At 67.1% G+C, this 55,662-nt stretch carries 59 protein-coding genes and 2 pseudogenes (1 of these 61 cut by a window edge); 28 read left to right on the plus strand and 33 right to left on the minus strand.

From position 1 onward, the window contains the following. Positions 1-338 carry the 3' portion of a hypothetical protein gene (locus tag GNX95_RS21635; RefSeq protein ID WP_163509212.1) on the plus strand. 265 nt of this gene lie to the left of the window's left edge, so 338 of the gene's 603 nt are visible here — the last part of the coding sequence; its start codon lies beyond the left edge, outside the window; its stop codon occupies positions 336-338. A gap of 63 nt (positions 339-401) precedes the next feature. Further along, positions 402-2,171, plus strand: coding sequence for an NHL domain-containing thioredoxin family protein (locus tag GNX95_RS21640; protein WP_222853804.1), 1,770 nt, complete (start codon positions 402-404; stop codon positions 2,169-2,171). Here the strand turns inward: GNX95_RS21640 and GNX95_RS21645 are convergent. After that, complete coding sequence (locus tag GNX95_RS21645; RefSeq protein ID WP_163509214.1) at positions 2,164-2,313, minus strand: hypothetical protein; 150 nt, start codon at positions 2,311-2,313, stop codon at positions 2,164-2,166. The genes GNX95_RS21640 and GNX95_RS21645 overlap by 8 nt on opposite strands. 84 nt (positions 2,314-2,397) lie before the next feature. Between GNX95_RS21645 and GNX95_RS21650 the strand changes: the two genes are divergently transcribed. After that, positions 2,398-3,363, plus strand: a complete 966-nt coding sequence (locus GNX95_RS21650; protein WP_163509215.1) for a GlxA family transcriptional regulator — start codon at positions 2,398-2,400, stop codon at positions 3,361-3,363. Here the strand turns inward: GNX95_RS21650 and GNX95_RS21655 are convergent. The 3 genes from GNX95_RS21655 to GNX95_RS21665 form a co-directional block, all read right to left on the minus strand. Beyond that, positions 3,351-4,088 (minus strand): SDR family oxidoreductase, encoded by a 738-nt coding sequence (locus tag GNX95_RS21655; protein WP_163509216.1) that lies wholly within the window; start codon positions 4,086-4,088, stop codon positions 3,351-3,353. The genes GNX95_RS21650 and GNX95_RS21655 overlap by 13 nt on opposite strands. 13 nt (positions 4,089-4,101) lie before the next feature. Beyond that, positions 4,102-4,293 carry a hypothetical protein gene (locus GNX95_RS21660; protein ID WP_163509217.1) on the minus strand — a complete coding sequence of 64 codons (192 nt, stop codon included), beginning with the start codon at positions 4,291-4,293 and terminating at the stop codon, positions 4,102-4,104. A 179-nt stretch (positions 4,294-4,472) separates the two neighbouring features. Then, on the minus strand, positions 4,473-6,491 hold the full coding sequence (locus tag GNX95_RS21665) for an MDR family MFS transporter (protein WP_163509218.1): 2,019 nt from the start codon (positions 6,489-6,491) through the stop codon (positions 4,473-4,475). A gap of 92 nt (positions 6,492-6,583) precedes the next feature. On the opposite strand from GNX95_RS21665, the gene GNX95_RS21670 reads away from it, so the two are divergent. Beyond that, entirely contained in the window at positions 6,584-7,261 is a 678-nt protein-coding gene (locus GNX95_RS21670) for a TetR/AcrR family transcriptional regulator (protein ID WP_163509219.1), read from the plus strand. Here GNX95_RS21670 and GNX95_RS21675 read toward each other — a convergent pair. The 4 genes from GNX95_RS21675 to GNX95_RS21690 form a co-directional block, all read right to left on the minus strand. After that, positions 7,258-8,826, minus strand: a complete 1,569-nt coding sequence (locus GNX95_RS21675; RefSeq protein ID WP_246281694.1) for a long-chain-fatty-acid--CoA ligase — start codon at positions 8,824-8,826, stop codon at positions 7,258-7,260. The two genes, GNX95_RS21670 and GNX95_RS21675, sit on opposite strands and share 4 nt — an antisense overlap. After that, positions 8,823-9,626 carry an enoyl-CoA hydratase/isomerase family protein gene (locus tag GNX95_RS21680; protein WP_163509220.1) on the minus strand — a complete coding sequence of 268 codons (804 nt, stop codon included), beginning with the start codon at positions 9,624-9,626 and terminating at the stop codon, positions 8,823-8,825. Before GNX95_RS21680 ends, GNX95_RS21675 begins: the two co-directional genes overlap by 4 nt. 62 nt (positions 9,627-9,688) lie before the next feature. Then, positions 9,689-10,021 (minus strand): DUF6285 domain-containing protein, encoded by a 333-nt coding sequence (locus GNX95_RS42600; RefSeq protein WP_163509221.1) that lies wholly within the window; start codon positions 10,019-10,021, stop codon positions 9,689-9,691. Beyond that, the gene (locus GNX95_RS21690; RefSeq protein ID WP_246281695.1) at positions 10,021-10,950 is read right to left on the minus strand and encodes a phosphotransferase family protein; all 930 of its coding nucleotides are present in this window, start codon (positions 10,948-10,950) and stop codon (positions 10,021-10,023) included. Before GNX95_RS21690 ends, GNX95_RS42600 begins: the two co-directional genes overlap by 1 nt. Positions 10,951-10,995: 45 nt before the next feature. Here GNX95_RS21690 and GNX95_RS21695 point away from each other — a divergent pair, with 45 nt between their 5' ends. Further along, positions 10,996-12,234, plus strand: coding sequence for an acyl-CoA dehydrogenase family protein (locus GNX95_RS21695; protein ID WP_163509222.1), 1,239 nt, complete (start codon positions 10,996-10,998; stop codon positions 12,232-12,234). A 72-nt stretch (positions 12,235-12,306) separates the two neighbouring features. Here the strand turns inward: GNX95_RS21695 and GNX95_RS44365 are convergent. Beyond that, a pseudogene (locus tag GNX95_RS44365) lies at positions 12,307-12,501 on the minus strand (hypothetical protein); the annotation flags it as partial. Between the two features lie 10 nt (positions 12,502-12,511). Beyond that, positions 12,512-13,234: an HNH endonuclease signature motif containing protein gene (locus tag GNX95_RS21700; RefSeq protein ID WP_163509223.1), complete on the minus strand. Its 723-nt coding sequence runs from the start codon at positions 13,232-13,234 to the stop codon at positions 12,512-12,514. 499 nt (positions 13,235-13,733) lie between these two features. Here GNX95_RS21700 and GNX95_RS21705 point away from each other — a divergent pair, with 499 nt between their 5' ends. Both GNX95_RS21705 and GNX95_RS21710 read left to right on the plus strand, forming a co-directional pair. Continuing rightward, positions 13,734-14,240 (plus strand): SRPBCC domain-containing protein, encoded by a 507-nt coding sequence (locus GNX95_RS21705; RefSeq protein ID WP_222853806.1) that lies wholly within the window; start codon positions 13,734-13,736, stop codon positions 14,238-14,240. A 355-nt stretch (positions 14,241-14,595) separates the two neighbouring features. After that, positions 14,596-15,270 carry a glycoside hydrolase family 75 protein gene (locus tag GNX95_RS21710; protein WP_163509224.1) on the plus strand — a complete coding sequence of 225 codons (675 nt, stop codon included), beginning with the start codon at positions 14,596-14,598 and terminating at the stop codon, positions 15,268-15,270. Between the two features lie 48 nt (positions 15,271-15,318). On the opposite strand, the gene GNX95_RS21715 is transcribed toward GNX95_RS21710, so the two are convergent. After that, positions 15,319-16,065, minus strand: coding sequence for an SAM-dependent methyltransferase (locus GNX95_RS21715; protein ID WP_163509225.1), 747 nt, complete (start codon positions 16,063-16,065; stop codon positions 15,319-15,321). Between the two features lie 180 nt (positions 16,066-16,245). Beyond that, complete coding sequence (locus GNX95_RS21720) at positions 16,246-16,452, minus strand: cold-shock protein (RefSeq protein WP_163509226.1); 207 nt, start codon at positions 16,450-16,452, stop codon at positions 16,246-16,248. A gap of 554 nt (positions 16,453-17,006) precedes the next feature. Here GNX95_RS21720 and GNX95_RS21725 point away from each other — a divergent pair. Continuing rightward, entirely contained in the window at positions 17,007-17,447 is a 441-nt protein-coding gene (locus tag GNX95_RS21725) for a hypothetical protein (protein ID WP_163509227.1), read from the plus strand. A 120-nt stretch (positions 17,448-17,567) separates the two neighbouring features. After that, positions 17,568-17,813: pseudogene (locus tag GNX95_RS21730) on the plus strand (ABC transporter ATP-binding protein); the annotation flags it as partial. On the opposite strand, the gene GNX95_RS21735 reads toward GNX95_RS21730, so the two are convergent. Continuing rightward, entirely contained in the window at positions 17,806-18,762 is a 957-nt protein-coding gene (locus tag GNX95_RS21735; RefSeq protein WP_163509228.1) for a cyclase family protein, read from the minus strand. The pseudogene GNX95_RS21730 and the gene GNX95_RS21735 overlap by 8 nt on opposite strands. 80 nt (positions 18,763-18,842) lie before the next feature. Here GNX95_RS21735 and GNX95_RS21740 point away from each other — a divergent pair, with 80 nt between their 5' ends. After that, complete coding sequence (locus GNX95_RS21740) at positions 18,843-19,658, plus strand: RraA family protein (RefSeq protein WP_163509229.1); 816 nt, start codon at positions 18,843-18,845, stop codon at positions 19,656-19,658. Here GNX95_RS21740 and GNX95_RS21745 read toward each other — a convergent pair. Continuing rightward, the gene (locus GNX95_RS21745; protein ID WP_163509230.1) at positions 19,645-20,832 is read right to left on the minus strand and encodes a citrate synthase; all 1,188 of its coding nucleotides are present in this window, start codon (positions 20,830-20,832) and stop codon (positions 19,645-19,647) included. The genes GNX95_RS21740 and GNX95_RS21745 overlap by 14 nt on opposite strands. Positions 20,833-20,912: 80 nt before the next feature. Here GNX95_RS21745 and GNX95_RS21750 point away from each other — a divergent pair, with 80 nt between their 5' ends. From GNX95_RS21750 to GNX95_RS21765, 4 genes are all read left to right on the plus strand, one after another. Further along, complete coding sequence (locus GNX95_RS21750) at positions 20,913-22,070, plus strand: citrate/2-methylcitrate synthase (RefSeq protein WP_163509231.1); 1,158 nt, start codon at positions 20,913-20,915, stop codon at positions 22,068-22,070. A 49-nt stretch (positions 22,071-22,119) separates the two neighbouring features. Continuing rightward, a complete protein-coding gene (locus GNX95_RS21755) occupies positions 22,120-24,063 on the plus strand; it encodes an ArnT family glycosyltransferase (RefSeq protein ID WP_163509232.1) in 1,944 nt (647 codons plus the stop codon). Positions 24,064-24,452: 389 nt separating this feature from the next. Then, entirely contained in the window at positions 24,453-24,740 is a 288-nt protein-coding gene (locus GNX95_RS21760; RefSeq protein WP_163509233.1) for a hypothetical protein, read from the plus strand. Beyond that, positions 24,664-25,692 (plus strand): HNH endonuclease, encoded by a 1,029-nt coding sequence (locus GNX95_RS21765; RefSeq protein WP_246281696.1) that lies wholly within the window; start codon positions 24,664-24,666, stop codon positions 25,690-25,692. The genes GNX95_RS21760 and GNX95_RS21765 overlap by 77 nt, the downstream gene beginning before the upstream one ends. A 186-nt stretch (positions 25,693-25,878) precedes the next feature. Here the strand turns inward: GNX95_RS21765 and GNX95_RS21770 are convergent, their stop codons facing one another. Beyond that, entirely contained in the window at positions 25,879-26,406 is a 528-nt protein-coding gene (locus tag GNX95_RS21770; protein ID WP_163509235.1) for a gamma carbonic anhydrase family protein, read from the minus strand. A 36-nt stretch (positions 26,407-26,442) separates the two neighbouring features. Between GNX95_RS21770 and GNX95_RS21775 the strand changes: the two genes are divergently transcribed. Then, positions 26,443-27,204, plus strand: coding sequence for a crotonase/enoyl-CoA hydratase family protein (locus tag GNX95_RS21775; protein ID WP_187369672.1), 762 nt, complete (start codon positions 26,443-26,445; stop codon positions 27,202-27,204). A 16-nt stretch (positions 27,205-27,220) separates the two neighbouring features. On the opposite strand, the gene GNX95_RS21780 is transcribed toward GNX95_RS21775, so the two are convergent. Beyond that, on the minus strand, positions 27,221-27,826 hold the full coding sequence (locus GNX95_RS21780; protein WP_163509236.1) for a TetR/AcrR family transcriptional regulator: 606 nt from the start codon (positions 27,824-27,826) through the stop codon (positions 27,221-27,223). Between the two features lie 127 nt (positions 27,827-27,953). On the opposite strand from GNX95_RS21780, the gene GNX95_RS21785 reads away from it, so the two are divergent. Then, the gene (locus tag GNX95_RS21785; protein ID WP_246281697.1) at positions 27,954-29,273 is read left to right on the plus strand and encodes a DHA2 family efflux MFS transporter permease subunit; all 1,320 of its coding nucleotides are present in this window, start codon (positions 27,954-27,956) and stop codon (positions 29,271-29,273) included. Here the strand turns inward: GNX95_RS21785 and GNX95_RS21790 are convergent. Continuing rightward, a complete protein-coding gene (locus tag GNX95_RS21790; RefSeq protein ID WP_163509238.1) occupies positions 29,244-29,963 on the minus strand; it encodes a hypothetical protein in 720 nt (239 codons plus the stop codon). The two genes, GNX95_RS21785 and GNX95_RS21790, sit on opposite strands and share 30 nt — an antisense overlap. A 159-nt stretch (positions 29,964-30,122) precedes the next feature. On the opposite strand from GNX95_RS21790, the gene GNX95_RS21795 reads away from it, so the two are divergent. Next, positions 30,123-30,734: a pyridoxamine 5'-phosphate oxidase family protein gene (locus tag GNX95_RS21795; RefSeq protein ID WP_163509239.1), complete on the plus strand. Its 612-nt coding sequence runs from the start codon at positions 30,123-30,125 to the stop codon at positions 30,732-30,734. Here GNX95_RS21795 and GNX95_RS21800 read toward each other — a convergent pair. From GNX95_RS21800 to GNX95_RS21820, 5 genes are all read right to left on the minus strand, one after another. Beyond that, positions 30,681-31,007, minus strand: a complete 327-nt coding sequence (locus GNX95_RS21800; RefSeq protein WP_163509240.1) for a hypothetical protein — start codon at positions 31,005-31,007, stop codon at positions 30,681-30,683. The genes GNX95_RS21795 and GNX95_RS21800 overlap by 54 nt on opposite strands. After that, positions 31,004-31,309: a 30S ribosomal protein S14 gene (rpsN, locus tag GNX95_RS21805; protein ID WP_163509241.1), complete on the minus strand. Its 306-nt coding sequence runs from the start codon at positions 31,307-31,309 to the stop codon at positions 31,004-31,006. The genes GNX95_RS21800 and rpsN overlap by 4 nt, the downstream gene beginning before the upstream one ends. Then, complete coding sequence (gene rpmG, locus GNX95_RS43340) at positions 31,309-31,476, minus strand: 50S ribosomal protein L33 (RefSeq protein ID WP_163509242.1); 168 nt, start codon at positions 31,474-31,476, stop codon at positions 31,309-31,311. Before rpmG ends, rpsN begins: the two co-directional genes overlap by 1 nt. A gap of 151 nt (positions 31,477-31,627) precedes the next feature. Then, a complete protein-coding gene (locus GNX95_RS21815) occupies positions 31,628-31,819 on the minus strand; it encodes a hypothetical protein (protein WP_163509243.1) in 192 nt (63 codons plus the stop codon). Positions 31,820-31,908: 89 nt separating this feature from the next. Then, positions 31,909-32,562 carry a VC0807 family protein gene (locus GNX95_RS21820; protein ID WP_222853807.1) on the minus strand — a complete coding sequence of 218 codons (654 nt, stop codon included), beginning with the start codon at positions 32,560-32,562 and terminating at the stop codon, positions 31,909-31,911. Positions 32,563-32,612: 50 nt separating this feature from the next. On the opposite strand from GNX95_RS21820, the gene GNX95_RS21825 reads away from it, so the two are divergent. Further along, positions 32,613-33,446 (plus strand): PaaX family transcriptional regulator C-terminal domain-containing protein, encoded by an 834-nt coding sequence (locus GNX95_RS21825; protein ID WP_163509244.1) that lies wholly within the window; start codon positions 32,613-32,615, stop codon positions 33,444-33,446. Here GNX95_RS21825 and GNX95_RS21830 read toward each other — a convergent pair. The 4 genes from GNX95_RS21830 to GNX95_RS21845 all read right to left on the minus strand — a co-directional run bounded on the left by GNX95_RS21830 (position 33,412) and on the right by GNX95_RS21845 (position 36,626). Then, the gene (locus GNX95_RS21830; protein WP_163509245.1) at positions 33,412-34,107 is read right to left on the minus strand and encodes a YoaK family protein; all 696 of its coding nucleotides are present in this window, start codon (positions 34,105-34,107) and stop codon (positions 33,412-33,414) included. The two genes, GNX95_RS21825 and GNX95_RS21830, sit on opposite strands and share 35 nt — an antisense overlap. A gap of 62 nt (positions 34,108-34,169) precedes the next feature. Next, complete coding sequence (locus tag GNX95_RS21835) at positions 34,170-35,063, minus strand: serine hydrolase (RefSeq protein ID WP_163509246.1); 894 nt, start codon at positions 35,061-35,063, stop codon at positions 34,170-34,172. Positions 35,064-35,075: 12 nt separating this feature from the next. Next, positions 35,076-36,002, minus strand: coding sequence for an alpha/beta fold hydrolase (locus GNX95_RS21840; protein ID WP_163509247.1), 927 nt, complete (start codon positions 36,000-36,002; stop codon positions 35,076-35,078). A 45-nt stretch (positions 36,003-36,047) separates the two neighbouring features. After that, complete coding sequence (locus GNX95_RS21845; RefSeq protein WP_163509248.1) at positions 36,048-36,626, minus strand: TetR/AcrR family transcriptional regulator; 579 nt, start codon at positions 36,624-36,626, stop codon at positions 36,048-36,050. Positions 36,627-36,781: 155 nt separating this feature from the next. On the opposite strand from GNX95_RS21845, the gene GNX95_RS21850 reads away from it, so the two are divergent. Beyond that, entirely contained in the window at positions 36,782-38,407 is a 1,626-nt protein-coding gene (locus tag GNX95_RS21850; RefSeq protein ID WP_163509249.1) for a glycoside hydrolase family 43 protein, read from the plus strand. On the opposite strand, the gene GNX95_RS21855 is transcribed toward GNX95_RS21850, so the two are convergent. Continuing rightward, the gene (locus GNX95_RS21855) at positions 38,404-39,246 is read right to left on the minus strand and encodes an HpcH/HpaI aldolase/citrate lyase family protein (RefSeq protein ID WP_163509250.1); all 843 of its coding nucleotides are present in this window, start codon (positions 39,244-39,246) and stop codon (positions 38,404-38,406) included. The two genes, GNX95_RS21850 and GNX95_RS21855, sit on opposite strands and share 4 nt — an antisense overlap. Next, on the minus strand, positions 39,243-40,292 hold the full coding sequence (locus tag GNX95_RS21860) for an HpcH/HpaI aldolase/citrate lyase family protein (protein ID WP_163509251.1): 1,050 nt from the start codon (positions 40,290-40,292) through the stop codon (positions 39,243-39,245). Before GNX95_RS21860 ends, GNX95_RS21855 begins: the two co-directional genes overlap by 4 nt. Before the next feature lie 119 nt (positions 40,293-40,411). Here GNX95_RS21860 and GNX95_RS21865 point away from each other — a divergent pair, with 119 nt between their 5' ends. The 4 genes from GNX95_RS21865 to hpaD are packed head-to-tail and all read left to right on the plus strand — an operon-like array spanning position 40,412 to position 45,286. After that, positions 40,412-41,845, plus strand: a complete 1,434-nt coding sequence (locus tag GNX95_RS21865; protein WP_163509252.1) for a fumarylacetoacetate hydrolase family protein — start codon at positions 40,412-40,414, stop codon at positions 41,843-41,845. Beyond that, positions 41,842-42,771 (plus strand): 4-hydroxy-tetrahydrodipicolinate synthase, encoded by a 930-nt coding sequence (gene dapA / locus GNX95_RS21870; RefSeq protein ID WP_163509253.1) that lies wholly within the window; start codon positions 41,842-41,844, stop codon positions 42,769-42,771. Before GNX95_RS21865 ends, dapA begins: the two co-directional genes overlap by 4 nt. Next, the gene (hpaE, locus tag GNX95_RS21875) at positions 42,771-44,255 is read left to right on the plus strand and encodes a 5-carboxymethyl-2-hydroxymuconate semialdehyde dehydrogenase (protein WP_163509254.1); all 1,485 of its coding nucleotides are present in this window, start codon (positions 42,771-42,773) and stop codon (positions 44,253-44,255) included. Before dapA ends, hpaE begins: the two co-directional genes overlap by 1 nt. Further along, on the plus strand, positions 44,252-45,286 hold the full coding sequence (gene hpaD, locus GNX95_RS21880) for a 3,4-dihydroxyphenylacetate 2,3-dioxygenase (RefSeq protein ID WP_163509255.1): 1,035 nt from the start codon (positions 44,252-44,254) through the stop codon (positions 45,284-45,286). Before hpaE ends, hpaD begins: the two co-directional genes overlap by 4 nt. Before the next feature lie 52 nt (positions 45,287-45,338). Here the strand turns inward: hpaD and GNX95_RS21885 are convergent, their stop codons facing one another. Then, a complete protein-coding gene (locus tag GNX95_RS21885) occupies positions 45,339-45,872 on the minus strand; it encodes a hypothetical protein (protein ID WP_163509256.1) in 534 nt (177 codons plus the stop codon). A 270-nt stretch (positions 45,873-46,142) separates the two neighbouring features. Between GNX95_RS21885 and GNX95_RS21890 the strand changes: the two genes are divergently transcribed. Further along, a complete protein-coding gene (locus tag GNX95_RS21890) occupies positions 46,143-47,330 on the plus strand; it encodes a sialidase family protein (protein WP_163509257.1) in 1,188 nt (395 codons plus the stop codon). Between the two features lie 51 nt (positions 47,331-47,381). Here GNX95_RS21890 and GNX95_RS21895 read toward each other — a convergent pair whose 3' ends face one another. Beyond that, complete coding sequence (locus tag GNX95_RS21895) at positions 47,382-47,801, minus strand: DoxX family protein (RefSeq protein ID WP_163509258.1); 420 nt, start codon at positions 47,799-47,801, stop codon at positions 47,382-47,384. 87 nt (positions 47,802-47,888) lie between these two features. After that, on the minus strand, positions 47,889-48,899 hold the full coding sequence (locus GNX95_RS21900; protein WP_163509259.1) for an aldo/keto reductase: 1,011 nt from the start codon (positions 48,897-48,899) through the stop codon (positions 47,889-47,891). An 85-nt stretch (positions 48,900-48,984) separates the two neighbouring features. Here GNX95_RS21900 and GNX95_RS21905 point away from each other — a divergent pair, with 85 nt between their 5' ends. Continuing rightward, the gene (locus GNX95_RS21905) at positions 48,985-49,524 is read left to right on the plus strand and encodes a TetR/AcrR family transcriptional regulator (protein WP_222853808.1); all 540 of its coding nucleotides are present in this window, start codon (positions 48,985-48,987) and stop codon (positions 49,522-49,524) included. Here the strand turns inward: GNX95_RS21905 and GNX95_RS21910 are convergent. Further along, a complete protein-coding gene (locus GNX95_RS21910; protein WP_246281698.1) occupies positions 49,499-50,524 on the minus strand; it encodes an FAD-dependent oxidoreductase in 1,026 nt (341 codons plus the stop codon). The two genes, GNX95_RS21905 and GNX95_RS21910, sit on opposite strands and share 26 nt — an antisense overlap. A 76-nt stretch (positions 50,525-50,600) precedes the next feature. Between GNX95_RS21910 and GNX95_RS21915 the strand changes: the two genes are divergently transcribed. The 3 genes from GNX95_RS21915 (at position 50,601) to pabB (ending at position 54,089) form a co-directional block, all read left to right on the plus strand. After that, positions 50,601-51,575 (plus strand): pirin family protein, encoded by a 975-nt coding sequence (locus GNX95_RS21915; RefSeq protein WP_163509261.1) that lies wholly within the window; start codon positions 50,601-50,603, stop codon positions 51,573-51,575. Then, positions 51,575-52,009 carry a MarR family winged helix-turn-helix transcriptional regulator gene (locus GNX95_RS21920; protein WP_163509262.1) on the plus strand — a complete coding sequence of 145 codons (435 nt, stop codon included), beginning with the start codon at positions 51,575-51,577 and terminating at the stop codon, positions 52,007-52,009. The genes GNX95_RS21915 and GNX95_RS21920 overlap by 1 nt, the downstream gene beginning before the upstream one ends. Before the next feature lie 181 nt (positions 52,010-52,190). Beyond that, positions 52,191-54,089 (plus strand): aminodeoxychorismate synthase component I, encoded by a 1,899-nt coding sequence (gene pabB, locus GNX95_RS21925; protein WP_163509263.1) that lies wholly within the window; start codon positions 52,191-52,193, stop codon positions 54,087-54,089. Positions 54,090-54,314: 225 nt separating this feature from the next. Here the strand turns inward: pabB and GNX95_RS21930 are convergent, their stop codons facing one another. Continuing rightward, positions 54,315-55,379 (minus strand): sensor histidine kinase, encoded by a 1,065-nt coding sequence (locus GNX95_RS21930; RefSeq protein ID WP_163509264.1) that lies wholly within the window; start codon positions 55,377-55,379, stop codon positions 54,315-54,317. Positions 55,380-55,662 lie beyond the last annotated feature (283 nt).

Below are 55,662 nucleotides of genomic sequence, written 5' to 3' on the forward strand. Positions count from 1 at the left end.
ATGAGCGCGGCGATCGGCGGCCCGGTCCGGCTATCACGGATGAGCGTTTCTATGTGGTCGGGGAATATCTGCACGGTGGTCGGCTTTGGAAGATCGACATCACCATCTGGCTGCACATCGTTGACCGTCCACATCGCCATGCCGCCGAAGCCTTGCGGAATGCCAGTCCGGAGCAACGACTGGCCATCCTGCGCATCAAGGACCGTTGGCGGCACAGTGTCAACTATCCGTACGCAGTCAGTGGAACGGACGTCTACACGGCGGTTCTGGACCACGGCGTGCGTACGGACGAAGAGTTCTCCAGCTACCTGCGCGAGCGGAACTTGCCGACCGAATAACCGAAATGTGTTATTTGCGCGAGTCACGGAACAACCGGATCATTGGCCTGGTTGGATGACAACGTGACTTCTCCGAGAGTGTCCCGTGTGCGCGCGCCGGAGCTCGCCGGCGCCGGTGGCTGGATCAACACCGGCGGCCGCGACCTCACCCTGGCCGATCTGCGCGGCAAGATCGTGTTGGTCGATTTCTGGACTTTCTGTTGCGTCAACTGCCTGCACGTGATCGACGAGCTGCGGCCGCTGGAGGAGCGGTTCAGTGACGTGCTCGTGGTGATCGGTGTGCACTCGCCGAAGTTCGAGCACGAGCGCGAGCATCAGGCGGTCGTCGCCGCGGTCGAGCGCTATGGCGTACGGCATCCGGTGCTTGACGACCCGGAGATGCTGACCTGGCAGCAGTACGCCGTACGCGCCTGGCCGACGCTCGCGGTGATCGACCCCGAGGGTTACGTGGTCGCGCAGGCGGCCGGCGAAGGTCACGTCGAAGGAATCGGCCGGCTGCTCGAGGAGTTGGTCGCCGAGCACGAGAAGCAAGGCACTCTGCATCGCGGCGACGGACCGTACGTGCCGCCGCCGGCACCGGAAACCGTCTTGCGGTTCCCCGGAAAAGTGGCCGTGACGCCGGCCGGCACGCTGCTGGTCTCGGACTCGCAGCACCACTCGCTGGTCGAGCTGGACGGCGAGGCCGTGGTCCGGCGGATCGGCAGCGGCGAGCGCGGTTTCGTTGACGGCGCAGCGGAAACGGCGGCTTTCTCCGAGCCGCAGGGCGTGCTGGTGATGCCGTCCGGTGTCGCCGGATACGACGTACTCGTCGCCGATACGGTCAACCACGCGCTGCGCGCCATCGACTTGTCCGACGGTCGAGTGTGGACGGTCGCGACCGCACCCGAGGGCGTACCGCTGTCGCCGTGGGACCTGGCCTGGCATGACAGCGCTGTCATCGTTGCCGGCGCCGGGATTCACCAGCTCTGGCGTTTCGACCCGCGCTCCGGCGAGTTCGCGGCGTGGGCCGGCACGACCGTGGAGGGGTTGAAGGACGGCGCGATCGCCGAGACCTGGATGGCGCAGCCGTCCGGTCTGGCGGCCGACGGCGACCGGCTGTGGATCGCCGACTCGGAGACTTCTTCGCTGCGATACGTGGAAAACGGCGTCATGCACACCGCGGTCGGCGAAGGACTTTTCGACTTCGGGCATGTCGACGGACCGGCGGAGAAAGCGCGTTTCCAGCATCCACTCGGAGTCGCGGTGCTGTCCGATCATTCCGTCGCCGTGCTGGACACCTACAACAACGCCGTACGCCGTTATGATCCGGCGACAAAAGAGGTGAGCACGCTGGCCACCGGTGTGGCCGAGCCCTCGGACGCGGTGGAGGTCGACGGTCAGTTGGTGGTCGTCGAGTCGGCCGCACACCGGTTGACCCGGCCGGTCGCTCCGGGGACGATGCGGCGGATTTCCGGTCCGGCCATGCAAACTCAGCGGCCGGTCACCGAGATCGCGTCAGGTGTCGTGCGGCTCGACGTCGTCTTCAGCCCGCCACCAGGCCAAAAACTGGACGATCGCTATGGTCCGTCGACGCAGCTGAACGTGAGCGCGACGCCGGCCGAGCTGTTGGTGTCCGGCGCCGGCTCCACGACCGACCTGACGCGGGAGATCGTGATTTCGCCGGACGTCACCGAAGGGGTGCTCCATGTGACGGCTCAGGCGGCGGCCTGCGATGTCGGGGTGGAGCATCCGGCCTGCCACCTGATCCGGCAGGACTGGGGTGTGCCGGTACGGATCACCGGCGGTGCGACCCGCCGGCTTCCGCTCGTCTTGCGTGGGGTGGACATCAGCTGATTTTGGGGCGCCGGATCTCTTTCGTCGGCTTCCAGCCGCCGCGCGGCTGCCAGTCGCGTCCGTCGCGGGTGTCCGGCGTCCAGCCGAGCAGCACCGCGACATCCACGAGAAGGAATATCGCCAGCAGGATGAGGAGTTCCATGCCACGTAGCATCCTCCGCAACTCGCTGGCGCGAGAGTGGCAGGGATGCCAGGTTACCTCGAAATCCTGCCGTATCCTGGTGGCATGATCCGATCCGTCGCGGTGCCGGTGCTGCCGGGTGTGTCCCCGTTCGAGTTCGCCACGCTGTGCGAGGTGTTCGGCATCGACCGGTCCGAGCAGGGCCTGCCGACGTACGACTTCCGCGTCTGTGGCGTACGTGCCGGCGAGCCGGTGGCGTCCAAGACCGGCTTCGACATCGTGCCGAGGTTTTCACTCGACGCGATGGCCGATGCCGACGTCATCGCGATGTCCGCCGGCAGTGCGCGCGAGGAGGACTATCCGGACGACCTGCTGGCCGGCCTGCGTGCCGGAGTCGAGCGGGGCGCCCTGGTCATCAGCATGTGCTCCGGCGCGTTCGCGCTCGGCGCCGCCGGCCTGCTCGACGGGCGTACGTGCACGACACACTGGATGTACGCCGACGAGCTGCAGCGCAAATATCCGCGTACGCGCGTCGATCCGGACGTCCTCTACGTCTGTGACGGCCCGGTGTGGACCAGCGCCGGCACGGCCGCCGGCATCGACCTCTGCCTGCATCTCGTCCGCGAGCGCGAAGGCACCGAGGTGGCGCGTGCGCTCGCGCGGCGGATGGTGGTGCCGCCGCAGCGGTCCGGCGGCCAGAAGCAATACATCGAGACGCCGATCCCGCTGCGCGGCACGTCCACGCTGGAGCCGCTGCTGAGCTGGATGGTGGCGCATCTGGACCAGGCGATGAGCGTGCCGATGCTGGCCGAGCGCGCGCACATGGCACCGCGTACGTTTGCGCGCCGGTTTCAGGCCGAGACCGGCACGACACCGCACGACTGGCTGACCACGCAGCGCGTACTGCTGGCCAGGCAGTTGCTGGAAGGCAGCGACCTCACCGTCGACACGATTGCCGCGCGCGCCGGATTCGGCAACGCGGCGGCGCTGCGCCACCACTTCGGCATCAGGGTCGGCACGACGCCACAGGCCTATCGCGAGACCTTCCGGGTGTCCCGTCAGTCGGCCTGAAGCGCCTGCTCGAAGGTGATGGTGCCGTACGCGTTGTCCGGCGTGAGGTTGTTGCCGTCGCGAAACGCGCGATAGGTCCTGCCCGGCAGGCGCAGCGGCACGAGCAGCCGGCGTTTTTCCTTGGCACGGAAGTAGATCCGGATGAGGTCGGCCACCTCGCGGACCTGCGGACCGCCGATGTCCGGCACGCGGCCGGCCGGTGCGCCGGTGGCCAGCTCGACCAGCCGGCCGGCCACCTCGCCGCTGTCGATCGGCTGGACGCGTATCGGCAGGATCGGTACGACCGGCGAGCGGCCGAGCAGCGCGGCGCCGCGGAAGATCAGGTCGTGGAACTGCGTTGCGCGCAGCACCGTCCACGGCAGGCCGGAGTCGGCGATCAGTCGCTCGGCGGCGAGTTTGGCCTGGTACGAAAACAGCGGGATGCGGTCGATGCCGACGATCGACACGTACACCAGGTGTGGCCGGCCGGCTCGGCGCGCCGCCGCGACCAGCGCCTCCTCGACGGAGGTGTTGGTCGGCGCGTACGCGCAGTGGACGATCGCGGACACGTCGCGGCACGCGTCTTCCAGGCCGGCACCGGTCTTGTAGTCGACCACGGTCCACTCGTGCGGCGAGTCGGTGCGCGGCCGGCGGCTGGCGATCCGTACCCGCTGGCCGGCGGCGACCAACCGGTCGACCACGCGCCGGCCGAGTGCGCCGGTCGCGCCGGTCACCAGCACTGCCACACCGGTGATTCTGTCACGTCTTGCGGCGTTTGCCGTCGCCCTCACTGTCGGCCAGCTCGACGGTGTCGAGGATGATCCGGTAGGCGTGCAGCTGGCCGGAGAAGAAGTCGACGGCTCGCTGGTCGGCCCTGGTGCGGGCCATCGCCAGCCGGTTCTTGATGTCGGCCTGTTGCTGCGAGAGCTGCTGGCGTAAGTCCTTGATCACCGGATCCATGGTCGGTGTCATCCCCCCAGATGCGCGGTCCGTACCCCTCGCAAACAACGCTACTCGTTGTCGCAGCTACCCCGCGGAAGTTATCCACAGCCGGCCAGACCAGCGTTCGCGTACGGCGTACGCACGCGCGGACCGTCGCAGCCGCGCGTGAGGATTGGACTTCAGCGCGGTCAGGCGGTCACCGCGTGTCGGGGTTCGTAGCTGACCTCGCCGAGCAGCCGTTCCGACACGCGGCGCAGCGCCGCCTGCAGCTCCTCCTGGCTGTCCGGTTCCCAGTCGGCGAACTTCTCGGTGACCCAGCCGCGCCAGGCGGTGGCGATCTTCTCGAACTCCGCCTCTCCGCGCGCGGTCAGCTCATAGCCGCTGGCCGAGCTGGCCAGCAACCCCGCACCGACGGCTCGCTCGAAGGCCGGCTGCAGCACCTCGTCCGGCGCGTTCACATTGACGGTGACCTGCGACAACGTGGCCGAGCCGTGCCGCCGCCTGGTCAGCGCGACGCGGGTCAGGCACCACGCGTCGGCGATGCCGAGCGTCGACTGCGACCGCGCCAGCACCTCCGTGCTCATCCGTCGCGGCCCCGCCTTCACGATCGCCGCCACGGCACGCTCGACGCAGTTCTCGTGGCTGCCGTCCGGCATGGCAAAGCCGTCGCCCATGTCCGAGGCGGCCACCCGCGCGGTGTCGCGCAGCTTGACCTGCTTGAGGAACAGCGACAGGGCGAAGGCGAGGCCGGCGACCGGGATGGCCGCGAGGAAGACGACCTGCAGCGACTGCGCGTACGCGTGCGCGATCGGTTGTACGACCGAGGCCGGCAGCTTGTGCAGCAACTCGGCGTTTTGCAGCGCCGCCGGACTCACACCGGCCGGCAGTCGTACGGCGGACAGCTTTTCCGTCAGCTGGTTGGAATAGACCGTGCCGAAGACCGCGACCCCGAAGGAGCTTCCCATCGTACGCAGGAAAGTCACGCCGGAGGTGGCCACGCCGAGGTCCGCGTACGGTGCCGTGTTCTGCACCGCGATCACCAGCACCTGCATGCAGGCGCCGACACCGAGACCGAGGACCAGCATGTAACCGGCCGACAGCCAGTAGTTCGTCGTCTCGTCCATCAGCGACAGCAGATAAAGACCGCAACCCATCAGCACCGATCCGGCGATCGGAAAGATCTTGTACGTGCCGGTCCTGCTGACGACGTTGCCGCTGACGATCGAGGCGAACAGCAGGCCGGCGACCATCGGCAGCATCCGGATGCCGGACTCGGTCGCCGACACACCGTTCACGTACTGCTGGAAGGTTGGCAGGAAGGTGATGCCGCCGAGCATCGCGAAGCCGACGATGAAGCTGATCGGCGTGGCGACGGCGAAGACCGGATTGCGAAACAGCCGCATCGGCAGCACCGGCTCTTTCGCGCGCAGCTCGATGAAGACGAAGAGCACCAGCAGGATCAGCGAGCCGACCGACATCCAGATGATGGTCGGCGAGTTCCACGCGTACGTCGTGCCACCCCAGCTGGTCACCAGCGTCAGGCCGGAGGCGGCGAGCGCGATCACCAGGATGCCGAGGTAGTCGACGATCGGCCGCGCCGCCGCCCTGATCGCCGGGATCGCCGGCACCGCGACGAGCAGCACGATGATGCCGACCGGAATGTTGACGTAGAAGGCCCACCGCCACGACAGGTGGTCGACGAACAGGCCGCCGAGCAGCGGCCCGACCACCGTGACCACACCGAAAACCGAGCCGAGCGCGCCTTGGTAGCGGCCGCGGTCGCGCAACGGGATCACGTCGGCGATCAGCGCGGTGGCGGTGACCAGCAGGCCGCCGGCGCCGACCCCCTGCACGCCGCGCGCCACGATCAGCCAGGTCATGCTGTTGGCGAAGCCACAGAAGAAGGAGCCGACCAGGAAAACCAGCACGCTGGCCAGGAACACCTGCTTGCGGCCGAACATGTCGCCGAACTTGCCGACCAGCGCGGTGGCGATGGTCTCGGCCAGCAGATACGCGGTGACCACCCACGACAGGTGGTTGCCGCCGCCGAGATCGGCGACGATCGTCGGCAGCGCGGTCGACACGATCGTCTGGTCGAGTGCGGAGAGCAGGATGCCGAGCAGTACGGCACCGAACACCAGGTTGACGCGTTGCCGGCTCAGTTGTGGTGGCGCGGCCGTCGTTGCCGTTGTCTGCGTTGTGGCCATCGCGTCGCCTTCCGTGCCGGACGTACGCTCGGATTGGATCAAGGTCGCGCGGGACTGGCAACTTTTCGGCGGAAACCGCCTACAATCATCAAATGAACGATCGTTCGTCTGGCGCGACGCGAGCGCGCGGCGCGGCCGGCCACCGGGTGGACGCCGACGTGCGTACGGCCTCCAGCGTCGCCAGCCCTGGCGTCGACGCGCCAGGAGCGCAGATAGTGTTGTCGGCGGCGGTCGACGCGATCGCCGAGCACGGCTATCACGGCACGTCCGTACGCGACATCGCCGTACGCGCCGGGATGAGCAGTGCCGCGCTCTATCACCATTTCTCGTCCAAGCAGGATCTGCTGTTCACCATCATGGAGCGCGGCATCGACATCCTCATCGAGGCGAGCGAAAAAGCCTGCGCGGAGGCCGGCAACGATCCGGTCGAGCGGTTGCGCGCGCTCGTACGCGTCCTGGTGTTGACGCACAGCCAGCACCGCAAAGAAGCCTTCATCGGGTCGAGCGAAGCACGCAGCCTGGAGCCGGCCAACCGCGCGGTTTTCACCGCGAAGCGCAACTATCAGCAGCGATTGATGGACAACGTGGTGCTTTACGGCACCGATCGCGGCCTTTTCCGTCCGCGCGATCCGCACGTGGCGTCGCGCGCGATCGTCACGATGTGCATCACCGTGGCGACCTGGTACAACGAGTCGGGTCCGCAATCACCGGAGCAGATCGCCGACAGCTACGCCGACCTGGCGCTGGACATGCTCAACTATTCGGTCTAACCGTTGACACGCTCGCGGAGGACGAATTTCTGCACTTTGCCGGAAGCGTTGCGTGGCAAGGCATCCACGACGATGACGTCCTTTGGCCGCTTGTACGACGCGAGCCGCTCACGCAGGTGATCGGTGAGCTTTTCCAGCGTAGGCGGCGAAGCCGGGTCACGCGCGACCACGAAAGCGACGGGGATCTGACCCCAGCGCTGGTCGGCACGACCGACCACCGACACGTCCGCCACATCTGGATGGCTGTCGATGGCCGCCTCGACCTCGGCGCAATAGATGTTCTCTCCGCCGGAAATGATCATGTCTTTCTTGCGGTCGACGACCCAGATGAAGCCGTCGTCGTCCATCCGTACGAGGTCGCCGGAGTGAAACCAGCCGCCGGCGAACGCCTCCGCGGTCGCCTCCGGCTTGTTCCAGTATTCGCGCATCGTCGTCGGTCCGCGATAGACGATTTCGCCGACCTCGCCGCGCGGCACGTCCTTCATGAACTCGTCGACGATCCGCACCTCGATGCCGGGCAACGGCGTACCGACCGATCCCATCTTCTCGATCGCGTCCTCACGGCGCAGCAGGCAGGTCGTCGGACTCATTTCGGTCTGGCCGAAGGCGCAATATGCCGGCGCATTGGGAAAAGTCTCGGCCATCGCCTGCAAAACCGACGGCGGCGCGACCGCCGCACCCCAGGAAATCCGTTCCAGAGCCAGGTCGCGCTCCCTGACTCCTGGCACGGCGCAGATCATGGCCCACTGGCTCGGTACGAAAAAGCAGCTGGTGACGCGCTCTTTCTCGAAAAGATCGACGATCTGTTCCGGTACGAAGGTGGGGGAGGAGTAGAGGACGACGCGGCTGCCGGTGATCATCGAGCTGAGCGACAGCGACAGGCCGGCGATGTGAAACATCGGCACGGCCAGCAGGCTCACACCCGGTTTGCGATCCACGCCGCCGGTCGCCAGGCCCTGGATCAGGTGCGCCATCAACAGGTTGAAATGCGTGAGCACCGCGCCTTTCGGCCGTCCGGTCGTGCCGGAGGTGTAGATGATGAACGCGGCATCCGACTCCGGCACGTCGATGTCCAGCGGTGTCGCCGGTGCCGCGGCCACGGTTTCCTCGTACGGCAAGGCATCCGGTCCAAACTCACCTTCGCCGCCGTCGGTGACCAACACCGCGTGGAGACTGTCCACCTTGGCCGCCGCGGCCGTGGTGGCAAGGGCCGCGTCGACAATCAGGGCGCGAGCGCCGGAGTCCGCCAGGATGTACGAGATTTCGCCGGCCACCAGCCGAAAGTTGATCGGTACGGCGATCGCGCCGAGGCGTAGTGGTGCGAGCAGTGCCTCCGGGAACTCCAACCGGTTGCGCATCAGCAATGCCACCCGATCGCCGCGCGTGACGCCTTGCGCGGCCAGCGCACTGGCGAGTTTCGTTACGCGCTCGTCCAACTCGGCGAAGGTCTGCTGGCGGTCAGCGAAACTGAACGCGATGTTGTCGCCGTAGACCCGCGCGGCGCGGGACAGTTGTGCCGCAAAAGACATCCGCCGGCCGGCGTTGACCGCCGCGAGATCGTTCACCGCTCATCGTCTCCTTTGCCAGGCAGCCATCGTCCGCTGAACCTCGGGTCCGTACGCTGCGCGAATGCCTGGAACGCCAGCAAAGTGTCCTCGGTGGCGAAGTTGACCGTCTGAGCGACCGCCTCGGCGTCCAGTGCCTCGGACATCGACCGGCTCAGGCTCGCATTCAGCAGCTGTTTGTTCTGCGCCAGTGCCACGGACGGTCCGGCCGCGAGGCGTACGGCCAAATCGTCGACGAACGCGTCCAGTTTCTCGTCATCGACGACCCAACTGACCAGTCCGAGCCGCAATGCCTCGGCGGCGTCGACGAAATCTCCGGTCAGCGCGAGTCTTTTGGCCGCCTGCAGGCCGACGATCCGCGGCAGCAGCCAGGAACCGCCGAAATCCAGCGAAAGTCCGCGTTTGCTGAAGATCTGGCTGAAGCGCGCGTCCGGACCGGCGACCACGATGTCGCAGCCGAGCGCGAGGTTCCAGCCGGCTCCGACCGCGACACCGCGCACCTTGGCGACGACCGGTTTGGTCAGCTGGTGCAGCTCCAGCGCCACCCGGTTGATCTCGTGCATGCGACGCAGCGGATGCTCGGCCGGCGTCTGGCCGCCGCTGAGATCAGCGCCGGCGCAGAAGGAACCGTCCGCGCCGGTGACGACGAGTGCGCGTACGCCTGGATCATCGCGCACGTCCACGATTGCCGCGTGCAGTGCCAGCCAGGCGGCCTCGTCCAGCGCGTTGCGCCGGTGCGGCCGGTTGATCGTCACCGTGGCGACGGCGTCCTGCCTGGTCAGCAACACCGGGTCGGTCATCTGGCCTCCGGACGTGATGCGGACAACCGATCGATCGATCATTTGTCATGCCGCGAGCGCTGTCAAGGCTGCTCGGCATAGCCGGGGTGCGCGACCTCGACGCGCATCCTGGCGATCGCGAGCAACTCGGCGACCAGCTCCGGCGTACGTCCGTCCAGCTCACCGGCGCGAATCGCGGCGCACAGCCCCGCCTCGTCAGGGAAACCGAGCCGGCCGAGCGCTTCGGCGTAGTCGGCTCGCGAGCCCTGCCGCAGCTCACGCTCCACGATCCCGAGCACGTTGCGCGCCACCCGCACTTGGAACTGCAGCGCACCGCCGGTCGCCGGCAGCACGTCGGCCTCAAGGAACTCGCGTACGGCCCGGACCAGCTCGTCCGCCGTGGGCCGGCCGTGCATCACGCGCCTCCGTCCAACAGCATGAGCAGGTCGTATTCCTGCTCGCAGACGCGCCGGCCGATCGCCGCCAGCTCGACCGAGCGAGTGGCGCCTTCGGTGTGCCGGCGCGCCATCGTCATGCACATGACGCCCCAGCGAAGCGTGCCGAAGACCAGCCACCAGTGGAAAGCCTCGCGGTCGACCGGCTCGCCGCTGACCCGCTCGTACGCGCCGAACAGCTCGTCGTACGAGCCGAAACCGCCGACCGGATGCGGCGATCCGAACCGCCACGCGCGTACGCACAGCCAGCCGAGGTCTTCCAGCGGATCGCCCCGATGCGCCAGCTCCCAGTCGAGCACCGCACGGATGCCGTCGCGGACGATCAGGTTGCCGTTGCGAAAGTCGCCGTGCACGACCACCTCGCGGCGCGCTGGCGGCGCCGGATGCGTACGCAACCAACGAAAACCCAGGTCCAGCGCGGCTCGCGGCTGGTCGCAGGCCAGGTATTGCTGCCAGGACTGGGAAAGCGGATCGGCCACCGGCACGATGCCTGGGTCGATCCGGTGGATGCGGGCCAGCAGTTCGCCGCATTGGCCCGCCAGACCCGAAACGTCGCCGCGCAGGATGCGTCGCGGGATCGTCTCCCCGTCGATGCGTTCCTGCACAAGGAAAGGCGAGCCGAGCGCGGCCGGGTCGGCCGACCAGGTGACGATCCTGGCCACCGGCACGCCGCCCTCGCCGGCCGCCGCGATGCAGGCCGCCTCCATCGGCATGTCGGCCAGGCCGGCCAGGTCAGGCGGCTCGATCCGGAGGATCAGCGGCCGCCTGGACCCGTCCGCCCGCACCGCGTCGAAAGCGTACGTGTGCATGTTCGCACCGGCGGACAGCCTGGTCAGGCCCTCGACCAGCGGGACGTCCAGGTGCTTGGCGAGCCGATCGGCGAGCTGCACGCGGCCTCCCTGGTAACTGATCGGTCGTTAGTTTAGGGTCTCGACATGGACTTCGCGATCCCGGCCGACCTCGCCGCGTTCCTGGCCGAGCTGGATGCGTTCGTCGAGCGGGAGATCCGGCCGCTGGAGCGGGAGAACATCCAGTATTTCGACCACCGGCGCGAATGGGCGCGCACCGACTGGGACAACGACGGCCTGCCGCGCCGCGCATGGGAGGACCTGCTCGGCGAGATGCGCCGCCGCGCCGACGCGGCCGGCTTTCTGCGCTATGCGTTGCCGGCCGAGCTCGGCGGCCGGGACGGCGGCAACCTGGGCATGGCGATCATCCGCGAGCATCTTGCGCACCAGGGTCTGGGGCTGCACAACGATCTGCAAAACGAGGCGTCGGTCGTCGGCAACTTCCCGCAGGCGCACATGCTGTTGCGACATGGCACACCGGAGCAACGAGCCGAGCTGCTCGAGCCGTCGCTGACCGGTGACGTGTCGATTGCTTTTGGCCTGACAGAGCCAACACATGGCAGCGACGCGACCTGGATGGAGACCACCGCCGAACGCCGCGGCGGTGACTTTGTCATCAATGGAGCCAAACGCTTCAACACCGGCGTGCATCGAGCCACGCACGACCTGATTTTCGCGCGTACGTCCGGAAAAGCCGGCGACGCGCGGGGGATCACCGCGTTCGTCGTGCCGACCAACACGCCTGGCTTCACACCGACGACGTACCACTGGACCTTCAACATGCCGACCGACCACGCCGAAGTCGAGCTGCGGGACGTACGCGTACCGGCCTCGGCGATCCTGGGCGCGGAAGGCGAAGGCCTGATGGTGGCGCAGACTTTCGTACACGAGAACCGGATCCGGCAGGCCGCCTCTGGTGTCGGCGCGGCGCAATACTGCATCGACGAGAGCGTCGCCTATGCGAAGGAGCGGACCGTCTTCGGCCGCTCGCTGTCGAGCCACCAGGCCATCCAGTGGCCGCTGGCCGAGCTGCACACCGACGCCGAGCTGGTGCGTACACTGGTGTACAAAACCGCTGCTCAGATGGACGATGTCGAGCATCCGGTGCAGGTGACCGACAAGGTCTCGATGTGCAACTATCGGGCCAACCGGCTGGTGTGTGAGGCCGCCGACCGCGCGATCCAGGTGCACGGCGGGATCGGCTACACGCGGCACAAACCCTTCGAGCACATCTATCGGCACCATCGCCGCTATCGGATCACCGAAGGCTCCGAGGAAGTGCAGATCCGCAAGGTCGCCGGCGTCCTCTTCGGCTTCGTCGGCTGAGCCGGCCACCGTGAGCGGACCGCTGGGCAACACGCTCGCGACAGCGACCGCAGGGATGCTTCGACGGCTCGTCCTGGGGCGCCGCGACTTGGGCTCCAACGCCGCCGCCGGCCCGTCAACGACGCTACGCCGCCGGATCTCATAGAACGTCTCGTGCGAGATGCCGCGCTCAGCACAGAAGGTCGTCAGACCCCGAAGCGCATCAGGCGGCCACTGCGTGACAACACGGCGATCCTCGCGGTGGTGTTGGTTTGTTTGGCGGTCCACCTGTTCGGTCTCAGTTGAACAGGTGGTAGGTATTTCGCAGCGGTTTCTGCTCGAAGTCCACGTACTGCGGTGGAATGAATTCCGGTACGCCGTTGACGATCCGGACTTGCCAGTCGCCGTGGTGGATCTGCCGGTGGTGAAATTCGCACAGCAGCACGCAATTGTCGATGGAGGTTTCACCTCCGTCGGCCCAGTGCCGCACGTGGTGTGCTTTCGTCCAGCGTACGGGTCGGGTGCAGCCGATCATCGCGCAGCCGCGGTCGCGGGCGATCAATGCTTTGCGCAGTTCATCGGTGACCAGCCGTTCGGTGCGGCCGACGTCCAAGGCTTCGCTTTGGGTGCCGAGCACGAGCGGGGTGATGTCGCAGTCGCACGCGAGCCTTCTGGCGGCTTCGGGGCTGATGACGGTGTTTTCGTACGCGCGGACCTGGCCGAGCTTGTCCCTGAGCATCTCCCACGACAAGGTGATGGTCAGGTGCGGGCGCTCGCGGCCCTGGATCGGCAGCTTCTCGCTGTTTCTCGGCGTCGGGTCCAACTGCGAGTCGGTCAGCTCGCCGCGGCGCACGGCCTCGCCGGCGTATTCCAACTGCACGCACCGACTCGCCTCGGTTGGGGAGAACTTCAGGAAATCCCCCAGGAACGCGGCGGTGTCGGCGTGCCCGAACTTCGTCGCGATCGTCTGGTCATCGGCGGCCCTCACTACCGCCAGAAGCGCGGCTTTGGCCGTACGCACCGCCTGCTCGGCAAAACCGCAACGCGGCCGCGAACTCCTCCTTACCCGACAGCAACAACGGGTCATCCGCCGGCTGAAATGAAGGAATGGTCATGGCATTAACGATACCCCATCGACCGACAAAACCAGACCGTCGGGGTCGCATGTTTCCGCTGCCGAACAACGTAAAATGCAGCGCGCGTTGAACGGCAATAGGCGCTACTACTACTACTACTACTACTACTACTCGACGGCGAGCGCTCTCCATATTTGCCGATCACGCGGACCGCGCGAGATCGGGTTCGGTTGCGGCGAGCCGGGACTGTGCCGGCTGGGTGACTTCTTCGGCCCAGTCACGGCGGGTCCATTGTGGGCGGGTACTGACGTGACGGTGGCGGGCTAGCGGCTCGATCCAGACGAAGATCGAGCAGGTCCGCCTCGTATGTACGCGGAGTCCTCTTTCGGGGATCGGCGGCCCAGTTGATTGACACGACGTATGCCGTTCTGGTTATATACGAGCATGAGCATTCGTGACATGGGAACGTTTGGCATGACGGCGGACGGGCGTTGTGCGCTGCGCTTCGAGCGCCAGCTCCGTCACTCGCCGGCCACAGTCTGGCGCGCACTGACCGAGACCGACCAGCTCCGGGCCTGGTTCGTGGACATCATCGACTATGACCGGCTGCGGCTCGATCTCACCCCCGGAGCCCAATTGGATTTCTATGTCAAGCCGGGTTTTGGCGACACAGAAGCGATCCGTGGTGAGATCGTACGCGCCGACCCGCCCCGGCTGCTGGAATTCACCTGGGACGGCGAGACGTTGTCATTCGAGCTGACGCCGGCCGGCGACGGATGCCTGCTCGTTTTCACGAATATCTTCGACGATCGCGATGCCGCCTCCGCTCTGGGTGCCGGTTGGCACGCCGGTCTGGACCGGTTGGACGCGTTGCTGGACGATCGCGCTGCCGATGGCGAGCCGATTGACGCACTCCAGCGCGAGTACGAGAGCGTGTTTCAAGCCTCGTAACGAAAAGCACCGATCCCTCCAGTCGGTAACTCGTTCACGAGACTCATTAATATGCCGTTAATCACCGCCGCAGGCAAGAGTGGCGGCGAGTGAAATCTCGCGTACCTCCGGTGTACAACGTTGTTGTCGCGCCGGAGGTACGCATTTTTTGTTTGTCGGGCCCCGTCAAATGGTTTGCCGGCCGCGGGGTCTTGTTTTCCCGATCCGCCGGCTGTAGAAAACCTTCCAGCACTCGCGGTGCGTTGTAGTTCATTTCCGATGGCGCCACCGGCGGCTCGACCGCCGGAAACCGGTTCGCGCGACGGCATTTCCTTCTGCGGTGACCAAACCGTGGATCCCACCTGGAAGGTTGACCATGACGAAGCGACATGTTCTGGCGGCTGGTGCTGCCCTGTTCCTGTGCCTGACGGCATTCCTCGCCGCGCCGGGGAGCGCGCAGGCGGCCACCGGACCGACGGCGGCGCAGCTGAAGGCGAAGACGACCGGCTGCCACCGGCAGGTGTCCAGCGGAAAGTACGCGCAGGATTCCGGCGGCTCGCGCAACATTCCGGTCTGCGCCTCCGGAAAGGCCATCTATTTCACCGCCGACCTGGACGTCGACTGCGACGGCCAGCGCAGTACGCAATGCAACAAGCAGACCGATCCGGACTATCAGCCGGACACCGCCTATCACCAGTCCAACGGTAAACCGCTCAACGCCGCCAAGCTGCCATACATCGTGCTGCCGGCGCCGAGCTCGATCTGGAACTTCACCAGGTCAGGCATCGGCGGCGCGACCGTCGCCGCTGTGGTCTACAAGAACAAGGTCGCCTACGCGGTGGTCGGCGACACCGGTCCGACCGGGATTATCGGCGAGGGATCATACAAACTCGCCAAGCAGCTCGGCATCAACCCCAGCCCGTCCCACGGCGGTGTCGGCGGCCGGGTCGTGACCTACATCCTTTTCCCGGGAGTCAAGGCAAGTCCGATCGAGTCCAGCTCGAGCGCGGTGTCCAAGGGCCAGACGGCGGCGAACGCCTTCGTCGGCTGAGAAGACCGCCGGGCCGGGTCGTAGGCGACCCGGCCCGGCCGGCATGACCTATTGGCGCATCAGCGCGAAAATCCCCCAGCCAAGATATTCGCGTTGATACCTCACATGCTGCAGCGGCGCAGAACGCAGCTCGGCGCGCAGAGAACCGGCCAGCTCGTCGTCGGGATTGTCGTCGAGCCAACGGCGTACGTTGAGCCAGTGCGCCGCCTCGTAGCGGTCCCAGCTGTCCTGGCTGGCGATCATCATCTCCACCAGGTCCCAGCCCAGCTCGCCAAACTGTCGCACCAAAGCCGGCAGCGACCGGAAGTCGTCGCGGCTGTTGGCATGGCAGGCGCGTACCGTCTCGGCGTCCGGCGGCGCGATCCGCCAGTACGGCTCGCCGATCAGCAGGATTCCGCCTGGCCTAAGGCTTCGTGCCAGCAGATCGATGGTGCCGGCGACGCCGCCGCCGATCCAGGTGGCGCCGAGACAGCATGCCACCTCGACCGGGGTGTCATGCACGTACGACCCGGCATCCGCGTGGACGAACGTCACGCGCTCGCCGACGCCGAGCTCGGCGGCACGTGCGGCCGCCGCGGCGAGAAACACCGTACTGATATCGACGCCGACCCCGGTGACGCCGTGATCGCGGGCCCAGGTCGACAGGAGTTCGCCCTTGCCGCAGGCCAGATCCAGCAGGCGAGTGCCGGGCGGCAGTGCGAGCGCGCGGCCGAGGGTGGCGAGCTTTTCCTCAGTGACCGGGTTCAGGACCCGGTGGCTGTGTTCGCGGATGGTGAAGCTGCGGTGCAGGTCCATTGTGGACAGTTCCTCTGCTGTTCGTGACGGACGGACGCGACTCGTACGGCACGAACATGCATCTAATGCACCTCACCAGATCGTCGGAGCCCTCACGTTAGGCCAGCCGCCGAGCCGGTGTCGAGCGAAATAGCACAAGGCCCGGGACAGCGGTCCCGGGCCTTGTGTGAGTTAGCTCACTCAGCCAACGACGGTGACGCCGGTGGCCTGCGGGCCCTTGGCTCCCTGGCCGATCTCGAAGCTCACGCGCTGGTTCTCCTCCAGGCTGCGGAAGCCGCTGGCCTGGATCTCGGAGAAGTGCACGAACACGTCCGATCCGCCGCCGTCCGGCGTGATGAACCCGAAGCCCTTGTCAGCGTTGAACCACTTGACGACGCCTTCAGCCATTTCTTCTTGCTGTCCTTCCCAGGTGGGGGCGGCTGCCGCACGTTACGGCTGCCGGGTCTATCAGTCGTCAGACGGGGACTTTTCCAACCTGGGAAAAACCGACGCCCGCAACATTGAATTGCGCGCGTGCACAACACGAACACAAAACCTCGCGACCGCACAAGAGTGAACCACAGTCAGCGGCCGCGCGCTACAGGTGGGGTGAGAAAACCCCCTCGCGACCGACTGTGACCTGGCCACGGCCACCGCGGGTGAGACGACGCCAGATCGGTTCAGCGCCGTACGCCCACCGGCCGCGTGTTATGTCCGGCTATGAGAAGAATCACGGTTCAGTCAACAAGTGAGGCTAGCCTAAGCCGACGGTCGTGAAGACGACCGTGCCGGCCTGGGGCGAGCTGACGCGGTCGGGGACCCCCTGACGAGGACCACCGGCCGGAACCGGTGCCGCCGCCGGTCTCGCAGGGCGGCGTCGTCGCGTACTCGCTGCGTACGCGACCGGACAGCTGATCGCCGCCTCGACCTTCACGGGGCTGTACGAGGCCGCCGAGACCGCCGTGTTCGCGGTGCTGACCGTGTCGACGCGGATCGGACTGCGGCGCGGTACGCGCGGCATCGAAGGCACCGGCCACGCGCTGCGCATCCTGCTGGTCCGGCGCGTGCTCGACGAGCGCGGGACGGCCACCGCCACGCAGACCGCGGGTGACCACCTGTCGACCTCCAGCGTGGACGCGGCCGGTGTCGGCATGGACAACAGCGGCGTATGCCGGATCCTGTCCACGATCGGCGCGCTGGAAGTCGCAGCGGCCGTCCTGCTGACGGTCTCGCTGCCGCTCGGACTGCTCGTCCTGCCGCCGTGGCTGCCGTTCATGAGCAAGCCCGCCGCGCCGGTCGCCAGGCGCGTACGTGCGCAGCGGAGCACTGCGGCGAAGACCAGCAGGGAAGCCGTCGACTACGTGCGGGGTTGGATGTCTCGGTCGATTGTCGCTTGCCGTTGATCCAGGGGAATTCGGCTGGCCGGTGCGCTCGCCGCCGCGAATTCCGGTCGTACGCTGGCTGTTGCGGATCGCCCTGCCGAGCTGCTCGGCCTGTCCGCGGTGCTGACCACCGGGTTTCTGCGGCTCGTACTCGCGGATCCGCCGATCGCCATCCTCGACGAGGCGACCGCCGATGCCGCCTTGGCTGGTCGTGCGGCGTTGATCGTCGCGCATCGCCTTACGCAGGCGGCAAAAGCCGACGAGGTCGTCGTACTTGTGGCTGGACGCATCGCAGAGCGCGGCACGCACGGCGAACTTGTCGCGCTCGGCGGCGAATACGCGCGGCTCTGGTCGGCCTGGTCGGCGGCGCGCCTGTGGCCTACTTGATCGCCGTCGCGTTCGGTGGCGAGGCGACGCCGCCGGTGATGTTCAACGGCTTGATCACCACCAGGCATTCGTACACCCGGTCCGACGCGCAGTCCTCGGCGAGCTCGTGCAGCCGCCACAGCTCACCGATCGGCAGCCCGAGCAGACCGAGGATGTTGGGATGCAGCATGCCGCCGGCCAGGTTTCCGGCGGTCGGTGAGTCGGCCGCCGCCGGCAACGCCTCCAGCGCGAGCGTGTCGGATCCGGCGATGGAGAAATGGTTGTCCCACAGCCATTCCAGCGTTTCGTTCCGCTGAGCCAGACCGGTCGACCGGATGCCGGCGCGTACGTCCTGGCGCGACTTTTCGGTCGGGTCGCTGACATACCAGTGCGTCCAGCCGGTGTGCAACAACAGGATGTCGCCCTGTCGTGGCGCGACGTTCTGCGCGGCCATCGCACCGTCCACATCGGACACCGGCAGGCGTTCGCCGGCGGCGTGGTCGATCGGCCGGCCGGCGGCCTCGCGATACGCGGCGACGTCGACCAGAAGGCCGCGGCCGACCACCGGCTTCTCGGCCCACCGATTGATGCCGAGATCCGGCGTGCCGACCTGGATTTTGTCCGCCGGCACGCCATCGTAGAAACCGTGCTCGCCGTGCCGGAAATGCCGGAGGCCGTCGAGCTGACTGGACACCTGCGGCCAGAAGTTGTCGATCCGGTCGTCGCGGTGGTCCGCGTGGTTGGACACGATCGTCTGGACTGGCGGCGTACGCCGCGCGAAAAACGGCGGATCGAAGGTGTCGAGCGGATAGTCGAGGTTGAAAACGGCACCGCGGCGGACCGTGCCGGCGGCGGCGATCACCTGCTCGGCGCCGGCCAGCTCGGCGGTGCCTCGCTCGCCGAACAGACCCCAGCTGGACGCCGGCGGTCCGTCGGTGCGGGCGAGCAGTTCGGCGTACGTTGGCAGCATCGATGGTCTCCTTCACGGGCTCGTAATGGTCTAGCGAGAGGATCGTATTTCCTGGTGGATCGTGTGGTAGGCATGATGGCATGAGGATCGCACCGCTTCCCGAGGATCTGATCGAGCTGACCGCGGCCTGGACCGGCGAGCGTTTTCCGGACGGCCGGCCGAAGGTCGCCGACCAGACGTTGCGCCAGCTCGCCAACGCGACCACCGAGCAGGCCTGGGACGTGCTGCGCAAACACGGTTTCCATCGGCAGTTCGCCGGCGGTTGGCGGCAGACCCATCCCGGTCGGGTGCTCGTCGGCCGCGCGGTGACGGCGCAGTTTCTGCCGCATCGTCCCGACTACGACGCTGCCGTCGTCGCCGCCGGCGCGCGCGAGGGTCATTTGGAAGGCGATCGGCAGAACTCGTGGATCATCGAGACGCTGCGGACCGGTGACGTGATGGTGTGCGACATTTTCGGCAAGGTCAAGGACGGCACGGTGATCGGCGACAACCTCGGCTCGGCGATCGCCGCGCGCACCGGCGTTGGTGCCGTCATCGACGGCGGCATCCGCGACCTGCAGGGACTGTCCGAGTTGGACAACGCCAACATTTTCTTCCGTGACAATGATCCGACCGCGATCGCCGATGTCACGCTGGCCGGCATCAACCTGCCGGTGCGGCTCGGCGAGGCGACGGTGCTGCCCGGTGACGTGATCCTTGGTACGCCGAGCGGCATCATGACCATTCCGCCGCAGCTGGCCGAGACGGTCGCGGTGGCCGCCGAGGACATCCGGATCCGCGACATCTTTGGAAAACTGCGACTCTCGCAGCGCACGTACACCTCGGCGCAGATCGACGTCGGCGTGTGGGCACCGGAGATCGAGGCCGATTTCCAGGACTGGCTCACGAAGAGATAGGCGCGGTCCCCACGTAGACGCCGGAGGGCCGGAAGCGCAGCGGTTCCTCGGCGTATTCCTCGATCGCGTGCGCCGTCCAGCCAATCAGCCGCGCAGTGGCGAAAATCGCCTCGCCGGCGTCGGAACGCATGTCAAAAGCGTGCATCATGGCGCCGAGCGCGACGTCGACATTGGCGAACGTCTCCGGTCTCGCGTCGCGGATGTCGGCCACCGCACCGGAAACGGCGCGCGCCGACCGGTGCCGCACGTCGGCGAGCATGTCCAACAACAGGTCCGCGCGCGGATCGCGGCGCGTATAGACGCGGTGACCGAAGCCAGGCAGCGGACGGCCGGTGCGCAGGTGGTTGGAAAGCGCGGCCAGCGGGTTTTCGACCGCCTCGGCCAGAAACCGGTAGGCCAGCGTGCTCACGGTGCCGTGCAACTGGCCGTCGAAGGCGCCGAGCCCGGCTGAAAGCGCGGCGTAGAGATTGGCGCGGCTGCTGGCGGCGACGCGTACGGCCAGCGTCGACACCGCGAGATCGTGGTCCGCCAACAGAATCAGTGCGGCGCGCAGGATCGCGACACAGGCCGGATGCGCCGGATGTGTGGTCAACCGCGACCACAATGCCGTGACGAAGTCGCCGTTGAGCGGCGCTTCCGTTGGCAGAGCGGCCACGACGCAGCCGACGAGAGAGCGTGCGATGCGTACGGAGGTGCCTGCGGACAGGTCGAAACGCAGCGGGTCGAGTGCGCCGAGCACGTCCATCGAGAGCCGGATCCGATCGACCAGGCGAGCATCCGCCGGCAATGCGGCACACGCGCGTACGACCGCCGCGACCGGCGACACCGGGAATGGCTCCGCGGTGGTGAAATCTCCGGTCCAGAGGCCGGCGGCGACCGCCTCGACGGAGGACGTACGCGCCAGGTCCGTGGCGTCTTTGCCACGGTAGTAAAGAGAATCGCCGTCCAGCAGCGTGACGGCCGTGCGGATCCTTTCCACCGCACCGGCCGGTCGCTGCTCGCGACCACGGCTGGCCAGCCGGTCGACCTCGGCGGCGGCGAACCGGCTGCCGCGCCGGCCGGTGCCACGGATGCTGGTCAGCAGGCCGCGGCTGACGTACGCGTACACCGTCTCGGGTTTCACCCCGAGCCGTCGAGCGACCTGCTCGGTGCTCAGGTATGGCCCTTCGTCCACGTGGCCTCCATGTTGATTGAATCAATATTGACAATACTTGATGCGGCTATCGAGAGTGGAGGTGGACAAGGAGGCGACACATGTCACTGGTCAGCGATCCGGTCACCCCGATCGAGGTGCCGCGCGGACTGAAGAACGTCGTCGTGACCGAGACCCAGCTCGGCGACGTGCGTGGCGGTGAGGGTTTCTACCACTACCGCCAGTATTCGGCGATCGAACTCGCCGAACGAAAATCGTTGGAGGACGTGTGGTATCTGTTCACGTACGGACAGTTGCCAGACAGTCGGCAGCTCGCGGAGTTTCGTACGACCGTCGCACCGCTGCGGCGGCTGCCCGACGAGGTGCGATCAGTGCTGCGCTCGATCGCGCTCGCTGGCGCGACCTTCCAGCCGCTTGCCGGCCTGCGTACGGCATTGTCGCTGATCGGCGCGGCGCGCGGCCTGAAACCGGTCTATGACCTCGATCCGGCGCAGCGGCAGGCGGACGCGCTGCTGGTGAGCGCCGTCACACCGACGGTTTTGGCCGCGTTGTACCGGATCCGCCAGGGACAGGAGCCGGTCGAGCCGCGGGAGGATCTGTCAGCGGCGGCAAACTGGCTCTACATGGTCAGCGCAGCGGTGCCGGACGACCGTAAGGTCGAGGCGATCGAGCGATATCTGGTGTCGACCGTCGACCACGGTTTCAACGCGTCCACCTTCACCGCGCGAGTGGTGGCCTCGACCGGCGCGGACGTGGTGGCAGCGGTCGCCGCCGCGATCGGCTCGTTTTCCGGTCCGCTGCACGGTGGCGCGCCGGATCGCGCACTGGAGGCATTGGACGCCATCGGCACGCCGGAGCGTACGGATGCCTGGGTCCGCGCGGAAATCCTCGCCGGCCGGCGGATCATGGGGTTTGGCCACCCCGTCTACCAGACCGAGGACCCGCGCGCCAGGATGCTGCGGGGGATCGCGCAGGACCTCGGCGGCGAGCTGGTCGATTTCGCCGTACAGGTCGAGCGGCGGGTCATCGCGGTGCTGGCCGAGCTCAAACCTGGACGCGAACTGCCGGTGAACGTGGAGTTCTATGCCGGTGTGGTCATGGAGTTGTGCGGCCTGCCGCGATCGATGTTCACACCGACGTTCGCCGCGAGCCGGGTCATCGGCTGGTGCGCGAACATCCTGGAGCAGGCCGCCGACCGTAAGATCATCCGGCCTATCGCGCGTTACGCGGGTCCACCGGCGCCGCAGCCGGTGCGGTGATTTTTCGGCAAGCCGCAACCTGACCGGGGTCCCGACGTGTCGTATTCATGTGATCGGGCTTTTCCTCATCGCCGTCGTCGCCGTGGAGGCTGCCGCCGTGGCGCGCCTGCACGGCTGGCGTGGTGCGGCGGCGGTGGTGCGACTGTCCGTGCTGATGGCTGCCGTCGTTTTCGTCGGCACGGCACTGTTGTCGTGGCCGCGGCTGCTCGGCACGCCGGCGATGTCGCTGGCATGGCTCGCCGCGGCCGTTGGCCTGGCCGGATATTTGGCCTGGCGTAGGCAGTTTTCCCGGCCGCGCGAGCTGCCGGCAAGATTGCGCGGCTGGTATGCGCGACTCACCTTCGCGGAGAGGTTCGGCGGCGGATTCCTGCTGCTCCTGCTGCTCGCCGAGCTGGTGTCTGCGCTGATCAGATGGCCGACCGGCATCGACGCGCTGGCGTATCACCTGCCGAGGATCGAGCACTGGCGAGTGGATCATTCGATCGCGCCGTATCCGGCCGGCATCGTCCGCCAGGTGCTTTTGGCGCCGGGTGCGGAATATCTCATGTTGGCCGTACGGTTGTTGGCAGACTCACCGCGTTATGCGGCGTTGGTCACCTGGCTGGCCACTGCTGGCACGGCGGTCGTCCTGCATCGGGTGGCCGGTCAGCTCGGCTGCGGCCGCGCCGGCCGGATGGTCGCCGCGGTGGTCGGCTCGACCGTACCGATGTTGGTGGTGCAGGCTTCCAGCACCCTGAACGATCCGGTGCTGGCGTTTTTCCTGCTGTGCTTCGTCAGCCTGGTGTTGGAGCTGCGAAACGGCGGCGGTGGCTGGCGGCTCGCGGCGATGACCGGTCTCGCACTCGGTGCCGCTGTCGTCACCAAGACGACCGCTTTCCCTATCCTGCTGGGATTCGGTCTCTGGTGGAGCTGGCTGTTGGTCCGGCGCGGTTGGCGGGGGATTGCCGCGGGTGCGCTCGCCGGCACGCTGGTGGTGGCGATTTTGGCGCCGTTCATGGCGATGACCGCGGCCGTCTTCGGGTCACCGCTCGGCTCGGGGAGATATGTGACCGAGGCGGTCATGCGCGAGCACGATCCGCTGAACATCGCGGTGAACGTGGCGAAGTTCGCCGCCACCGAAATGGTCACGTCCAATGCCTCGCAGCAAAACGCGGTCTGCCGTGGCGTTGACTTCATGGCGAAGACCACCGGTGTGCCGTTGGACAATCCGAAAACGGCGTTCTTCGGCGATGACTTCAGTTGTGACTACGGACTGACGGAGATGGTCGCGCCGTCGCCGGTACAGTTCACCATGGTCGCCGCCGCGGTGGTGGCGCTGGTCTGTTTCGGACTCGCCGCTCAACGGGCGTACGCGTTGGCGGTGTTGGTGTCCGGCCTCGCGATCGGCGCGGCGTTGGCGTACCAGTCATGGATCACGCGCCTGCTCATGCCGGCGCTCGTACTGGCCGCTCCGCTCGCGCCGGTCGCGGTCAGCCGGCTCGCCGCGATGTGGCCGTGGGTCAGGGAAAACCGCGCCGCGATCGGTGGAGCGATGGTGGTGTGTGCCGTTCTCGCCGGCACCGAAGCGGTGGTGTTCGGCGCACCTCGGCCGTTGATGGACGCGCCAGGCCTGATGTCCGGGCCGATGTCCACGCCCGCCGGCCAGATGATCTACAACGCCCCGGCCGTACGCGACGCCATCGAGCAGTTGCGCGCGACCAAGCCGAAAACCGTCGGTCTCGTCCAATATGAGAACAGTCCGGAGTTCGCGATCTGGCAGCTGTTGGGTGCGACCGAGGACAAGGTGCGGATCGTCAACGTGCGCAGCGCGGTCCCCGGATTGCGCGCGGACGCCAGTGATGTCGACGCGGTGCTATGTGTTGCCGGCCGCGATCCCGCCGAATGCGGTGACGTGTTTCCGGCCGGTTGGCGGAAAACTGTTTACAGTACGCCGAAATCGGCCGTCGTCGCCGTGGTCGCGCTGCCGTACGGCCCCAGAGCCTCGTCGAGCTGATGCTGGGTTCGGTGGTCCTCACCTCGCGGTCTCGCGCCGGGGTGCGCCGCGCTGATGGATGCGCGCGACCTGACCAGCCCACCGACACCACACGCTCCAGATCACCGGCGCTGGCTGGCCGCCTGCCTACGCCTCATGCAGAGCTCCATGCCGGGCCGCACATCCGAGACCGGCCGACCATTTCCCTTCCACTTCGGAAGCGGCTACAACAACACCCAAGCGACGCCGAAGGTTTTGGAAACCCCCGTAGAACCTCGTCGAACCTCGTCGAACTGATGCTGCGATCACCGCCATCTCGAGGCCAGTTTTCTCGCGCCTGGGTGAAAACACTTATCCACAGATGTGTGTGGTGGCGTGGTTTTGTGGGTGTGGCCGGTATTATTGGAGGCATGACCACTCCTTCCGCCACCACCGCACCAGTCGGTGACCCATGGCCGGAAGAAGACCCGAACGTGCTCGCCGCGATGCTGTGCGACGCCGAACGCGAATATCGCAAGGCCGCCGCGCGGGTGTTGAATATCGTCAAGGCGATCGACCATAAAAAAGGCGCACGAGAAGCTGCAGGCCAAAACGACGCAGCAGCTGCTGGAAGATCATTTGTTGCTCTCGCAGGCCGAGGCTCGTCGCCGGGTGCAGCACGCTCGGATGTTCTGTCCCAACATGGCGCTGACCGGTGAAATGTTGGCACCAAAGCTGGACATCGCCGCCGAAGCGATGCGCCGCGGCGATCTGGCCGATTCTCAGTTGGACGCCATTCGTACGGTCATCACCAAGCTGCCGGCGCATGTGGACTATCAGCAGCGCCGCGAGGCCGAGGCGGCGATGGTCGAGGGCGCCAAGCACATGGACGCCGGCCGGCTCTACCGCCTCGGCACCCGCTTGCACGCCTACCTGGATCCCGACGGCGCCGCACCCTCAGACAAGGAAGACGCGAATCCGCGCCGCGAGTTGCATCTGCACACCGGCCGCGACGGCCGCCTCGCGTTGCGCGGCATCCTCGACGCCGAGACCGGCTCCCTGCTGCAGGAAGTGTTGTCGCCGTTGGCCAAACCAGAAGGCGAGGACGGTAAGCCCGATCCTCGGTCAGCTGCCGAGCGTAACGGTGACGCGCTGGCCGATATTCTCAATCTGGTGGCTGATGCGGGGAAGTTGCCGATCCAGGGCGCGAAGCGGCCGCACCTGACGGTGACGATCTCGTGGGAGATGCTGCGCGACTGTCTGGGTGTGGCGCGCGCGTACGAAGGCCTGACCATCAGCCCGGAAACCGCCCGGCGCTTGGCCTGCGACGCGGACATTATTCCGGTCATCCTCAACTCCGAAGGCGTACCACTGGACGTCGGCCGCAAGGAACGGCTGGCCGGTCCAGAGTTGCGGAAAGCGTTGATCGCACGGGACAAAGGTTGTACGCGGCCCGTCCGGCACACGCGGTCGCATCACATTGTGTCGTGGGTGGATGGTGGCACCACGTGCCTGGAAAATTGCGTGTTGCTCTGCGACCGGCACCACCGCGAAATTCACCATACCGACTGGACCATACGGATGAACAACGGCCACCCCGAGTTCATCCCACCACTCGATATGGACTACGAGCAAAAGCCGCTCCGAAATACCTATCACCTGTACGGCTGAACCGAACAGGTGGACCACCAACCAACCACACAAACGCTCGCTCCTCGCCCAGCAACCCAGAAAGCCGGGACGAGGAACAAGCGCGTCGATCAACGACGAAGAAGATCGAGATGTACCGGAGACCTCGTGGCCAGCGCAGCGGTGGCGGGGCGGTCGATTCGACCGACGCGCAGTCAACGGCCCCAGCTAAAGCCGTTTCAGGGACCGGTGCTCCTGTGCCAGATAGCGGTAAACCTCCGCATTGACCGAGATCCGCTGCCGGTCGGCTTCGGACAGCTCACGGACCACGCGCGCCGGCGTGCCGACCACCAGCGAGCCGGCCGGGATCCGTGTGTTCTCCAGTACGGTCGCGCCGGCGGCGATGATCGAGAAGGCGCCGACGACCGTGCCGTTGAGCAACGTCGCCGACATTCCGACCAGTACGTCATCCTCCACTGTGGACCCGTGGATGACGACGTTGTGACCGACCGAAACCCGATCGCCGACGCGCGTCGGAAAACCCGGATCGGCATGCAGCACACTGTGATCCTGGATGTTGGTCTGCGCACCGATGACGATTTCGGTGGTGTCCGCGCGGATCGTGGTGCCATACCAGATGCTCGACTCGGTGCCGATGCGCACGTCACCGATGATCCGGCAACCGGCGGCCAGAAACGCGCCGTCGTCGATGTGCGGCCGCCGGTCGCCGATCGCGGCCAGGAACGGTTCGGTCACGTGTCCTCCTCAGCTCTGGACGCGTACGATCCTCGCATGCCAGACGCGGTGCGAGTCGAGCGGAACGGTCCGGTGACCACGGTCGTGCTTTCCCGGCCACAGGCGCGAAACGCGGTCGACGGACCGACCGCCGCCGCATTGGCGGCCGCGTTTCGTGAGTTCGACGCCGACCAGGAGGCGGCCGTCGCCGTGCTTTGGGGAGAAGGCGGCACTTTCTGCGCCGGCGCCGACCTCAAGGCGATCGGTACGCCGGCCGGCAACCAGGTGACCGACGACGGCGACGGTCCGATGGGGCCGACCCGGATGCGGCTCGGCAAGCCGGTGATCGCCGCGATCGCCGGCCACGCGGTCGCCGGCGGCCTGGAGCTGGCCCTGTGGTGCGACCTGCGGGTGGTCGACGAGACGGCGGTTTTCGGCGTGTTCTGCCGGCGCTGGGGTGTGCCGCTGATCGACGGCGGTACGGTCCGGCTGCCGCGGCTGATCGGCACCAGCCGGGCCATGGACATGGTGCTCACCGGTCGCGCGGTCGCCGCCGCGGAGGCTTTCCAGATGGGGCTGGCCAACCGGGTCGTGTCGGCCGGCCAGGAGCGCGCGGAGGCCGAGAAACTGGCCGCCGAGCTGGCCGCGCTGCCGCAGACCTGCCTGCGGCACGACCGGCTTTCGTTGCTGGAGCAGGAATCTTTCGACGAGCCGGCGGCGATCGTCAACGAGTTGGTGCACGGCCGGATCTCGCTGTCCGCCGAGGCGCTGGCCGGCGCCGGGCGTTTCGCCAACGGCGCCGGCCGGCACGGCGCCTAGGTCGCGTTGCGGCGGGTCAGCGTTTGCCATAGCCATGCAGGAAAGCGCGTACGCCGGCGTCGGACAACCGGTGGATCTCGGCCGCCGGCAACGGATCCGCACCGCGGTGCAGCCGTGACGTGGCGTCACCCGAGACCAGGTGGGTGAAATGTGACGCGGCCAGCTCGGCGTCCTCGATCTCCAGGTGACCGGCGTCGGCGATCCGGCGCAGTGCCGCCGCCAGCTCATCGCGTACGCGCAACGGCCCGCTTTCCTGCCAGGCGGCCAAAGCGGCCGGCGGAATGTGCCGCGCCTCGGCGTGCACCTGACGGACCAGCGCGAAATGTACGTCGAACTCCGGCAACGGACTGGCCCAGACCCGGGCGAACTCGATCAGGTCGGCCTCGACGTCGATGATTTTGGTGAGATAGCGGTGGATCATGCCGATGTGCGCGGCCGCGACCTGCTCGGCGCTGTCCTGGATGACCGCGTGGAACAGGGTCGCCTTGTCGCCGAACTGGTTGTAGATCGTACGCGTCGACACGCCGCCGGCCTTTGCCAGCGCCTCGATGCTGGCACGCGTGTAGCCGTCACGCGCGAACACGGTGAGCGCACCGTCGAGCAGGTCACGACGCTTGTCCATGCCACCATCCTTGCAGGTGCAATGTTCATTGCATAATGTGCAGCGATCATTGTACGCTGCCGACGTGATGACACAGGTGAGGACGGACCAGCCAGCGGTGGACTGGTCGTTGTGGCGCTTATGCTGGGTGGTTGTTTTCGGCGCGTTCGCGGCACATCTGGATGGTTCGCTGGTCAACATCGGGTTGGACGTGATCGGTCGCGACCTGCGCGCCGGGCTTGGCGCGGTGCAGTGGGTCGCGAGTGGCTATCTGCTCGCGCTGGCGGTCTCGCTGCCGCTGACCAACTGGCTGAGCCGGCGGGTCGGCGCCGGCCGGCTCTGGCTGGTCGCGCTCGCCGCCTTCACCGTCGCGTCCGTCCTGTGTGCCGCCGCGCCGACGGTCGAGCTGCTGATCGGCCTGCGGGTCGTGCAGGGACTGGCCGGCGGCCTGTTGCTGCCGGCCGGCCAGACGATCCTCGGCAGGGCCGTCGGTCCGGCGCGGCTCGGCCGGGTGATGGCCACCACCGGCATCGTCGTGTCGCTGGCGCCGGCGCTGGGGCCGGTGATCGGTGGCCTGATGTTGCACTCGCTGTCGTGGCGCTGGCTTTTCGCGATCAACCTGCCGATCGGCCTGATCGGACTGGTCCTCGGCCTCCGGTACGTCCCGCGTGGCGAGCCGGAGCCGCCCCGCCGGCTCGACTGGCCAGGTCTTTTGCTGATCAGCGCTGGACTTCCGTTGATCGTCTACGGACTCACCGAGGTCGACGGCGGCTGGCCGCTCCTGCTCGCCGGCGCGGTTTTGCTTGTCAGCTTTGTGATCCTGGCGCTGCGCAGGAAACATCCGCTGCTGGACCTGCGGCTCTATCGCAACCGGGTGTACGCGGCGGCCAGCCTCGCGTCCGCCGCGACCGGCCTGCTGATGTTTGGCACCGCGCTGCTTTTCCCGCTGTACTTCCAGATCGCCTATCACGACGGCGTGCTGGAAACCGGTCTGCGGCTGTTCACGCTCGGCGGTGGCACCGCCGCCTGCCTGCCGCTCGTCGGCCGGTTGATCGACCGGTACGGCGGTGGTGCCGTCTCGCTTTTCGGTTGCGGCTGCGTGCTGGTCGTCAGCCTGCCGTTCGCCTTCCTCGGTACGGCCCTGAATCCGCTCGCCGTGTTGGTCCTTTTGGTGCTCCTTGGCGGGTCTCTGGCCTTCGCCGCGGTGCCGACCAGCACCGCGGCATACAAGACCGTACGCTCCGACCAGCTGCCAGATGCCACCACGCAGGTCAACATCGTGATGCGGATCGGCGGCGCGCTCGGTGCCGCGCTGTTCGCCGTCACGCTCGCTCGCGGTCTCGCCGGCGGCGCCGACGCCGCCTTCCGCGGCGCGTTCACGGTGATGGCGGTGGCGGCAGCGGTGGCGGTCGCGTCGGCCTTCTGGGTCTGGAGCGAGCTACGCCGGCCGCAGCAGGTCGAGGTCTGATCCCCAGTCGTCCTCGATGACCGAAAACCAGCCGGCCGTGGTCAGCGCCGCCTCGACGGTGCCGAAAAGCCACTGCCCGGCTGGTACGTCGTCGTGCCGTACGATCGCCTCCAGCGCCGCCAGGAGATCATCGGCCGGCCACCTCGGCAACGGCTCCTTTTCCAGTTCCCAGGCCAAATACTTGTTGTAAGGCCGCACGCGCCGATGGACCGCGAACATCACCGCCAGCGCAGACTGGAGCCCTTCGACCGCGTCCAGGTGCGCCGCGAACGGCCGGCCGTCGCGCCGGCTTTTCGCGGCGCGGTAACCGGCGTTGACATATCCGCCCATCGCGGTCAACGCCAGCTCGCGCGACTCGGCTGCGGTGAGACGGGCTTTCCGCGCGACAATTCCAGCGATGTCGGCTTTGTCGATCAGGATTTTGACGTGTACGAAGGCATATCGGTCCCAGTCAGCGGGATGGCCGGGCAGTGCGTACGTGCGAAACGCGGACAGTGGCATCCAGTTGACATCGAGCTCGGCCGACCGCGGTGGCAGCCATGACGGCTGGGTGTCGCTGGCGGTGACCAGATAGATGTCGTGGTCGGAGCGTACGGTCGCCATGCCTTCCCGAGCGCGCGAACCGCTCAGGACCGCACCGACGACATCGCTATCGCTCGCGGCGCGTTTGAGGAAATCGGCAACAAACATGTGAGTTCTCCGCATGGTAAAGGAACGATCCCGGATCTGACCACGCGGCTCATTTCACAATCGTGAAAATAGCTGAACGCTTTGCCGAAGGCGAACGGTTTTTCGAACGTGACGGCCGTTACCCTGTGATATTTCCCCGGCCGCGGGCAGAATGACGGCATGAAGCTGCACGAGCGGATCGACGACCGGCTGCGCGACTTCATCCTGGAGCAGCCGGTCTTCTTCGTCGGTACGGCGCCACTGTCGGCCGCCGGCCACGTGAACGTGTCGCCGAAAGGCATGCGCGGCACGCTCGCGGTCCTCGGCGAGCACCGGGTCGCCTATCTCGACTATGTGGCCAGCGGGGCGGAAACCATCGCGCATCTGCGGGAAAACGGCCGGATCGTGCTGATGTTCTGCGCCTTCTCCGGTCCGCCCAACGTCGTACGCCTGCACGGTCACGGCCGTGTTCTGCTGCCTGGCGACGACGGCTTCGCGGAGCTGGAGACGCATTTCGCCGGCCAGCCGCGGCACGCTCGCCGCTCGATCATCGACGTGCGGATCGACCGGGTCAGCGACTCGTGCGGGTTCAGCGTGCCGCGGATGGACTACGTCGAGGACCGCGACCTGCTGACGCGGCATTTCAGCCGCAAGGACGAGCAGCAGGTCGAGGACTACAAGGCGCTCAAGAACTCCTACAGCATCGACGGCCTGCCGGCACTGGGGTCGAAACAGACCCTAGTTGAGTCGGTGTCGGCTGCTGGCGAACAGGCGGTCCGGCAGACCGGTTGACATGCCGTCGCGGAGCCAGTCACACACCACTGCCACGTCGTCCTGCTCCAACGGCCCGAGCAGCGCCGCGCTGCCGTGCGGCCGGTGATCCGTGCCACACGGCTGGACCATGACGACCTCGCCGTCGGACCGCTGAGCCGAGCCGCAGTAGGTGCGTCCCAGCAGGCAGCCGGCGCGTACGAGCACGCCGTGCGGACAACCGCGGACCGTGTCGCGCAGCTTGTCCAGCGACAGCGCGCACCGCTCGCAGCTGACCGCGATGAAGCCACTCACCAGCTCGACTTCCGTACGCCCGGCAGCTGGCCGTCATGCGCGAGCTGCCGCAGCCGGATCCGGGACAGGCCAAACGCGCGTACGAACCCGCGCGCACGTCCGTCGACGACGTCACGGTTGCGTACGCGCGTCGCACTCGCGTCGCGCGGCTGCCGCGCTAGCGCCGACACAGCCGCGGCCTTCTCCGCGTCGGTACTCGAAGGACTCGCGATGGCGGCCTTCAGCACGGCGCGCCGCTCCGCGTAGTGCGCGACCATACGCCTGCGCTGCGCATCGCGCGCGATCTTGCTCTTCTTCGCCACTACCGCTCCTCGCGGAAGTCGACGTGCCGCCGCGCCACCGGGTCGTACTTGCGCAACACCAGCCTGTCCGGGTCGTTACGGCGGTTCTTCCTGGTCACGTACGTGTAACCGGTGCCAGCGGTGGACCGCATTTTGATCACCGGACGTACGTCGTTGGCCTTCGCCACGGCTGCTCCTCTCGCGTGCGTGCTCCGAGTAAAATTGAAAACGATTTTCATGTCAACTTATTCCGGAGCTGGCGCACGCCACTCGGCCCCCTCGCTGACCTGGCGGATCAGTAGGGGGCCGAGCAGGCAACGGGGGTCGTTGCGAAGAGGGCTAGAGGAGGGACGCCGAGGACGACGGGATGCGCGCGCTCACGTAGTCGCTGACCGTCTGCCAGTCGGCGAGGTCGCCTTCGGGGTGAACGAGCATCTGGCCGCAGCGCTGGCAACGCGCGAGCTCAAGCGTCTCGTGCGGCCGGTTGATCGCGCCGAGAGCGTTGCCGGGCAGGTGCAGGTGGCGCATCACGGTGTCTGTCCTCCGATCGGTGTCACCTAGAGGATGTTGACTGTGACTGTACGTCGCTGCACGTGCACGATATGCGCCTCGAGTGACGGTCATTCCATGCGCGCATTGCCGGCTTTGCGGCGTTGTGCCTGCCCGTACCGGATCGTCCAGATGATCAGCGCCACGATCACCACGATCGGCAGCACCTGCGAGATGACGACCATCACCGAGAACGGCAGCAGGAAGGTGAGGATAGTACGGACCGCCACCTCGGCCAGGAACGACACACCCCAGACGATCGTGGTGACGCGCTGTGCGCGCCGGAAGCCGGCGTACTGCCAGAGGTCGTTCCAGCGCTGGACCCCGGCCGGCGTGCCGTCGGTGGCAAACCGGCGGCCGAAGAAAAACATCAGCGGACGCGGGAAAAGCAGTGAGACCAGCAGCACGATGCCAAACAGCGCGGTCGGCGCCGAGTCCTTCAGGATGGCGATCCGTGGACTGTTGAAGGCCAGCGAGCTGACGACGCCGATGGCCAGCAACACCAGCACAAACAGGCTCAGCTCGTCGAGCCGGCGCTGTTTGGCGTAGACGATGGCGATCTCGACGACCGGCCAGACGCCGCTGACCGCCAGCGCGGCGACCTCGTTGACGCCGTACGCCGTGAGGATGAAATACGTGGCGGTGGTGAGCACCACGTTGAAGATGATCGTCGGCAACAGGCCCTTGATTATTCCGGCTGGTTTGACCGTTTCGGTGGTCGTCATCGGCGTGCTCCTGCTCGCGGGACCAATGTGTGACGTTTACGATGACGATCGTGAGCGATAGCGTCAAGTACGGCTCGGGTGGCTCGGTCTCGCTCGTGCCGTTTCTCTACGGCGTCTGTGCGCGAGACGAGATGCCTGGCACGATCCTGACCGCGCTGCTGGGCGATCTCGGTCTGACCACTGCCGCGGCTCGTGCGCTGATCGCGCGGATGCGGCGTGACGGCCAGCTGGCCGGCCGGCGGCGTGGCCGCACCGTCGACTATCGGATGATCGGTGAGTTTCGCCGGCAATATGACCGGATCCGTACGTCCGACAGCCGGCAACCGGTGCCGTGGCGCGGCCATTTCCACGCGCTGCTTTTTCAGGTGCCGGAGGAACACCGCGCATTTCGCGACGCGTTGCGCCGGCACGCGGTCTTCACCGGCTATGGCACCATGCAGCCTGGCGTCTTGATTTCGTTGACAGACAGGCGATCCGCGCTGCTCGACCAGCTGCCACCGCTGCCAAGCGGTGCGCGCGTCGTTTCCGCCACACTCGGGATGTCCACAGTGGACGCGGCCGCCGCGGCTCACCGGGCCTGGGACCTCGGCGCGTTGGCCGAGCGTTATCGTGCGCACATCCTCACACTCACACCGGAAACGCGCCGCGACGAGCCGCTGCCGGCCGACGGTCGTACGCTGCGCCGCTGGTCGGACCTGACCACCACGATGTGGCGCGACATCGGCATGCAGCCTGACCTGTCACCGGAGTTGTTGCCGGACGACTGGCCGGGCAAGCGGTTGCTGGAGCTGCTGATCGCGATGGACCGGCGTTATTATCCGGCCGTACGCACGTATGTGGACGAGCTGTTCAGCGCTTCTTCCGCGCCAGCAACAGATCCGTGACGAGCAGGATCCAGGCGGCCAGCAGGATGCCGGCGGCGATCCACAACGCGCGGTCGCCGATCCACATCGTGCACAGCGCGCCGATCGCCGCGCCGGCCAGGAAAGACAGGCAGACCAGGCCAAACCAGAGCGTCAGCCGGCGGTTGCGCGAGTCCGGCTCGCGGATGGCCGCGAACGCGTGTCCGACGAACGACCGGAGGTTGTTGGTCGTCACGATCGTGCTGTATGACTGACCGCCCACGCGCCGGAAGGACGTCGACTGAATCGCCGCCACGAAAGAGATTCCCAGCGCCAGCCAGCTGGATGTGAAAGCCCGCGGCAGGCCGGCGACAATGCCGAGAAAGACGATTTCCAGGCCGAGGGTGCTGGCCGACGGCCAGGGCACGAACCGGCGCGCCGCCGGCAGCATCAGGCATTCGCCGACCAGGCCGCCGACGACGAACGCGGCCACCGGCAACAAATGTCCTACGGTGTCACCCCAGTGTGTGGCGGCGGCGGACACGCCGGCCAGGATGATGTTGCCGGTCATCGCGTTCGCGAACACGCCGCCGTGGTCGAGATAGGTGAGCGCGTCCAGAAAACCGCTGGCGATCGCGAGAAGTCCCGCGATGACCAGCGACTCCTGTCCGTCCCGGACCCGCCGCACCGGCACATGTGTCATCCCGCCTGGACCTTACCCGATCGACTACGGTCACATCCGTGACGACGGTCGCGATCTCTTCGTCAGGAAATGCTGGCGACCGCGAGTGCGGCCGCCTGGCCGATCGCGTGGTTCATCGGTGTTTCCATGCCGTCGCGTTCGGTGCGGGTGAAGACGGCCACCGCGTACGTGCGACCGTCCGGAAACTCCACGACGCCGGCCTCGTTGCGTACGGTGCCGGCCAGGCCACCGCTTTTCGCGGAAACCGTTGCCGGATAAGGAAATCCGCTGGCCAGTCGGTTTTTGGTGAGCTGCTTGGCCATCAGCTCGCGGACCCGCCGGCAGGCGGCGGCCGGGCCGGCCTGGTCGGTCCAGATCAGCCGCAGCAGCGTGGTCATTTCCCGCGCGGTCGTACGCGTCGCGGTCGCCGGCCGCAACTCGCGGCCTTGCCGCATCCGTGTCGTCGCCGCCGCGTTTTCCGCATCCGACGGCGGCCGCCATCGGGTGAGGTCGTCCCATCCGGCGAAGCCGGCGTCCTGTCCGATCCGGTCGATGACCGTCCGGATGTCGCCGGTCATCACGGTTTCGGTGAGTCCGAGCTTGCGCAGTGACGCGTTGATGCTGTCGAGACCGGCGGCGCGTACCAACGCGTCCGTGGCGACGTTGTCGCTGATCGTCAGCATTGGCGCCACAAGGTCGCGCAGCGACACCTCGATGTCGTCCTGGAACAGCGAAAACCCGACCGTGCCGGGCGTGCGGTCGGCGGCCGTCAACCGTACGCGCCGAGCCGGGTCGAGCCGGCCGTCGGCGAACTGGCGCTCGGCCTCCAGTGCGACACAGATCTTGATGACCGAGCCGGCCACCATCGGCTCGTCGGCGCCGAAGCCGGCCTCGCCGGAGCCGTCGAGCGCCACTGCCGAGACCGTCCCCGTGCAGTTGGCCGCCAGGAACAGCTCGGTCAGTTCCTCGTCGATCATGGCCCCATTATGTCAGCGGAAAAACGCCAACAGCTCGGAGGCGACGACATCCGGCTGCTCGTCGACGATGAAATGTCCGCTGTTCTCGACGCGGCGGATGGTCGGATCAACCGCTTTTTTCGGCAGTCCCGCGGCCATGAAGCCATAGCTCGGGCCGGAGACCAGGCCGAGCACCGGTGTGCGCAGCCGCGGATATGCCCGCTGGTCCTCGATATCCTGGCTGAACGTCTGATACCAGCCGTTGCCTGCCCTGATCGCTTCCGGCGTCGAGTACGCATGCGCGTAGATCGCGCGGTCGCGCTCGTCGATGGCCGTCGGATTGACCAGCATCATCCCGAAAACGGCGTCGGCCATCAGCCGGAACCGGCCGGTGAGCAGCCGCTCCGGCAGGCCGTGCACCTGGTTGAAGGCAAACCACCAGAGATAGAACGACTCGCCAGGCCGCGGGACCAGCGTCATGCCATACCAGCTCTGGTCCGGATGCATCACGTCCAGCAGCGCGATTTTCGTGACGGACTCCGGAAAATTGGCGGCGAGGCTCTGCGCGACCATGGCCCCGATGTCATGGCCGGCCACGGCGGCCCGCTGGTATCCCAACGCCCGGACGAGGTCGCGGATGTCGCGAGCCATCGTCTTCTTGTCATAGCCGGTGGCCGGCTTCGCCGACCTGTTCATGCCGCGCAGGTCCACGGCGATGACCCGATAGTGCTTCGCCAGCAGCGGCATGATCCGGTGGAACTGCCACCACGTCTGCGGCCAGCCAGGCAAGAGGATGAGTGGCGCTCCTCTTCCGCCGGCCACGTAATGCAGCCGCGTGCCGTTCACCTCCGCCATGGCACTGCGAAAGCCCGGCAACGAGACGTCAGCGGGGACGGTTGGTGCGCCGGTCGCCGCCAGCGCCAGCGCCGACGTGGCGGCGAGCATCTTGCGCCTCTCCATAGCGACTCCGTTCTTGATCGAGCGTTCCAATATGAGGTCAAAAAATTAGTCGAGCAGGGACAGCGCCTGCGCCACCGCGGCCTCCAGTCGGCGACGGTCCGGCCGCTTGGCGATCACCCGTACGCCTTGCAGAAACGTCACCAGAAACCGGGCCAGCGCGTACGGATCCTTGTCGGCGCCCAGTTCTCCCTGGTCGGCCGCGCGCATCAGGCTCCCCAGCAACGCCGATTCCAGTCCGGTCAGGCCCTCGTCGACGCGGCGCGCCACGTCGTGGTCGGCCGGTGCCAGCTCGACCGCCGCGTTGGTCACGAAACAGCCTTTGCGGTCGGGGTCGGTCAGCGCCTTGTCGGCAAACGCCTTGACCAGCGCGCGTACGCCCGGGAGAGCCGGACCGGACTGCGCCAGCATGTGTGTGTAAATGCCGGCGATGTCCGTGCAGTAACGGTCGAGTGCCAGCAGATAGAGATCGTGTTTGCTGCCGAAGGTGGCATAGATGCTGGCCCGTCCGATGCCGAGGTGGTCGACCAGGTCCTGCATCGAGGTCGCCTCGTAACCGCGCCGCCAGAACAGCTCGATCGCCGCCTGCAGTGCGACATCCGGGTCGAACTCCTTGGTCCTCGGCACCTCCCGGACGCTACGGCATATCAGAACGATCAGTCAAGAAGGTCGCCGCTGCCGGCACTGGTCCGCGGAGATTTTCGGCGTTCGCGCGGTTTGGCCTTGACTGTCGCGGCCGGAATGGCGATATTGCGCTGGGACCGAGGCAGGGGAGCTGTGCCGTGCGTGTTTTGGCTGCTGGTAAGTGGTTTCTATGCGCCGCCGTCGCGCTGGCGTTGGCCGCGAGCGGCCAGCCGGCATCGCGGCCGGCCGCGGCCGCGACGACCTTCAGTAATCCGGTCGCCACCAACCGCTCCGATCCGCACATCATCTCCTACGGCGGAAAGTATTACTACACCTCAACGGACGGCTGCGTCGGCGGTTACATCTGCGTGTGGCAGTCGGCGACGCTGACCGGCCTCGGCTCGGCGACCCGCTTTCCGGTCTTCCAGATCCCGGCCTGTCCCGCGGTCAACTGCGCCGAGGTGTGGGCTCCGGAAATCCACGCGATCGACGGCACTTTCTACATCTATTACACGGCCGGAGCCGGTGACGCGCACCGGATTTTCGCACTGCGAGCCACCACCGGCAGTCCGACCGGTGCGTACGCTGAGGCCAACACCGGCGCGCCACACGGCCAGATCACCGAGTCCAGCAACACCTGGGCCATCGACCCCGACGTGTTCCAGATCGGCGGCACGCTCTACCTGACCTGGTCCGGCTGGCCGAGCGCGTCCGGCGGTGAGCAGGACATCTTCCTCGCGTCGATGAGCGATCCGTTGCACGTCAACAGCAAGCGTGTCATGCTGTCACGACCGGACCGGGCGTGGGAGAAGGACGGTCTCGCGGTCAACGAAGGTCCGGTCGGATTTCAGCACGGCGGCAGGACTTTCCTCACCTACTCCGGGAGTTTCTGCGACACCGTCAGCTATGCGGTCGGTCTGCTGACGTTCGCCGGCGGCGACCCGCTCAACGCGAGCGCCTGGCAGAAGACCGGTCCGATCTTCAAATACCACAGCGGGGTCAAAGGCTCGGCGTCGTTCGTGCCGATCCGTACGCTCGACGGCACCGAGGACTGGTTTTTGGTGCACTCCAACACCAAAGGCTGCGACCCCGGTCGCGAGCTGAGGCTGCAGCGGCTGCTCTGGGACACCGACGGCAGCCCGCTGCTCGGCTATCCGGTCGGCGACGGTGTCGCGCTGACACCGCCGTCCGGCGAGCTCGGCTCGGCCGGCAGCCCGAACCCGTACAACCAGGGCTGGGGCAATGCCTTCGGCGATCTCGCCGAAGGCGTCGACGACGGCGAAGTCGCCGGCAGTTGGACGGTGAACAGCCCGACCGGTGCCACCCTCACGTCCTTCGGCGGCGTGCCGTGGACGCGGCTTTTCCGTGCGTCCAACCCGAATTACGAGACCTATCGCGTCACGGTCGACGCGCGGTGGACCGGCACCGGCACGACCTCGAACTATCCGAAATACGGGATCTACGCCTCCTACGACGACCGCAACAACCACGTCGAGGTGTTCATCGACCGGAAGAACCTGGTGCTCGCGACACACGCGGTCGTGCAGGGTGCCGAGCAACCGTGGCAAAACGCGGCGCTGCCGGCCGGTTTCGATCCGGCCGTGGCGCACCGGCTGAGCGTGCTGAAGACCGGCGCCACCTACGCGTTTTCCTTGGACGGCGCGGTGCTGCAGACGCGTACGTTCCCCGGCACCTTTCCGGTGCTGCTCAACGGCCAGGTCGGCCTGGTGACCGAGGACAGCACCGCCGCCTACACCAACCTCGCGGTCACCGAGACCCGCTAGCCGATGGCTTTGGCCAGGGCCAAGATCCGCTCGGCGTTGCGTACGTGCAGGTTTTCGATCATCCGGCCGTCGACCGTCACCACACCGCGGCCGGCGGCCTGTGCCTCGGCGAAGGCCTCGATGATCCGCCGCGACTTTTCCACCTCCGCGTCGGAAGGCGCGAAGATCCGGTTGCACGGCTCGATCTGCGACGGGTGGATCAGCGTCTTGCCGTCGAAACCAAACTCGCGTCCCTGTTGGCATTCGGCCGCGAATCCGTCGGCGTCCTTGACGTCGTTGTAGACGCCGTCCAGGATCACCTTGCCGGCGGCCCGAGCGGCCAGCAGGCACAAGGAAAGTCCGGTCAGCAGCGGCGCACGCCCTGGTACGTGCTCGGCGTGCAGCTCATTGGCGAGGTCGTTGGTCCCCATCACCAGTACGGTCAACCGCTCGGACGCCGACGCGATCGCCGACGCGTTCAGCATCGCCTCCGGCGTCTCGACCATGGCCCACAGGGCCGTACGCGCCGATCCCAGCGACCGCGCCAAAGTGCGGACGGCGTCGGCCGAGTTCACCTTCGGCACCAGGATCGCGTCGGGTTCGGCGGCGACGGCGGCCGCGATGTCGTCGGCGTGCCACTCGGTGTCGGCCGCGTTGACGCGGATGGCGATCTCGCGACTGCCGTAGTCACCGGAAGAAGCCGCCGCGCAGACGCGTTTTCTGGCCTCTTCCTTGGCATCCGGTGCGACGGCGTCCTCCAGGTCGAGGATCAGCGCGTCGGCAGGCAGTGTTTTGGCTTTCTCCAAGGCACGTTCGTTGGCGCCGGGCATGTAGAGCACGGACCGTCGCGGCCGGGTCATGACTCGTACGCCTTCGCCAGCTCCGGATCGCGCTGCGCCAACGCATCGGCGAGCTCGGCGACCACGCGACACTGTTTGACGCTCGCGTCGTCCTGCATCTTGCCGTCGATCATCACCGCGCCGGTGCCGTCGCCCATCTCGGCGATCACCCGCCGGGCCCACCGCACTTCCTCGGGATCGGGCGAAAAAACCTTGCGTGCGATCGGGATCTGCGCCGGATGCAGGCTCCACGCGCCGACACAGCCGAGCAGATAAGCGTTGCGAAACTGGTCCTCGCACGCGACGACATCGCGGATGTCACCGAAAGGCCCGTAATAAGGCAAAATCCCGTGTGCCACACACGCGTCGACCATCCGCGCGACCGTGTAATGCCACAGATCCTGTTGATACGTCGTACGTCCGGCGGTCAGGTCGTCGCCGGTCGGGTCGGACCGTACGAGATAACCGGGGTGGCCGCCGCCGACGCGGGTCGTCTTCATCCGCCGGCTGGCGGCGAGGTCGGCCGGCCCGAGCGACATTCCCTGCATCCGCGGACTGGCGCCGGCGATTTCCTCCACATTGGCCACGCCGGTGGCGGTTTCCAGGATGGCGTGCACCAGGATCGGCCGCGACACACCGGCTTTTGCCTCCAGCTGAGCCAACAACCGGTCGACGTAATGGATGTCCTCGGGGCCTTCGACCTTCGGCACCATGACGACGTCGAGCTTGTCGCCGATCGCCGGCACGAGTGTCAGCAGGTCGTCCAGGGCCCACGGCGAGTCGAGGCTGTTGATCCGCGTCCACAGCTGCGTCTCGCCGAAGTCGGTCGCCTTCGCGATGTCGACCAGGCCGTTGCGCGCCGCTTCCTTGTTGCTCGCCTGGATCGCGTCTTCCAGGTTGCCGAGCAGCACGTCGACCTTCGGCGCCAGGTCCGGCACCTTGGCCGCCATCTTGGCGTTGCTGGGATCGAAAAAGTGGATCATCCGGGACGGCCGGAACGGGATGTCCCGCACCGGCGCCGGAGCACCGACGGCCAACGGCCGGAAGAAGTCCTTAGCCGAACGCATGCCGCAGACCTTAACGGCTGTTCGGCCAGCCGGCCGGATCCGGTGAGAAATGCAACGCTTGACGATGAAACCATTCGACGTCATATATGATTTCGTACACGAAGCGAGGAGGGCTGCAGATGGATCCGGTCAGCGCGGCGCTGGGTACGCGGCCCGGCGTGATCGTCGCGGTTCACGTCAACTACCGCGGCCGAGCCGCGCAGCGCGGCCGTACGCCGACGCAACCGTCGTACTTCCTGAAGCCGACATCGTCACTCAGCGCGACCGACCAGCCGCTCGTACGTCCGAAAGGCTGCGAGCTGCTCGGCTTCGAGGGCGAGATCGCGCTGGTCATCGGCTCGGAAGTGCATCGAGCGACGCCGGAGGAGGCTTGGCAGGCCGTACGGTGGGTCACCGCCGGCAACGACGCCGGCGTCTACGACATGCGCTATGCCGACCGCGGCTCCAACGTACGGTCCAAAGGCGGCGACGGCTTCACCCCGCTCGGCGTCGACCTGCTGCCGGCCGACGGGCTCGACCCCGGCCGGCTGTGGATCCGGACATATCTCAACGGCGAGATCGTCCAGGACGACACGACCGAAGGCATCTTCTTCAGCTTCGGCCAGTTGGTCGCCGACCTGTCCGAGATGCTGACGCTGCGGCCCGGCGACGTGATTCTCACCGGTACGCCGGCCGGCGCGAGCGTGGCGCAGCCCGGCGACGTGATCGAGGTCGAGGTCGGCAGCCTCGACGATCCGTCGCTGACGACCGGCCGGCTGCGCAATCCGGTCGTCGCGGGCGACGAGCCGATCGGCCGCTACGGCGCGCCGCCGAAGGCCGATGACGCGACGCGCGCCGAGGCATACGGACAGCCGAAACGCGCGCTCTCGGCGGACGTACGCGAGCAGCTGGCGTCGGTCAGCGTCGCGACTTTGAGTTCTCAGCTGCGAAAACGCGGCCTCAATGCGGTGTCGATCGACGGCGTACACCCGCTCAGGCCGGGCAGCAAGGTCGTCGGCACCGCTCGTACGCTGCGCTATCTGCCGGTGCGCGAGGACGTGTTCGAGTCGCGCGGCGCCGGTTTCAACGCGCAAAAGCAGGCGATCGAGGCGGTCGGACCCGGCGACGTGCTGGTCATGGAGGCGCGCGGCGAGCATGGATCCGGCACGATCGGCGACATTCTGGCGTTGCGGGCGCACGTACGCGGCGCGGTCGGCATCGTGACCGACGGCGGTGCGCGCGACGTGGCGACTCTGTCCACATTGGACATTCCAGTTTTCGCCGGCGTGGCGCATCCGGCGGTGCTGGGACGGAAGCACGTGCCGTGGGAGAGCGACGTGGCGATCGGCTGCGGCGGCGCGCTGGTCGAGCCGGGCGACGTGATCGTCGGCGACGACGACGGGGTTTTGGTGATACCGCTGGCGATCGCCGCCGAGGTGGCCGCCGACGCGGTCGAGCAGGAGCGGCAGGAGCGGTTCATCGTCGAGCAGGTGCGTGCCGGCCATCCGATCAACGGCCTCTATCCACTCGGCAAGGAGTGGAAGCCGGCGTACGAGAAGTGGGTGGAAAAGTGAAGTTTCGCAGCGATCCCGGTCAGATCCGGGGTTCGATCGCGCCGGTGGTGACGCCGTTCGCCGCCGACGGTTCGTTGGACACCGACAGCCTGCGCCGGCTCATCCGCTGGCAGTTGGCCAGCGGCTCGCACGGCATCTCGCTCGGCGGCTCGACCGGTGAGCCGAGTGCGCAGACGATCGCCGAGCGCGCGACCGGGATCCGTGTCGCCGCCGAGGAAATCGGCGACGCGGTGCCGTTCGTGCCGGGCACCGGATCGGCCAAGCTGGACGAGACGCTTGAGCTGACCGGCATCGCACGCGACGCGGGCGCGGACGCCGTTTTGATCATCACGCCGTACTATGCGCGGCCGACGCAACAAGCGCTCTACGAGTGGTATGGCACCGTGGCGCGCGAATATCCGGACCTGCCGGTGATCGTCTACAACGTGCCGTCGCGTACGGCCGTCGACATCGCGCCGGAGACGGTCGCTCGGTTGTTCAAGGATTTCGACAACGTGGTCGGCATCAAGGAGACCACCAAGGATTTCGAGCATTTCTCCAGGGTTTTGTACGCCGCCGGTCCGGAACTGCTTGTCTGGTCCGGCATCGAGCTGTTGTCGTTGCCGCTGCTCAGCCTCGGTGGCGTCGGTTTCGTTTCGGCGGTGGCAAATCTGGCGCCAGCCGCGGTCTCGCGGATGTATCAGGCCTGGGTCGACGGCGACCTGGCGACCGCGCGCGACCTGCACTATCGCCTGCATCCGCTGGTGGATTTGCTGTTCGCCGAGACCAATCCGGCGCCGGCCAAATGGGTGCTGGAGCAGCGCGGACTGGTCAGCTCCGGGCACGTACGGCCGCCGCTGATCACGCCGACCGAGGCCGGGCTGGCGAAGATCAGGCAGCTGCTGGCCGCCGGCGAAGACCTGCTGAGTCCGATCGGGGATGTGTGATGACACCGGAAAACCTGCCGAAGTTCCTGCCGCATTTCATCGGTGGCGAGGAGGTCGAGAGCCTGTCCGGTGAGACCTTCGACGTGGCCGATCCGGTCAGCAACCAGCCCTACGCGACGGCCGCCGCCGGCCAGAAAGCAGACATCGACCGAGCCGTACGTGCCGCGCGCGACGCCTTCGTCGGCGGTCCTTGGCCGTCGATGACGGCACGCGCCCGTGCGCGGGTTCTCAACAACATCGCCGACGCCGTCGAGGCACAGGGTGACCGGCTGGCCGCGCTGGAGACCTTCGACACCGGCCTGCCGATCACACAGGCGCTCGGACAGGCCAGGCGTGCCGCGGAAAACTTCCGGTTTTTCGCCGACCTGATCGTCGTACTGGACGAAAACGCCTATCGCGTGCCAGGTGCGCAGCTCAACTACGTCGTACGCAAACCGGTCGGCGTTGCCGGCCTGATCACGCCGTGGAACACGCCGTTCATGTTGGAGAGCTGGAAACTCGCGCCAGCGCTGGCCTCCGGTTGCACGGTCGTGTTGAAGCCGGCGGAGTTCACGCCGCTGTCGGCCAGCCTGTGGGGGAAGATCTTCGCCGACGCCGGCCTGCCGACCGGAGTTTTCAACCTGGTCAACGGCATCGGCGAGCAGGCCGGCCAGGCGCTGGTCGAGCATCCGGGCGTGCCGAGGATCTCCTTCACCGGGGAGACGACGACCGGCCAGGTCATCATGCGTACGGCGGCGGACAACCTCAAAGGCCTGTCGATGGAGCTCGGCGGCAAGTCGCCGGTCGTGGTCTTCGCCGACGCCGACCTCGACGCCGCCATCGACTCGTCGCTGTTCGGAGTTTTCTCGCTGAACGGCGAAAGGTGCACGGCCGGCTCACGGATCCTGGTCGAGCGCTCGATCTACGACGACTTCGTGTCGCGTTATGCCGCTCGCGCCGAGAAAATCGCGGTCGGCTCGCCGGCGGACAGGGCGACCGAGGTCGGCGCGCTCGTGCACCCGGAGCATTACGCGAAGGTGATGTCGTACGTGGAGATCGGCAAGACCGAGGCACGGCTGGTGGCCGGCGGATCGCGGCCGGCGCACCTGCCCGACGGCAACTACCTGTCGCCGACGGTTTTCGCTGACGTGCCGCCGACCGCGCGGATCTTCCAGGAGGAGATCTTCGGCCCGGTGGTGGCGATCACCCCGTTCGACACCGACGAGGAAGCGATTTCGCTGGCCAACGACGTGAAATACGGCCTGGCCGGCTATGTCTGGACCGAGAGCCTGCGCCGCGCACACCGCGTGTCGAGCTCGATCGACGCCGGCATGGTGTGGGTCAACTCGCACAACATCCGCGACCTGCGTACGCCTTTCGGCGGCGTGAAAGCCAGCGGCGTCGGCCATGAAGGCGGTCACCGCAGCATCGACTTCTACACGCACGAACAGATCATCCATCTGGCGACCGGTGACGTGCACACCCCGCGGTTTGGAGGAAAATGATGAATCCGCCGGACGTCATCCGGTCCGCGTACGCCGAGCTGGTCGTCACCGACCTGGTCGCGGCTCGCTGGTTCTACGTCGACATCCTGGGCCTGGTCGTCACGGCCGAGACCGACGACGCGCTCTATCTGCGCGCGTACGAGGAATACACCCACCACAGCCTGATCCTGCGGCTCGGACAGACGCCGGCGCTGGCGCGTTTGTCCTACCGGGTAAGGAGTGCGGCCGAGGTCGACGTCGCCGAGGCGTACTTCCGCCAGCTCGGCGTCCGGGTCGAGCGCGTGCCGGCTGGCACGACCCTCGGCATCGGCGAGGCCGTACGCATCGAGGACCCGCTCGGGTTTCCGATCGAGTTTTTCTATGACTGCACGCATGTCGAGCGGCTGACGCAGCGCTATGACCTGCAGCCGGCCAACGCGCTGTCGCGGCTGGACCATTTCAACGTCCTCACGCCGGACGTGCCGGCGGCCGAGGCGTACTATCGCGCCCTTGGTTTCGGTGTCTCGGAAACCATCGAGGACAGCGACAACCTTTACGCCGCCTGGCTTTTCCGCAAGCAGACCGTGCACGACATCGCGCTCACCAACGGTGACGGCCCGCGGCTGCACCATCTCGCGTTTGCCGCGCACGAGCGGGGAAACATCCTGCACACCTGCGATCTGCTTGGTGCGCTGCACAAGGAGGGCCTGATCGAGCGCGGTCCCGGCCGGCACGGCGTCTCGAACGCGTTTTACCTGTACGTAAGGGATCTCGACAAGCACCGGATCGAGATCTACACGACGGATTACTACACCGGAGACCCCGACAATCCGACCGTACGGTGGGACGTACAGGACGACCGGCGGCGCGACTTCTGGGGAAACGCGGTCGTGCACTCCTGGTATGCCGAAGGCACGCCGGTGCTCGACCTGGACGGCAAGATCCGGCCGCAGGTCGCGGCGGCCGCCAGCGAGGAGAAGGTGCGCGTCGGCGCGGACGGTTTCAGCGTTTCCGAAGGCGAAGGCGAAGGAAAACTCGGCAACCAGGTCTGAGGTCGCATGGCCACCATGCTTGCGTCAGACGCAAGCATGGTGGCCATGCGGACTATCGACTGGCGGCCAGCTGGCGCTGCGCGGCATGGCAGAGCCGCGCCGCGACGGCATGCGCGTTAGGCGCCGGTGACCGCAGCAGCTCGCCGGCCAGGCAGGCCAGCTGGTCGGCCAGCAGCAGCCGGCCGTCGTCGGTCGCCAGCTGCACGCGGACCCAGCCACCGCCGTGCCGCACCAGCAGCACGGGTACGGCCCGGCTCAGCCGGCTGAAGTGCAGATCGGTGCGTACGTCCGTGGCCGTGCTGAGGTCGACGCGGCGGGTACGGAAGCCGCGTACGACCAGCACGCTGCCCTGCAGCCAGGCGCCGCGGCGCAGCCGCCAGAAGGCGAGCGGCAACAGCAGAAGTGCCGCGGCGGCGAGAGGCACCGCGAGGAAGCCCGCGTCGAGGGTCCAGTGGTTCATCTGTGCCGCCATCAGCAGCACGCCGGCCGGCACGACGACGACGCAGCTGGCCAGCAACAGCCACAGCCGCGGACGCGTGTGGGTGACGGCGCCGGCGCCGAGCGAGACCTGGTTCAGATGAGCCATGTCTCCAACGTAGGGTGCCGGCCGCCGGCTGGCACGACCCCTTCGTGCCAATCTCGGTGGTTCGCACGCGATGGGACACCCAACGGGGTCCGTTGGGGCAACGCGCGCCTGGCCGTACGGGCCGGTGGCCGGACATTTGTCGCAGCGGACACACGCTAGCCGGCCCGTCTTTGGGTTTCCTGAAAGTCCAGGTCAGGACGCGTGGCTTGACGCCGTACGCGACAACCTCTAGGACAGAGGACGTCCTATGTCATATGTCCTGGAGGCCCGATGCATCGTAGGTTATGGCCGGTGATCGCCACCTTTGCCGGAGTTGTCGCCGTCGTCGGCGCGGCAACCGCTTTTCCGGCCGTACTCACAGCCGCAACGCCCCGGTGCACCTCCTCAGTGCCGTTCAAGAAGGGCGACGGCGGCTACGACACCTTCCGCATCCCGGCCGTGGTCAAGGCACGCAACGGGATGCTGCTGGCCTTCGCCGAAGGGCGACACGACTCCGGCGGCGACAGCGGCAACATCGACATCGTGCTGCGCCGGTCGGCCGACGGCGGTTGTACGTGGGGACCGCTGCAGCTGGTCGCCGACCAAGGCCCGGACACGATCGGCAACCCGGCGCCGATCGTCACCAGCGGCGGCCGGATCGTGCTGGTGTCGGTACGCAACGGCGGCTCGGTGACCGAGGCGCAGATCATCCGCGGCCAGGTCTCCGCGGTCGACACGCGGCGTCCGTTCGTGCAGGTCAGCGACGACAACGGCGCCACCTGGTCGCCGCTGCGCGAGATCACCGCCGAGGCGAAGAAGGCCGACTGGCGGTGGTATGCGACGACGCCGGGCCACGCGATCCAGCTCCGCAGCGGCCGGTTGGTCGTGGCCGCCAACCACACCACACCGCCGACACCCGGCACGCCGGACACCGGTGCCGAAGGCAAATACAACAGCGGCCACGACATCTTCAGCGACGACCTCGGCCAGACCTGGCACATCGGCTACGTCGACGAAAATCCCGACGGCTATGTCAATGTGAACGAGACGACCGCAACCGAGCTGCCGGACGGCCGCGTCTACTTCAACACGCGCAACGACGCGACCTCGCCGGGCCACCGCGCCGACGCGTACTCGGCCGACGGCGGCCGGACGCTGGTCAAGCCGTTCCGGCCGAACGACACGCTGGTCACGCCGATCTGCGAGGGCAGTGCGCTGCAGACCAGCCGGCGCGACCTGCTGCTGTTCTCCGGGCCGTACGACTGGACCAACAAGCGCGCGGCGATGACGATCTGGTCGAGCCGGGACTCCGGCGTCACCTTCCAGGCCGCGCTCACGCTGACCGGCCTGCCGGCGGCCTACTCCGACCTCGTCCAGCTCGACCAGGACAACGTCGGTGTCCTCTACGAGACCGGCGACTTCAGCGCGTACGAGACGGTCACCTTCACCCGCGTACCGCTGTCGAAACTCCTGAAATGACAACGAGGCCGTCCCCTCCGCGGAGGGGACGGCCGATCTATGTTGTGGTGCTTACCGTTTGACGACCATCCGATAGAAGGCGACGGTGTGCGGCCAGCGGCCCCACGCCACCAGACCGACCAGGATGGCCAGCACGATCGTCACCGGAGCGGCCGAGGCCATGCCGGGGATCAGGAACAGGTTGGCCAGCGTCGCGCAGACCATCAGCGCGGTCAGCGCGATCGAGGCCGGACCGCACAGCCGCGGCACCAGGATCGCGATGCCACCGGCCAGCTCGCAGGCACCGGTCAGATAGCGAAACCAGTCGCCGAGGCCGGTGGAGTCGAAGCTCGCGACGGCGGTCGGGTCGCCGAGCAGTTTCGGCATCGCGACGAAGATGAACAGCGCGGCGAAAAGCACCTGCGCGACCCACAGGACGATGGTCAGGACGCGGCCGCGCTTGACGGGCTGGATGCTGGCGGTGGCGCTCATTGTGGGCTCCTCATGCCTCATTGGATCGTTGTTGTCCATGCAGACCGGAGCCGTCGCGAAAACTCATCGCGACCCATCAAGATTTTTTCAGGCGGCCAAACCGCTGCCGGTGACCGGCTTCGGCGCCGGACCGGAGACCTCGTCCAGCCGTGCGAGTACGTCGGCGCCGACCTCGGTCTCCAGCGCGGCGAGGTTTTGCTCGCACTGCTCGACCGTACGCGGACCGATGATCACCGACGTGACGCCTGGCCGGCTGCGGACCCAGGCCAGAGCGACCGCCGCCGCTGGGACGCCGGCCTCGGCCGCGACCTTGCCGACCTCCTCGGCGATGGCCAGGTTGCGGTCGCTGAGCTGCTGGTCGACCCACGTACGCGCGCGCGGGTCGGCGTTGCGCGCCATCTTCGCCAGCCGCGTGTCCTGCGCCGGCGGCTCGCCGCGGCGGTATTTGCCGGCCAGAATGCCGCCGGCGAGCGGCCCCCAGATCATCGTGCCGAGACCGTACGCCCGGCAGGTGTCCAGGATGTCCGCCTCGATGTCGCGGTTGATCAGCGAATACTGCGGCTGCAGGCTGACAAGACCGGTGCCACCGATCCGCTCAGCGGCCCACTGCGCCGAGACGATCTGCGCGGCGGTGAAGTTGGAGCAGCCCAGATAGCGGACCTTGCCGGCGCGTACGAACCCGTCCAGCGTCGCCATGGTCTCCTCGATCGGCGTCTCCGCGTCGAAGAAGTGGCACTGGTAGAGATCGACGTAGTCGGTGCCGAGCCGTCGCAGGCTTGCGTCCAACGCGCGCGTCAGATGTACGCGCGACAGGCCGCGGTCGTTGGGGCCGGGACCGACTGGCATGAATGCCTTGGTCGCCAGCACCACCGAGTCGCGGCGGCCGGCGATGGCCTTGCCGACGATCTCCTCCGACTGGCCGCCGTTGTAGTTGCCGGAGGTGTCGATGAAGTTGTGGCCGGCGTCCAGATACGCGTCGACAACTGCGCGACCGGCGTCCTCGTCCACACCGAAGCCCCACGAGGGGCCGAAGTTCATCGCGCCGAGGCAGGTCGGGGACACCTTGAGACCGGAGCGGCCCATCCGTACGAAGTCCATGTCGGTTCTCCTATAATCGGAATGAAGCTTCCGGATACGAACATACGGAATCCAGATTCCGGTTGTCAAGGAGGGGTGGTGTCCGTTGCGTGCTGATGCGCGGCGCAACCGCGCGCTGGTGCTCGAGGCCGCCGAGGCGACCTTCGCCGAGCACGGCGTGGCGGCGTCCATGGAGCAGATCGCTCGGCACGCCGGCGTCGGCGTCGGCACGATCTATCGGCACTTTCCGACCAAGGAGGCGTTGTACGAGGCGATCATCGTCGACCGTTATGAACGGATGGCCGCCGAAGCCGCCGACTTGTTGACGGCCGCCGACGCCGGCGAGGCGTTTTTCGCTTTCTTCTCGCGGATGGTGGCCGAGTCGGCGGGGAAGAAGGCTTTCGCCGACTCGCTCGGCCGGCACGATCTCAAGACCGCCACCGCTGATGTGGGGAAGCGGCTTTTGACGGCGTTTCAGGCTTTGCTGACGCGAGCGCAGGAAGCCGGCGCGGTGCGTACGGACGTGCAACCGGCCGAGGTCGTCGCCGCGCTGACCGGGCTGTGCATGGGCGCCGAGCAAGGCAGCTGGGACGCCGACCTGCAGGCCCGTACGCTCGCGATCACCTTCGCCGGACTGCGTACGTAGCGGCGTGCCTGGCCGCGCGGTGTGAGCTGATCAGGCTGGCCGACGGTCCATAGCCGACCAGGAAGATCCGTGGGTCCGCGGCGACTTTCGTGTCTTCCACGACGATTCCACCGAGCGGTCCGCGCAGATGCAGTGGTGCCAGGTGTGCGAGCGTCGGCCGGAACCCGGTGCACCACAGGATCGTGTCGGCCGCGAGAGTTTCGCCCTCGTTCCAGGCGATTCCCGCTGGCGTGATGCGGTCGAACATCGGCCTGGCGACCATCACGCCACGTTTTTCGGCCGCCACAACGGCATCCGTACGCCCGATGCCGGTGTAGCTCACGACGCTCTTCAGCGGCAGGCCGGCCCGTACGCGCTCGTCGACCGCGTCGGTCACCGCGACCAGTCCGCTTTCCGTTGTCGGAGCGCCGTTGAGATCCGGCGGACGCCGGGTCACCCAGGTCGTACGCGCCACCGTCGACACCTCGGCGAGGATCTGCGCTGCCGAGTTCCCGCCGCCGACAACGACAACGTGCTGCCCGGCGAAGTCGTCCGGCACGTCGTACGCGGCCGTGTGCAGTTGTCGGCCGCGAAAACTCGCCGCGCCGGGGATCGACGGCACGAACGGATGATCCCAGGTGCCGGTCGCGTTGATGACCGCCCTGGCGGTGAGTTCGCCTTTGTCCGTCTGCAAAAGCAGCTGTCCGTCGCCGCTGACCCTGCGCACCCGCGCCGGCCGCTCGATCGGCAGGTCGAAGCGCTTCTCGTAGTCGGCGAAGTACGCCGCGACCTCGGCGCCGCTCGGCGCATGGTCGTACGGCAGGTCCCAGGCAAGGCCCGGCAGCCGGGTGTAGATCGGTGGCGAGACCAGCCGTACCGACCGCCAGACGTGCCGCCACGCGCCACCCGGCTCGTCCTGCCGGTCCAGCACCACGAAGTCGGCGCCCTGCCTGCGCAGGTAGTACGCGCTGGCCAGGCCAGCCTGGCCAGCGCCGATGACCGCGATGTCGACGTGTCGCACGACCGCAAGTCTAGCGGGAATGATGCGTGCGCATGTATCGTTATGGCCGGCGTCGAGCTCACCTACAGGAGATGCCATGCCAGCCGTGACAGTTGCCAACCCGTTGACCCTTCCGCGGATCCCGGAGGTCCTGCCGGAGGCGCAGGACCGCAAGGTGATCGGTGTGACGACCGCGCCAACCGGCTACGAAGGCGAGGGTTTCCCGGTCCGCCGCGCCTTCGCCGGCGTGAGCATGCGCGCGTTGGACCCGTTCATCCACATGGACCAGATGGGCGAGGTCGAGTACGCGCCGGGTGAGCCGAAGGGCACGCCGTGGCATCCGCACCGCGGTTTCGAGACGGTGACCTACATGATCGACGGGATCATGCAACACCAGGACTCCAACGGAGGCGGTGGCCAGATCACCGACGGCGACACGCAGTGGATGACCGCCGGTGGTGGCATCCTGCACATCGAGACGCCGCCGGAGCACCTGGTCGTCAGCGGTGGCCTGTTCCACGGCATCCAGCTCTGGGTCAACCTGCCGTCGCAGCTGAAGATGACCCCGCCGCGTTATCAGGACATCCGCGGCGGCGAGGTGGCACTGCTGAGCTCGCCGGACGGCGGCGCTCTCGTACGCGTCATCGCCGGTGAGATCGCCGGCCACGCCGGCCCCGGCATCACCCACACGCCGATTTCGTTGGCACACGCCACTTTGTCGCCTGGCGCGCAGCTGCGGCTGCCGTGGCGTAGCGACTTCAACGCGCTGGTCTATGTGTTGGCCGGCAACGGCTCGGTCGGCGCGGACCGGCGGCCTGTCCACATGGGACAGTTGGCGGTGTTCGGCTCCGGCGACGCCTTGACGATCTCCGCCGATGCCGAGCAGGAAAGCCGCAGCCCTTCGCTGGATGTGCTGATCCTCGGTGGCCAGCCGATCCGCGAGCCGGTCGCGGCGTACGGTCCGTTCGTGATGAACACGCGCGAAGAGCTGCAGCAGGCATTCGAGGACTTCCAGGCCGGGCGCCTCGGCACCATCCCCGCCGAGCCGCACCCAGGACACGACGTCCTCTGATGTCCGTACGCGCGAGGGTCGAGGTCTGGCGGTCGCTCCTCCAAGTCTACGTCGCGGTCAGCGAGGAGCTGGCCGCGGCGCTGGAGGCGCGGCACTCGCTGTCGCTGTCCGAGTTCGACGCGCTGGTCAACATGCCGTCCGAGCCGATCCGGATCAACGGCCTGAAGGAACGGATGATCCTCAGCCAGAGCGCGGTCAGCCGGCTGTGCGACCGGCTGGAACGCCGTGGCCTGCTGGAAAAGATCCCCTGCGAGGGCGATCTGCGCGGTGTGCAGGTCGCGCTGACGCCGGCCGGGAAACGGCTGCGGTCGCAGGCGATCCGCACCAACGCGCAGGTCATCGACGAGCATTTCGCCAGCCTGCTCACTCGCGAGCAACTGACCGCGGTCGGCGACGCGCTGGCCGAGATCAAGCGCCAGAAGAAGATCGACTAGGACAGGCCCTAGATTCTGCGGCCGGTCTGCCGACCGGATGTGACCTTCTTGACCATCTGAACCGATCCGCGTGGTCAAGAAGGTGACAACCGGGCGGCCGATCGCGTGTCCGAATGCGACCAGCGGCGGCAGCGACGGGACAGTCCGCCAGCGACTGTAGTGTGGCCTGGTGAGGCGGTGTGTGCGGACTCTGATCGTGGACAATTACGACTCGTTCACATACAACGTTTTCCAACTGGTGGCGCAGATCACTGGCCGCGCGCCGGTCGTGGTGCCGAACGACGCCCCCGGATTCTCGGCCGATGATGTCAGGGGCTTTGACAACGTCATCGTCTCGCCAGGGCCTGGCCGGCCGGAACGTGAGGCCGACCTCGGCATCAGCGAGCAGGTGATCGCCGAGGCGAGGATTCCTTTGCTCGGGATATGCCTGGGACATCAAGCTTTGTGCCATCTCGCCGGTGGGGACGTGGATCTGGCGCCGGAGCCTCGGCATGGTCGCAGGTCCGAGGTGACCCATGACGGAAGCCGTTTGTTCGCCGGCATTCCGTCGCCGTTTTCGGTCGTGCGCTATCACTCTTTGGCCGTACGGTCGGTGCCGGACGGCCTGCGCGCGACCGCGTGGTCCGACGACGGCGTGCTGATGGCGGTCGAGGCGGTGGATCGTGCGGCCTGGGGCGTGCAGTTTCATCCGGAGTCGATCGGCACGTCGTACGGTCGCGAGTTGATCGCCAATTTCCTTGGCGCCCGCGCCAAACCCGCGGCGGTGACAATGAGCGCTCCGCGGACTGGCCGCACGATCCACTCCGAGGTTCTTGATGTCGACGTCGATGCGCAGACCGCGTATGTGCGGCTGTTCTCCGCATCCGCGCACTCGTTTTGGCTCGACTCCAGCATGCCGGACCACGCGCTCGGCCGGTTTTCCATCATTGGCGACGCGACACGGGCGGTCAGCGCCTCGCACGGCGGCTTCTTCGACTGGCTGAAGGGCGATCTGGCGGCCCGTGAGCCGGTCGCGAGCGACCTGCCGTTTTCGTTGGGATGGGTTGGTTATCTCGGTTACGAGCTCAAGGCGGAGTGTGGCGGCGACGCCGCGTACGAGTCGGACCATCCGGACGCGCAGCTGATGTTCGCCGACCGCGCGTTGGTTTTCGACCATCTCACCGGCGACATCCACGCTCTCGCCTTCGAGAAACACCAGATCGCGGAAATGCGCGACGCACTGGCTCGCGATGTCACCGTGCCGGAGTTCTTTCCGGCCGTACGCGCCGAAATGCGGCACACGCCGGAAGCGTATCTCCGGCTCATCGACGACTGTCTCGAGGCGATCCGGCAAGGAGAAAGCTACGAGATCTGCCTGACCAACCAGCTGACCTTTTCCGGCGCAGTCGACCCGCTGCCGGCGTATCTCGCGCTGCGCAAGGCGAGTCCGGCGCCGTACGCGAGCTTCCTGCGCTTCGGTGAGCTGGCCGTGCTCAGCAGCTCGCCGGAGCGGTTCCTGCGGATCAGTCCGGACGGCGTCGCCGAATCGCGGCCGATCAAAGGAACGCGGCCGCGCGGCGCCTCGCCGGAGCGCGACGCCGAGCTGCGTGCCGACCTGGCGACGAACGAGAAGGACCGCGCCGAAAACCTGATGATCGTCGACCTGGTCCGCAACGATCTCGGTCGCTGCGCGGAAATCGGCTCGGTTGAAGTGCCGTCGTTGTTCGCTGTCGAGTCGTACGCGACCGTCCACCAACTGGTCAGCACAGTGCGCGCCCGCCTGCGTCCCGACGTGTCGCCGGTCGACTGCGTACGCGCCGCCTTTCCGGGCGGCTCGATGACCGGCGCGCCGAAAATCCGTACGATGCGGATCATCGACGAGCTGGAAGCCGGTCCGCGCGGCATCTACTCCGGTGCGATCGGCTATTTTTCCTTGAATGGCGCGGTCGATCTGAGCATCGCCATCCGTACGCTCGTCGTCTCCGGCGACCGCGCGACCTACGGCACCGGCGGTGCGATCGTCGCCATGTCCGACCCGGCCGCCGAGTTTCGCGAAACCACCGACAAATCCGCCGCCATCCGCGCGGTCCTCAGCCTATAGTCGCTCGCGCGCAGAGCGCACCCGGCTTCAGATAGCGACCGCCGTTCGCAACAACGCGGCGGTCGGCGACAAACTCGCCCATTCCTGCGGACCGTTACTGGTCGGTGCCGGCCGAGTCGCGCATTGGCAAGGTGGTGTCGACGACCTCAGGATCTTCGAAGGCGCGTTGGAGGAAGATCAGGTCCGGGCGCTGCGTATCAGGTCGCCAGGTTTCTGACTTTCCTATCAGGGCAGCGCTACTGGTGGGTCGACATGGTCGGCGGAGGTCGGCGACAGGCCGTACGGATCCGGCCGGCGGTGGCGGGGGATGACCGCCATCACCGACGGCCGTGAGACGGCGACCTCGGAGCGGCGGGTACGCTCGCGCAGCGGAATGCGAGCCGACACCAGCGACCCGATTCCTGGCGTTGCCTCAAAGGAAAAGTCGCCGCTGAGTGCGGTGCAGCGGTTGCGCATCGACGCGAGCGCACGGCGGCCGATCGCGGTTTCCGAGCCGTTTCCGTTGTCGTTGATGGTCAGTTCGACCCGCGTCTCGTCGGCGCGTACGGCCACCTGCACGCGGTCGGCGCCGCTGTGTTCGACGGCGGCGGCGACGGCTTCCTGGGCGATGCGGAAAAGGCCGAGCCGCAGCGTACGATCCTGTGTCCACTCTGGACGTTCGCCGGCCGAAACGAAGGTGGAGACGGTCTTTCCGGGATATTCGATCTCGGTGTCGCTGGCCAGGTCGGCGAGCGCGCCGGCCAGGCCGAGCCGGTCCAGCACCGCCGGATGCAGATCGTTGACCAGGTCGCGGAGTTTGGTTGCCTGCGCGAAGAAAAGGTCGTCGGCGCGCTCGACCAGCGTCATCGTCTCCGGTGAGGTCGGCGCCAGCCGCGCGGCGGACAGCAGCTGCCGGCCTTCGGTCAGTGGCCGCAGATAATCGTCGTGCAGGTCATGTGCCAGCTGCGACTTGACCGCGTCGGCGGCGTCGATGCCGGCGCGCGACCGCTCGCGTACGAGCAACTGACCGGCGGCGATCCGGCCGCGCCAGACCAAGGCGGCGAAGCTGCTGAACAACAATAATGTGAACGCGCCGCCGAGCCAGGCGTCGATCTGCTGCGCGAGCGGCAGGATCGCCTGCAGCAGGCTGAAACCCGCCGCGCACAGCAGCGGCAGCCGCAACGGCCCGGAAAACGCCGCAGCCAGACCGCAGGCCAGTACGCAGGTCAGAATTGCCAGGCCAATTCGCCACACCGGCGGCACCGCCGTACCGCCCACCACCAGGCTGCCCAGAAAGCAGACGACGAACACTCTGCCAAGAGTGCTGAGATTGACTCGTAAACGGGTCGGCATAGCCAGCATTGAAACTGATCAGCGCGATTACCGCCAGTGTGGCCACTGTGACTGAATGTGCGCAACGCATTAATGCGCCCGATTACTCCCGACAAAACATAACAAAAGATGCTATTACTCTGCGCAACTCCGTCGGCCGCTGACGGTGACGCGGCGGCCCCGGCCCCTGTGCAACCGGACGTGGACGCTAGGTTAGGCGAGTCGGGGGACAGGTGATCCGAAGGCCCGGAAGGGCAACGCC

This window comes from Fodinicola acaciae (assembly GCF_010993745.1).
GTDB classification, from domain to species: domain Bacteria; phylum Actinomycetota; class Actinomycetes; order Mycobacteriales; family HKI-0501; genus Fodinicola; species Fodinicola acaciae.

What these genes read in the sequence shown, in the direction of transcription:
- GNX95_RS21645 (WP_163509214.1), bottom strand. Translation starts at nt 2,313, where the DNA reads ATGGAACTCCTCATCCTGCTGGCGATATTCCTTCTCGTGGATGTCGCG.
- GNX95_RS21650 (WP_163509215.1), top strand. Translation starts at nt 2,398, where the DNA reads ATGATCCGATCCGTCGCGGTGCCGGTGCTGCCGGGTGTGTCCCCGTTC.
- GNX95_RS21665 (WP_163509218.1), bottom strand. Translation starts at nt 6,491, where the DNA reads ATGGCCACAACGCAGACAACGGCAACGACGGCCGCGCCACCACAACTG.
- GNX95_RS21670 (WP_163509219.1), top strand. Translation starts at nt 6,584, where the DNA reads ATGAACGATCGTTCGTCTGGCGCGACGCGAGCGCGCGGCGCGGCCGGC.
- GNX95_RS21680 (WP_163509220.1), bottom strand. Translation starts at nt 9,626, where the DNA reads ATGACCGACCCGGTGTTGCTGACCAGGCAGGACGCCGTCGCCACGGTG.
- GNX95_RS42600 (WP_163509221.1), bottom strand. Translation starts at nt 10,021, where the DNA reads ATGCACGGCCGGCCCACGGCGGACGAGCTGGTCCGGGCCGTACGCGAG.
- GNX95_RS21695 (WP_163509222.1), top strand. Translation starts at nt 10,996, where the DNA reads ATGGACTTCGCGATCCCGGCCGACCTCGCCGCGTTCCTGGCCGAGCTG.
- GNX95_RS21705 (WP_222853806.1), top strand. Translation starts at nt 13,734, where the DNA reads ATGAGCATTCGTGACATGGGAACGTTTGGCATGACGGCGGACGGGCGT.
- GNX95_RS21710 (WP_163509224.1), top strand. Translation starts at nt 14,596, where the DNA reads ATGACGAAGCGACATGTTCTGGCGGCTGGTGCTGCCCTGTTCCTGTGC.
- GNX95_RS21715 (WP_163509225.1), bottom strand. Translation starts at nt 16,065, where the DNA reads ATGGACCTGCACCGCAGCTTCACCATCCGCGAACACAGCCACCGGGTC.
- GNX95_RS21720 (WP_163509226.1), bottom strand. Translation starts at nt 16,452, where the DNA reads ATGGCTGAAGGCGTCGTCAAGTGGTTCAACGCTGACAAGGGCTTCGGG.
- GNX95_RS21735 (WP_163509228.1), bottom strand. Translation starts at nt 18,762, where the DNA reads ATGCTGCCAACGTACGCCGAACTGCTCGCCCGCACCGACGGACCGCCG.
- GNX95_RS21740 (WP_163509229.1), top strand. Translation starts at nt 18,843, where the DNA reads ATGAGGATCGCACCGCTTCCCGAGGATCTGATCGAGCTGACCGCGGCC.
- GNX95_RS21750 (WP_163509231.1), top strand. Translation starts at nt 20,913, where the DNA reads ATGTCACTGGTCAGCGATCCGGTCACCCCGATCGAGGTGCCGCGCGGA.
- GNX95_RS21760 (WP_163509233.1), top strand. Translation starts at nt 24,453, where the DNA reads ATGACCACTCCTTCCGCCACCACCGCACCAGTCGGTGACCCATGGCCG.
- GNX95_RS21775 (WP_187369672.1), top strand. Translation starts at nt 26,443, where the DNA reads ATGCCAGACGCGGTGCGAGTCGAGCGGAACGGTCCGGTGACCACGGTC.
- GNX95_RS21780 (WP_163509236.1), bottom strand. Translation starts at nt 27,826, where the DNA reads ATGGACAAGCGTCGTGACCTGCTCGACGGTGCGCTCACCGTGTTCGCG.
- GNX95_RS21790 (WP_163509238.1), bottom strand. Translation starts at nt 29,963, where the DNA reads ATGTTTGTTGCCGATTTCCTCAAACGCGCCGCGAGCGATAGCGATGTC.
- GNX95_RS21795 (WP_163509239.1), top strand. Translation starts at nt 30,123, where the DNA reads ATGAAGCTGCACGAGCGGATCGACGACCGGCTGCGCGACTTCATCCTG.
- GNX95_RS21820 (WP_222853807.1), bottom strand. Translation starts at nt 32,562, where the DNA reads ATGACGACCACCGAAACGGTCAAACCAGCCGGAATAATCAAGGGCCTG.
- GNX95_RS21830 (WP_163509245.1), bottom strand. Translation starts at nt 34,107, where the DNA reads ATGACACATGTGCCGGTGCGGCGGGTCCGGGACGGACAGGAGTCGCTG.
- GNX95_RS21835 (WP_163509246.1), bottom strand. Translation starts at nt 35,063, where the DNA reads ATGATCGACGAGGAACTGACCGAGCTGTTCCTGGCGGCCAACTGCACG.
- GNX95_RS21840 (WP_163509247.1), bottom strand. Translation starts at nt 36,002, where the DNA reads ATGGAGAGGCGCAAGATGCTCGCCGCCACGTCGGCGCTGGCGCTGGCG.
- GNX95_RS21855 (WP_163509250.1), bottom strand. Translation starts at nt 39,246, where the DNA reads ATGACCCGGCCGCGACGGTCCGTGCTCTACATGCCCGGCGCCAACGAA.
- GNX95_RS21860 (WP_163509251.1), bottom strand. Translation starts at nt 40,292, where the DNA reads ATGCGTTCGGCTAAGGACTTCTTCCGGCCGTTGGCCGTCGGTGCTCCG.
- GNX95_RS21865 (WP_163509252.1), top strand. Translation starts at nt 40,412, where the DNA reads ATGGATCCGGTCAGCGCGGCGCTGGGTACGCGGCCCGGCGTGATCGTC.
- hpaE (WP_163509254.1), top strand. Translation starts at nt 42,771, where the DNA reads ATGACACCGGAAAACCTGCCGAAGTTCCTGCCGCATTTCATCGGTGGC.
- hpaD (WP_163509255.1), top strand. Translation starts at nt 44,252, where the DNA reads ATGATGAATCCGCCGGACGTCATCCGGTCCGCGTACGCCGAGCTGGTC.
- GNX95_RS21885 (WP_163509256.1), bottom strand. Translation starts at nt 45,872, where the DNA reads ATGGCTCATCTGAACCAGGTCTCGCTCGGCGCCGGCGCCGTCACCCAC.
- GNX95_RS21890 (WP_163509257.1), top strand. Translation starts at nt 46,143, where the DNA reads ATGCATCGTAGGTTATGGCCGGTGATCGCCACCTTTGCCGGAGTTGTC.
- GNX95_RS21895 (WP_163509258.1), bottom strand. Translation starts at nt 47,801, where the DNA reads ATGAGCGCCACCGCCAGCATCCAGCCCGTCAAGCGCGGCCGCGTCCTG.
- GNX95_RS21900 (WP_163509259.1), bottom strand. Translation starts at nt 48,899, where the DNA reads ATGGACTTCGTACGGATGGGCCGCTCCGGTCTCAAGGTGTCCCCGACC.
- GNX95_RS21915 (WP_163509261.1), top strand. Translation starts at nt 50,601, where the DNA reads ATGCCAGCCGTGACAGTTGCCAACCCGTTGACCCTTCCGCGGATCCCG.
- GNX95_RS21920 (WP_163509262.1), top strand. Translation starts at nt 51,575, where the DNA reads ATGTCCGTACGCGCGAGGGTCGAGGTCTGGCGGTCGCTCCTCCAAGTC.